General features: G+C 56.7%; 62 protein-coding genes (1 of these 62 only partly in view). 25 read left to right on the top strand and 37 right to left on the bottom strand.

All coding sequences use genetic code 11. The features are described from left to right. From ACZ5FP_RS19520 to ACZ5FP_RS19495, 6 genes are all read right to left on the bottom strand, one after another. Positions 1-839 carry the 5' portion of an ABC transporter substrate-binding protein gene (locus ACZ5FP_RS19520; protein WP_464663761.1) on the bottom strand. The gene continues 730 nt to the left of window position 1, outside the view, so only the first 839 of its 1,569 coding nucleotides appear in the window; it begins with the start codon at positions 837-839; its stop codon lies off the left edge, out of view. A gap of 174 nt (positions 840-1,013) precedes the next feature. After that, positions 1,014-1,832 (bottom strand): formylmethanofuran dehydrogenase subunit C, encoded by an 819-nt coding sequence (locus tag ACZ5FP_RS19515; RefSeq protein WP_464663759.1) that lies wholly within the window; start codon positions 1,830-1,832, stop codon positions 1,014-1,016. Further along, complete coding sequence (gene fhcD, locus ACZ5FP_RS19510; protein ID WP_464663758.1) at positions 1,829-2,737, bottom strand: formylmethanofuran--tetrahydromethanopterin N-formyltransferase; 909 nt, start codon at positions 2,735-2,737, stop codon at positions 1,829-1,831. The genes ACZ5FP_RS19515 and fhcD overlap by 4 nt, the downstream gene beginning before the upstream one ends. Next, positions 2,725-4,359 carry a formylmethanofuran dehydrogenase subunit A gene (locus ACZ5FP_RS19505; protein WP_464663756.1) on the bottom strand — a complete coding sequence of 545 codons (1,635 nt, stop codon included), beginning with the start codon at positions 4,357-4,359 and terminating at the stop codon, positions 2,725-2,727. The genes fhcD and ACZ5FP_RS19505 overlap by 13 nt, the downstream gene beginning before the upstream one ends. After that, positions 4,353-5,450, bottom strand: a complete 1,098-nt coding sequence (locus tag ACZ5FP_RS19500; protein ID WP_464663755.1) for a tungsten formylmethanofuran dehydrogenase — start codon at positions 5,448-5,450, stop codon at positions 4,353-4,355. The genes ACZ5FP_RS19505 and ACZ5FP_RS19500 overlap by 7 nt, the downstream gene beginning before the upstream one ends. An 83-nt stretch (positions 5,451-5,533) precedes the next feature. Continuing rightward, entirely contained in the window at positions 5,534-5,932 is a 399-nt protein-coding gene (locus ACZ5FP_RS19495) for a 4a-hydroxytetrahydrobiopterin dehydratase (RefSeq protein WP_464663753.1), read from the bottom strand. 101 nt (positions 5,933-6,033) lie between these two features. Between ACZ5FP_RS19495 and ACZ5FP_RS19490 the strand changes: the two genes are divergently transcribed. The 7 genes from ACZ5FP_RS19490 to fae all read left to right on the top strand — a co-directional run bounded on the left by ACZ5FP_RS19490 (position 6,034) and on the right by fae (position 12,438). Then, positions 6,034-7,050 carry a beta-ribofuranosylaminobenzene 5'-phosphate synthase family protein gene (locus tag ACZ5FP_RS19490; RefSeq protein WP_464663751.1) on the top strand — a complete coding sequence of 339 codons (1,017 nt, stop codon included), beginning with the start codon at positions 6,034-6,036 and terminating at the stop codon, positions 7,048-7,050. Continuing rightward, entirely contained in the window at positions 7,047-7,943 is an 897-nt protein-coding gene (locus tag ACZ5FP_RS19485; protein ID WP_288191463.1) for an NAD(P)-dependent methylenetetrahydromethanopterin dehydrogenase, read from the top strand. The genes ACZ5FP_RS19490 and ACZ5FP_RS19485 overlap by 4 nt, the downstream gene beginning before the upstream one ends. A 70-nt stretch (positions 7,944-8,013) precedes the next feature. Next, positions 8,014-9,045 carry an ATP-grasp domain-containing protein gene (locus ACZ5FP_RS19480; protein WP_464663749.1) on the top strand — a complete coding sequence of 344 codons (1,032 nt, stop codon included), beginning with the start codon at positions 8,014-8,016 and terminating at the stop codon, positions 9,043-9,045. Then, complete coding sequence (gene mch, locus ACZ5FP_RS19475) at positions 9,042-9,995, top strand: methenyltetrahydromethanopterin cyclohydrolase (RefSeq protein ID WP_464663747.1); 954 nt, start codon at positions 9,042-9,044, stop codon at positions 9,993-9,995. Before ACZ5FP_RS19480 ends, mch begins: the two co-directional genes overlap by 4 nt. An 8-nt stretch (positions 9,996-10,003) precedes the next feature. Then, complete coding sequence (locus ACZ5FP_RS19470; RefSeq protein ID WP_464663745.1) at positions 10,004-10,918, top strand: ATP-grasp domain-containing protein; 915 nt, start codon at positions 10,004-10,006, stop codon at positions 10,916-10,918. Then, a complete protein-coding gene (locus ACZ5FP_RS19465) occupies positions 10,915-11,778 on the top strand; it encodes a triphosphoribosyl-dephospho-CoA synthase (RefSeq protein WP_464663743.1) in 864 nt (287 codons plus the stop codon). The genes ACZ5FP_RS19470 and ACZ5FP_RS19465 overlap by 4 nt, the downstream gene beginning before the upstream one ends. A 153-nt stretch (positions 11,779-11,931) precedes the next feature. Further along, a complete protein-coding gene (gene fae, locus ACZ5FP_RS19460) occupies positions 11,932-12,438 on the top strand; it encodes a formaldehyde-activating enzyme (RefSeq protein ID WP_105734854.1) in 507 nt (168 codons plus the stop codon). Between the two features lie 119 nt (positions 12,439-12,557). Here the strand turns inward: fae and ACZ5FP_RS19455 are convergent, their stop codons facing one another. Continuing rightward, complete coding sequence (locus tag ACZ5FP_RS19455; RefSeq protein ID WP_464663741.1) at positions 12,558-13,274, bottom strand: HisA/HisF-related TIM barrel protein; 717 nt, start codon at positions 13,272-13,274, stop codon at positions 12,558-12,560. A 27-nt stretch (positions 13,275-13,301) separates the two neighbouring features. On the opposite strand from ACZ5FP_RS19455, the gene ACZ5FP_RS19450 reads away from it, so the two are divergent. Beyond that, on the top strand, positions 13,302-14,366 hold the full coding sequence (locus ACZ5FP_RS19450) for a hydantoinase/oxoprolinase family protein (RefSeq protein WP_464663740.1): 1,065 nt from the start codon (positions 13,302-13,304) through the stop codon (positions 14,364-14,366). Position 14,367: 1 nt separating this feature from the next. On the opposite strand, the gene ACZ5FP_RS19445 is transcribed toward ACZ5FP_RS19450, so the two are convergent. Genes ACZ5FP_RS19445 through ACZ5FP_RS19425 form a run of 5 tightly spaced genes read right to left on the bottom strand, consistent with a single transcriptional unit; the run spans position 14,368 to position 18,712 of the window. Further along, entirely contained in the window at positions 14,368-14,973 is a 606-nt protein-coding gene (locus ACZ5FP_RS19445) for a DUF447 domain-containing protein (RefSeq protein WP_464663738.1), read from the bottom strand. Continuing rightward, positions 14,970-16,370 (bottom strand): DUF6513 domain-containing protein, encoded by a 1,401-nt coding sequence (locus ACZ5FP_RS19440; RefSeq protein WP_464663737.1) that lies wholly within the window; start codon positions 16,368-16,370, stop codon positions 14,970-14,972. Before ACZ5FP_RS19440 ends, ACZ5FP_RS19445 begins: the two co-directional genes overlap by 4 nt. Position 16,371: 1 nt before the next feature. After that, positions 16,372-16,914, bottom strand: a complete 543-nt coding sequence (locus ACZ5FP_RS19435) for a flavoprotein (protein ID WP_464663736.1) — start codon at positions 16,912-16,914, stop codon at positions 16,372-16,374. Then, on the bottom strand, positions 16,911-17,546 hold the full coding sequence (locus ACZ5FP_RS19430; protein ID WP_464663734.1) for a dihydroneopterin aldolase: 636 nt from the start codon (positions 17,544-17,546) through the stop codon (positions 16,911-16,913). The genes ACZ5FP_RS19435 and ACZ5FP_RS19430 overlap by 4 nt, the downstream gene beginning before the upstream one ends. Continuing rightward, the gene (locus ACZ5FP_RS19425; protein WP_464663733.1) at positions 17,543-18,712 is read right to left on the bottom strand and encodes a (5-formylfuran-3-yl)methyl phosphate synthase; all 1,170 of its coding nucleotides are present in this window, start codon (positions 18,710-18,712) and stop codon (positions 17,543-17,545) included. The genes ACZ5FP_RS19430 and ACZ5FP_RS19425 overlap by 4 nt, the downstream gene beginning before the upstream one ends. A gap of 160 nt (positions 18,713-18,872) precedes the next feature. Here ACZ5FP_RS19425 and ACZ5FP_RS19420 point away from each other — a divergent pair, with 160 nt between their 5' ends. From ACZ5FP_RS19420 to ACZ5FP_RS19395, 6 genes are read left to right on the top strand one after another with little or no spacing between them, the layout of a single operon-like run. Next, positions 18,873-20,105 (top strand): ABC transporter substrate-binding protein, encoded by a 1,233-nt coding sequence (locus tag ACZ5FP_RS19420; RefSeq protein ID WP_464663732.1) that lies wholly within the window; start codon positions 18,873-18,875, stop codon positions 20,103-20,105. Between the two features lie 36 nt (positions 20,106-20,141). Further along, positions 20,142-21,104 (top strand): YVTN family beta-propeller repeat protein, encoded by a 963-nt coding sequence (locus ACZ5FP_RS19415; protein ID WP_464663730.1) that lies wholly within the window; start codon positions 20,142-20,144, stop codon positions 21,102-21,104. 30 nt (positions 21,105-21,134) lie between these two features. Further along, entirely contained in the window at positions 21,135-21,629 is a 495-nt protein-coding gene (locus ACZ5FP_RS19410; RefSeq protein WP_464663729.1) for a cupredoxin domain-containing protein, read from the top strand. 55 nt (positions 21,630-21,684) lie between these two features. Next, on the top strand, positions 21,685-22,491 hold the full coding sequence (locus ACZ5FP_RS19405; RefSeq protein WP_464663727.1) for an ATP-binding cassette domain-containing protein: 807 nt from the start codon (positions 21,685-21,687) through the stop codon (positions 22,489-22,491). A 56-nt stretch (positions 22,492-22,547) separates the two neighbouring features. Beyond that, entirely contained in the window at positions 22,548-23,351 is an 804-nt protein-coding gene (locus ACZ5FP_RS19400) for an ABC transporter permease (RefSeq protein WP_464664023.1), read from the top strand. Beyond that, positions 23,348-23,974 (top strand): hypothetical protein, encoded by a 627-nt coding sequence (locus tag ACZ5FP_RS19395; protein WP_464663726.1) that lies wholly within the window; start codon positions 23,348-23,350, stop codon positions 23,972-23,974. Before ACZ5FP_RS19400 ends, ACZ5FP_RS19395 begins: the two co-directional genes overlap by 4 nt. 3 nt (positions 23,975-23,977) lie before the next feature. Here the strand turns inward: ACZ5FP_RS19395 and pqqE are convergent, their stop codons facing one another. The 9 genes from pqqE to xoxF5 form a co-directional block, all read right to left on the bottom strand. Next, positions 23,978-25,102, bottom strand: a complete 1,125-nt coding sequence (gene pqqE / locus ACZ5FP_RS19390; RefSeq protein WP_464663724.1) for a pyrroloquinoline quinone biosynthesis protein PqqE — start codon at positions 25,100-25,102, stop codon at positions 23,978-23,980. Continuing rightward, the gene (gene pqqD / locus ACZ5FP_RS19385) at positions 25,099-25,398 is read right to left on the bottom strand and encodes a pyrroloquinoline quinone biosynthesis peptide chaperone PqqD (RefSeq protein WP_464663722.1); all 300 of its coding nucleotides are present in this window, start codon (positions 25,396-25,398) and stop codon (positions 25,099-25,101) included. The genes pqqE and pqqD overlap by 4 nt, the downstream gene beginning before the upstream one ends. Further along, on the bottom strand, positions 25,395-26,150 hold the full coding sequence (gene pqqC, locus ACZ5FP_RS19380) for a pyrroloquinoline-quinone synthase PqqC (protein WP_464663721.1): 756 nt from the start codon (positions 26,148-26,150) through the stop codon (positions 25,395-25,397). Before pqqC ends, pqqD begins: the two co-directional genes overlap by 4 nt. Then, positions 26,147-27,085, bottom strand: coding sequence for a pyrroloquinoline quinone biosynthesis protein PqqB (gene pqqB / locus ACZ5FP_RS19375; RefSeq protein ID WP_464663720.1), 939 nt, complete (start codon positions 27,083-27,085; stop codon positions 26,147-26,149). Before pqqB ends, pqqC begins: the two co-directional genes overlap by 4 nt. A gap of 69 nt (positions 27,086-27,154) precedes the next feature. Continuing rightward, positions 27,155-27,250, bottom strand: a complete 96-nt coding sequence (locus ACZ5FP_RS19370; RefSeq protein WP_223614361.1) for a pyrroloquinoline quinone precursor peptide PqqA — start codon at positions 27,248-27,250, stop codon at positions 27,155-27,157. A gap of 77 nt (positions 27,251-27,327) precedes the next feature. Then, the gene (locus ACZ5FP_RS19365; RefSeq protein ID WP_464664021.1) at positions 27,328-27,837 is read right to left on the bottom strand and encodes a PQQ-dependent catabolism-associated CXXCW motif protein; all 510 of its coding nucleotides are present in this window, start codon (positions 27,835-27,837) and stop codon (positions 27,328-27,330) included. A 49-nt stretch (positions 27,838-27,886) separates the two neighbouring features. Next, positions 27,887-28,747 carry a quinoprotein dehydrogenase-associated putative ABC transporter substrate-binding protein gene (locus tag ACZ5FP_RS19360; RefSeq protein WP_464663719.1) on the bottom strand — a complete coding sequence of 287 codons (861 nt, stop codon included), beginning with the start codon at positions 28,745-28,747 and terminating at the stop codon, positions 27,887-27,889. A 1-nt stretch (position 28,748) separates the two neighbouring features. Continuing rightward, positions 28,749-29,273, bottom strand: a complete 525-nt coding sequence (locus tag ACZ5FP_RS19355) for a c-type cytochrome, methanol metabolism-related (RefSeq protein WP_464663717.1) — start codon at positions 29,271-29,273, stop codon at positions 28,749-28,751. 146 nt (positions 29,274-29,419) lie between these two features. Next, entirely contained in the window at positions 29,420-31,225 is a 1,806-nt protein-coding gene (gene xoxF5 / locus ACZ5FP_RS19350; RefSeq protein WP_464664020.1) for a lanthanide-dependent methanol dehydrogenase XoxF5, read from the bottom strand. Positions 31,226-31,698: 473 nt separating this feature from the next. Between xoxF5 and ACZ5FP_RS19345 the strand changes: the two genes are divergently transcribed. Next, positions 31,699-32,049, top strand: a complete 351-nt coding sequence (locus ACZ5FP_RS19345) for a hypothetical protein (protein ID WP_464663715.1) — start codon at positions 31,699-31,701, stop codon at positions 32,047-32,049. Positions 32,050-32,066: 17 nt separating this feature from the next. Here ACZ5FP_RS19345 and ACZ5FP_RS19340 read toward each other — a convergent pair whose 3' ends face one another. The 6 genes from ACZ5FP_RS19340 to ACZ5FP_RS19315 all read right to left on the bottom strand — a co-directional run bounded on the left by ACZ5FP_RS19340 (position 32,067) and on the right by ACZ5FP_RS19315 (position 36,734). Continuing rightward, positions 32,067-32,918, bottom strand: a complete 852-nt coding sequence (locus ACZ5FP_RS19340; protein WP_464663713.1) for a quinoprotein dehydrogenase-associated SoxYZ-like carrier — start codon at positions 32,916-32,918, stop codon at positions 32,067-32,069. 96 nt (positions 32,919-33,014) lie between these two features. Then, positions 33,015-33,974, bottom strand: coding sequence for a quinoprotein relay system zinc metallohydrolase 2 (locus ACZ5FP_RS19335; protein ID WP_464663712.1), 960 nt, complete (start codon positions 33,972-33,974; stop codon positions 33,015-33,017). Beyond that, a complete protein-coding gene (locus tag ACZ5FP_RS19330; RefSeq protein ID WP_464663711.1) occupies positions 33,971-34,729 on the bottom strand; it encodes an ABC transporter ATP-binding protein in 759 nt (252 codons plus the stop codon). Before ACZ5FP_RS19330 ends, ACZ5FP_RS19335 begins: the two co-directional genes overlap by 4 nt. Beyond that, complete coding sequence (locus ACZ5FP_RS19325; protein ID WP_464664018.1) at positions 34,689-35,423, bottom strand: ABC transporter permease; 735 nt, start codon at positions 35,421-35,423, stop codon at positions 34,689-34,691. Before ACZ5FP_RS19325 ends, ACZ5FP_RS19330 begins: the two co-directional genes overlap by 41 nt. An 81-nt stretch (positions 35,424-35,504) precedes the next feature. Then, positions 35,505-36,458 (bottom strand): ABC transporter substrate-binding protein, encoded by a 954-nt coding sequence (locus ACZ5FP_RS19320; protein ID WP_464663709.1) that lies wholly within the window; start codon positions 36,456-36,458, stop codon positions 35,505-35,507. A 66-nt stretch (positions 36,459-36,524) separates the two neighbouring features. Next, positions 36,525-36,734 carry a hypothetical protein gene (locus ACZ5FP_RS19315; protein WP_464663708.1) on the bottom strand — a complete coding sequence of 70 codons (210 nt, stop codon included), beginning with the start codon at positions 36,732-36,734 and terminating at the stop codon, positions 36,525-36,527. Between the two features lie 359 nt (positions 36,735-37,093). Between ACZ5FP_RS19315 and ACZ5FP_RS19310 the strand changes: the two genes are divergently transcribed. Further along, positions 37,094-37,483, top strand: coding sequence for a c-type cytochrome (locus ACZ5FP_RS19310; RefSeq protein ID WP_464663706.1), 390 nt, complete (start codon positions 37,094-37,096; stop codon positions 37,481-37,483). A 39-nt stretch (positions 37,484-37,522) separates the two neighbouring features. Here ACZ5FP_RS19310 and ACZ5FP_RS19305 read toward each other — a convergent pair whose 3' ends face one another. From ACZ5FP_RS19305 to ACZ5FP_RS19265, 9 genes are read right to left on the bottom strand one after another with little or no spacing between them, the layout of a single operon-like run. Beyond that, positions 37,523-38,080, bottom strand: a complete 558-nt coding sequence (locus tag ACZ5FP_RS19305) for a thioredoxin family protein (RefSeq protein WP_464663704.1) — start codon at positions 38,078-38,080, stop codon at positions 37,523-37,525. Between the two features lie 15 nt (positions 38,081-38,095). Next, the gene (gene rpe / locus ACZ5FP_RS19300) at positions 38,096-38,785 is read right to left on the bottom strand and encodes a ribulose-phosphate 3-epimerase (protein ID WP_464663702.1); all 690 of its coding nucleotides are present in this window, start codon (positions 38,783-38,785) and stop codon (positions 38,096-38,098) included. Further along, positions 38,782-39,720, bottom strand: coding sequence for a CbbX protein (gene cbbX / locus ACZ5FP_RS19295; protein WP_464663700.1), 939 nt, complete (start codon positions 39,718-39,720; stop codon positions 38,782-38,784). The genes rpe and cbbX overlap by 4 nt, the downstream gene beginning before the upstream one ends. Then, the gene (locus tag ACZ5FP_RS19290; RefSeq protein ID WP_464663698.1) at positions 39,713-40,132 is read right to left on the bottom strand and encodes a ribulose bisphosphate carboxylase small subunit; all 420 of its coding nucleotides are present in this window, start codon (positions 40,130-40,132) and stop codon (positions 39,713-39,715) included. Before ACZ5FP_RS19290 ends, cbbX begins: the two co-directional genes overlap by 8 nt. Positions 40,133-40,142: 10 nt before the next feature. Next, positions 40,143-41,603 (bottom strand): form I ribulose bisphosphate carboxylase large subunit, encoded by a 1,461-nt coding sequence (locus tag ACZ5FP_RS19285; protein ID WP_464663697.1) that lies wholly within the window; start codon positions 41,601-41,603, stop codon positions 40,143-40,145. 29 nt (positions 41,604-41,632) lie between these two features. Next, positions 41,633-42,712 carry a class II fructose-bisphosphate aldolase gene (fba, locus tag ACZ5FP_RS19280; RefSeq protein WP_464664016.1) on the bottom strand — a complete coding sequence of 360 codons (1,080 nt, stop codon included), beginning with the start codon at positions 42,710-42,712 and terminating at the stop codon, positions 41,633-41,635. 2 nt (positions 42,713-42,714) lie between these two features. Continuing rightward, entirely contained in the window at positions 42,715-44,739 is a 2,025-nt protein-coding gene (gene tkt / locus ACZ5FP_RS19275; protein ID WP_464663696.1) for a transketolase, read from the bottom strand. Between the two features lie 10 nt (positions 44,740-44,749). Continuing rightward, positions 44,750-45,622, bottom strand: coding sequence for a phosphoribulokinase (locus ACZ5FP_RS19270; RefSeq protein ID WP_464663694.1), 873 nt, complete (start codon positions 45,620-45,622; stop codon positions 44,750-44,752). A gap of 17 nt (positions 45,623-45,639) precedes the next feature. Continuing rightward, the gene (locus ACZ5FP_RS19265; protein WP_464663693.1) at positions 45,640-46,689 is read right to left on the bottom strand and encodes a class 1 fructose-bisphosphatase; all 1,050 of its coding nucleotides are present in this window, start codon (positions 46,687-46,689) and stop codon (positions 45,640-45,642) included. A gap of 122 nt (positions 46,690-46,811) precedes the next feature. On the opposite strand from ACZ5FP_RS19265, the gene ACZ5FP_RS19260 reads away from it, so the two are divergent. The 9 genes from ACZ5FP_RS19260 to ACZ5FP_RS19220 all read left to right on the top strand — a co-directional run bounded on the left by ACZ5FP_RS19260 (position 46,812) and on the right by ACZ5FP_RS19220 (position 54,302). Next, positions 46,812-47,759, top strand: coding sequence for a LysR family transcriptional regulator (locus ACZ5FP_RS19260; RefSeq protein ID WP_464663691.1), 948 nt, complete (start codon positions 46,812-46,814; stop codon positions 47,757-47,759). Between the two features lie 25 nt (positions 47,760-47,784). Continuing rightward, the gene (locus tag ACZ5FP_RS19255) at positions 47,785-48,153 is read left to right on the top strand and encodes a hypothetical protein (RefSeq protein WP_464663689.1); all 369 of its coding nucleotides are present in this window, start codon (positions 47,785-47,787) and stop codon (positions 48,151-48,153) included. A 106-nt stretch (positions 48,154-48,259) separates the two neighbouring features. After that, complete coding sequence (locus ACZ5FP_RS19250) at positions 48,260-49,138, top strand: hypothetical protein (protein ID WP_464664014.1); 879 nt, start codon at positions 48,260-48,262, stop codon at positions 49,136-49,138. Between the two features lie 152 nt (positions 49,139-49,290). Then, positions 49,291-49,677, top strand: a complete 387-nt coding sequence (locus ACZ5FP_RS19245; RefSeq protein ID WP_464663687.1) for a c-type cytochrome — start codon at positions 49,291-49,293, stop codon at positions 49,675-49,677. Between the two features lie 177 nt (positions 49,678-49,854). Beyond that, the gene (locus ACZ5FP_RS19240; protein ID WP_464663685.1) at positions 49,855-50,673 is read left to right on the top strand and encodes a cytochrome c oxidase subunit II; all 819 of its coding nucleotides are present in this window, start codon (positions 49,855-49,857) and stop codon (positions 50,671-50,673) included. A gap of 50 nt (positions 50,674-50,723) precedes the next feature. Further along, positions 50,724-52,502, top strand: a complete 1,779-nt coding sequence (gene ctaD, locus ACZ5FP_RS19235; RefSeq protein WP_464663683.1) for a cytochrome c oxidase subunit I — start codon at positions 50,724-50,726, stop codon at positions 52,500-52,502. Next, positions 52,499-53,203 (top strand): cytochrome c oxidase subunit 3, encoded by a 705-nt coding sequence (locus tag ACZ5FP_RS19230; RefSeq protein ID WP_464663681.1) that lies wholly within the window; start codon positions 52,499-52,501, stop codon positions 53,201-53,203. Before ctaD ends, ACZ5FP_RS19230 begins: the two co-directional genes overlap by 4 nt. An 11-nt stretch (positions 53,204-53,214) precedes the next feature. Continuing rightward, positions 53,215-53,937 (top strand): heme-copper oxidase subunit III family protein, encoded by a 723-nt coding sequence (locus ACZ5FP_RS19225; protein WP_464663679.1) that lies wholly within the window; start codon positions 53,215-53,217, stop codon positions 53,935-53,937. A 5-nt stretch (positions 53,938-53,942) separates the two neighbouring features. After that, the gene (locus ACZ5FP_RS19220) at positions 53,943-54,302 is read left to right on the top strand and encodes a cytochrome C oxidase subunit IV family protein (protein ID WP_223614391.1); all 360 of its coding nucleotides are present in this window, start codon (positions 53,943-53,945) and stop codon (positions 54,300-54,302) included. 48 nt (positions 54,303-54,350) lie between these two features. Here ACZ5FP_RS19220 and ACZ5FP_RS19215 read toward each other — a convergent pair whose 3' ends face one another. Beyond that, complete coding sequence (locus ACZ5FP_RS19215) at positions 54,351-55,187, bottom strand: DUF2189 domain-containing protein (protein WP_464663677.1); 837 nt, start codon at positions 55,185-55,187, stop codon at positions 54,351-54,353. Positions 55,188-55,306 lie beyond the last annotated feature (119 nt).

The raw sequence follows: 55,306 nt of genomic DNA, 5'->3' as shown, positions 1-55,306 counted from the left end.
CGGCGATTGAATGCGATGGAAATGGTTCGCAGATCCGAGCGCTTATCGACCTTGATGCCCGGCGTCGATTCAAGCCGGCCGATATCCTGGATAGGCGCCGCATCAACCAGATCGACTTCGCCGGACAACAGAGCGGCGACCCGCGTTGCCGCGGATGTAATCGGTGTAAACTCGATGCGATCGATATTGTGCTTCTTCTCGTCCCACCAGCCGTCGTTCACGACTAGGATTGTCTTGCTGTCTGGAACGCGGCTTTCAAGCTTGAAAGGCCCGGTCCCGTTGGTGTGGTAGGTTGTGTAGCCTTCGACTTGCGCGCCCACGTCGGTGGGCTTTTCGCTCTTGTTGTCGATCAGCCATTGCGCATTGAACATGAAGATGTTCGTCAGATCGTTGAGAAAGAGTGGCGACGGCGCCGAGACTTCAATATCGACCGTATAATTGTCGACCTTTTTCGACCCGACGTAGAGAGGAATGTTGCCCCTGAGCGGTGAGCTCGGATCACTCACACGCTTGAGCGATGCAATGACGTCATCAGCATTGAAATCCGCGCCATTGTGGAACTTCACGCCCTGGCGGAGCTTGAAACGCCAGTATTTGTTGTCGATCAGCTGCCATTCCGTGGCCAGCGCCGGAACAACCTTGAACTCAGGCGAGTAACGGACCAGGCCTTCATAGATATGATTGAGAAATGCCAGGTTGGATGTCGAACCGTAGGAATAGGGATCGAGGGAGAATATGTCCCGTTGCCCGGCCCACCGCAGTGTCGCAGCCTCTGCCGCTGTTCCAAACAATAGCAATGATGTCATTGCCACCAAGACGGATTTTCGCAGTCGCGTCATCGGCATTTCCTCCTCGTGTGTGCCCCATCGCTAGGCTTGCCCGCGACTTTTATTTCCCTCCATAGGCCACAAGGATTTTGCTTTGTCAACGATATTGTCGACAATTTTCTCTATTATTGGCACCAATAAAGTATACAGTTCATGCGCAGCCATCACTGAATTCGGCTCAGGCCTTCAACGATGCTGTTGTCGAAATAGTACTTCCCCTTTGCCAGACACCGCAGTATCGCCGCCATATTTTCCCGGCTTTGGACCGAGAAGCGGCTTGTCCATGATTTTCTCATCCATCAGAAAGCGATCGAACAGACGGGAGAAAGCGATATCCGGCTCGCCGCACGGCATGAAAGTTGGCGACAAATTCTCAGGCGGGCGATCAAGCAGCAATGAACCGCGCTTCATGAGATAGCCAGCCATGGCGCCGATACGGCCGGTAATGACAATTGTTCCGGCGATCATGCGATAGCCGGCATAATCGCCACAACCTTTGAGTATCGCGATGGTTCCGCGGCGAAGGCGGTCCCCCGCATAATCTGCGGCCTTCCCGCGGACGATCAACAGGCCGCCCTCCATGCCGGTGATTTCTCCGGCAAGCGGCCCACCGAGATAGTCTCCGGCATTGCCTTTGATCTCGAGCCGTCCATTGATCATGCCCGAACCGGCATGGGTTCCGGCACTCCCGTCCACATACAGCGCGCCTCCGGACTGCCTTCTGCCCGCCTGGTTGCCGACATCCCCCATCACTCGGACTGATCCGGCACTCAACCCTGCCCCCACCTTGTCAAACCGTGAACTGCCGCCCTCGAACACGATATGGTTCACGTCTTTACCGGTGATCCTGAACACATCGCCGACCAGGGCCGGATTACGGCTCGTCCCGATGCGCAATTTGGCAATCTGGACATCCGTCAGTCCGGCCAAAGCCGCAGGCGTCAGGCATGATAGATCCAGACGTTCGACCGGTTGGGCCAACAGCGAGAAGGTCAACGCTTTCATGGCAGCAGATCCTTCAGATGATAATGGAATTTGCCAAGCTTGCCGCCGTAGTTGCCAGCGCTTATCCGCAACGCGCCCTTCTCCGGACCAAGATCAATGGCCGCCTTCAACCCCGCGCGCATGGCAGCTGCAACCGCATCACTGGTTTCCCCATCAATGACGATTTCAAGCACCGCGTTGACCCCGGGCGTCAAGGCGCTGTCAACAACGCCGCGCAATGTCGGTGCAAAGGCGTCATTGGTAGAAGCCATCATCCCCTTGTATTTTCCGCCCACTTTCGAACCCGAACGAACGATGCCGCCGGGAAATGGCATGATCGCCCCCGCTACTTTCTCGATGGCGGCAACCGCGTATTCCGCCGCATTCAAGGCTTTGGTGTTATCAGCCGCGAGAAACAGCAGATTGCCACCGCCAACCGCAAGCTTGGTCAGCCCCGTTGTTGCTTCACACAGGAACTCGCCATCCATGACGGGAACGCGCCAATAATGCTTTCCGCCAAATTTCTTTGATATCTGCCAGCCGTCGCCGAAGTAGCGCAGCGAATTGCCGAGGTCGAGCGGAGCCGTCCCTTCAAGACCGGCAAAGCAGGCACTTCCCGGCGAAGTCAGCACACATTGGCCAAGCCTGCTTTTCAATTGCTTCTGCAGATCGTCGGTTCCCATGGCAAAAATCATCACGCGGCATCCCGGCCGTCCGTCCGGCGTCTTGGATGCGGGCAAATCGACATCAATCGCGGCCTCGCAACCGCAGCCAATGACCGAGGTCGCATAGCCTGTCATGGTGATGGCGGCCTGCCGCGCCCATTTCAGGGTCGGCGCGGTGATGATGATCGCCGTCGCACGCATGCCGAAAGCTTCGGCGAAGGTATCGTCAATAAGAACGCCATTGCGGCTCAGCTGTTGCATGGCACCTCGGCAAACGGTTCGTCGCGCTGGATGGCAGAATCCGGAAATGTGAACCAGTCCAGTGACAGTCCATAACGCTCTTCGTGATAGGTCTTCATGCGCTTGATTATCGCCTTGTCGGGCGGCGGATTGAGCCGAAGCGTTTTGCCCCAACGATATCGACTGACCTTGCCATTTTTAACGACCAGATCGCCATTCTTGAAAACCAATGCGGCCTCGCGGAACATTTTGGCGATATCCCTGCCCTTCCGGTATACGGCGATATCGGCAATCGCCCCTGCTCCCAGATGACCGCGATCCTTGAGGCCAAGCAATTTGGCGGGCGCCGCCCTGGTCATGATCGCGATCTCTTCCAGGGTATATTCGCGACGAACCGACGCGAGCGTCGTCAGTTCAAGCGCCGCTGCATTGAGCTCCGCCGATTTCGTGTCGCGGGCCGCACTGCTCATCAGCAGCTCGAACAATTCCGGATAGGCCGTGAATGGCGCGCCATTGGGATGATCGGTCGTGAAGAACACCCGCCATGGATCGGTGATCAGCAAGAAGAGCTCAAGCCCGATAGCCCATTGCAGCGAACCGTAATAATCCTGTTTGTAGCGATAGGGCACGATTCCGCCACCGCCATTGCCGTCGCCATCAAAGATGACCGTCTTTTTCGGACTAGCGTTGCCGATGGCAGAAAACTGCCGCATCACGTCCGAGGAAATTGTCACGGTCTGGCCGAACATGACCTGACCGACATCGATTGTAACATCGGGATTGGCATTGACGGCTTCCGCCAGCCGCGCTGCCTCCGACGAGAACTTCCGCTTGCCTCCGGTGCCATAGCCATAGAATTGCAGATGGGCCAGATGCAGAGGCACACCCTCCGTTGCCGCGATGGTTGCAGCCGCCGTATCGGCGCTGCCGGCAATGCCGAGATTGTTGGCGTGGACATGCAACGGATGCGGGATGCCAAGCCGGGTCACGGAGGACTGAAGCGACTTGACGATCTTGCGCGAGCTGACGCCATATTCCGGAACCACGTCATCCAGCGCGAAGGAGCGGACATTGTCCTTGAACGCCGCAGCTGCGCCGGCATTGATGACTTTGACACCAAGAGCGCGTGTTGAACCGACCACCCACGCCACATAGTCGTCGATCATTGCCGACGATTTGCCGTCACGCAGCAAAGACAGGGTAAAATCGTCATTGCCGAGTATCGCCAATGTCGCCCTGTCGATAATCGGAATATCGGCCAGCTCCAGATGCGTATGCAACGCGGTGTAGGGCGCCATGGCCGGCTCCACCACCGTCGTGAAACCCATTTGCGCATAGAGGCAGCCAGTCTGGAAAGTCGACCAACCTGCATTCGACAGTGGCGTATTGGCAGGCCTTGGGATGTGTGCCGCGTGATGCTCCGGCAGGAGCAGGCGCGCGGTATTCACATTGCCGCCACCGATATGGGAATGAATATCGATAGCGCCAGCCATGACGATACAACCCGAAACATCGTGGGTTTGATCTGCCGCTTCACCCATTGGCGCATCGATGAGCACCTCATCCCGGATCCAAACGTCACGCTGGCTGGTTTTGCCGTTGACGGGGTCGACGACGTCACCACCTGACAACCGGATCAGCATGCGAATTCCCTTCTTCCAGGCAATGCATCAGCCAATTGGCCTATGACCTTTGAAACACTGGGCAGATGCGACGGTGTGGCGGCCTGTACCGCTCTGAACGTGCCGATCCGGCTCGAATAGGCAACACCATCATGATCCAGCCCAGCCTGACCAACGGCAATCGTTACCGCCGCGCCAGCTGTTGGCACTTCGGTCCGGCTCAACGAAATCAAGGCGACCTTTCCCCCCTTGGGGGGACTTTGACCGCCGCGCCCCGACACCCAGACATGAAGATCCGCTTCCTTCGCATGAATCATGCGCTGGACGTCCCATTGCACCGGGTCATAGCTTGGGAGGCTATTGATAAAACCTGTCCGGGGTGGAAATCCGGTCATCCACAGCGAGGCAAGGGCAGAACCCCATGCATCGTCATCAGCCGGCAGGAATACACTGCTGGCACGCCCCTTTCTGTTCAGGTCGGCGATCAACCCCTGCAACATGACGAGACCCGCAGTTTCAACTGAACTGCCGGAAAACACGAAAACCGGGAATTGCGCGGTCGCCAGGGCCTTTTCAAAAGAATCGATATTCCTCAGCGAGGACAATGCAGGACGGCCCTGCAATCGAACCCGCAGAAGCGCCAGTGTCGCTTCCAGCGAAAGGCCCTCGCCGCGCAGCGGTTTAGCCTTCAACTGCCGCAGAAGTTTGCCATGCGATGAACTCGTTTCATCGCTCGCGATGTGAAACCAGCGACGGCTGTGTTTGTCACCGAGATCGGGTTGCGAGGCTGCCCAGGCCTGCAAAAGGTCGTGGTGCAGGGGCGGGATTTCACCGACCAGAATGATCAGGCTGGAGCGACGGCGCGCTTCTCCCGGCGTCGTGAACATGCCACCATGATTTGTGAACAGTGCAACTTCATTTGCAAGCACCTGACCCTTGGCGTGATCGTAAGCGCCGCCCAACATAGTCGCCAGCGCGATGGTGCTGCGCGTACCATGCACATCCGTATCAAGAGTGAAAACTGGGCAGCGGCATGATGCCAGAAGCTTCGCAGCATTCCGAATTGCATCCGTCAAAGGTACCGGCTGGCTGCCAATCCATGCAACCGACATATTCCGCAACTTTCTGGTGCCAACCTGAGCTTAGCTATTTTTTCTCGAATGTGAACCCTGTGGAGATGCAAAAGTTTACGGGATCAATTGTCGTACTTGATATAGGCAAAGCGCTGGTCAGTTTGCGGCGTCCCTTCAAGCGATCCCGCCTCCTGGCCCGGCTGCCACTGGACAACGCTTTCAATCTTCGCTGCAAGATCGAAGTCCTTGTCGGTAACGCCTTTGGCAGCATGGTTCATCAACAGCACCTCCACCCAGGCGTACGATGCCTTAAGATCCGGATGATGCCAGGCCGCCTCCGCCAGATGACCGATGGTATTGATGACCATCAGGGTCGATTTCCAGCCATGCGTCTTGTATTTCCGGCGAATCCAACCGTTCTCATAGCGCCAGTGTGGCAGATCTTTCTCAAGTCTCGCAATAATTTCAGGTTCTGAATACACCTTTTCAGCGGGCCTCGTCCCTTTCGCTTCTTCAACCATTTGACCAATCCTCCACTTCTTTGCTCATGGTGCTTGCGCCTCGCCCGAAAGACGATATCATACTGCAGGGCCCGATTTCTGAGATTGTGTAAATTAAGCAAATGTCGGAATCCGTCACGATCGAAGTCCCGGCCCGTCTTCACCTTGGCTTCCTTGATATACCACGCAACGTACCCGAACCTGGTCAGGATCGGTTCGGCAGTATTGGCTTACCCATTCAGGACATTTCGACCGTTCTGACGATCTCCCGCGCGGCAAAAGCCCATATCGAAGGAGACGAGCGGGAACGCGTTGCGCAGCACATTGCAACCCTTTCCCGTCAGCTTGGGATCACGGCGCACCACAGGGTTGTCGTGCATCGAACCATTCCCCGACATATCGGCCTTGGCTCCGGCACCCAGATTGCCCTTGCCATTGCAGCAGCGCTGCGCACCCTGCATGCGATACCGCTTGATATCGTGAACGATGCCCATCTGCTGGGACGCGGGGCGCGGTCCGGCATCGGCATAGCTGCTTTCGACGCGGGGGGTGTCATTATCGATGCCGGCAAAGCCACACACGGCGCTGCACCCACCATTGTCTCGCGGATTGCATTTCCCGGGGAATGGCGAATCATTCTTGTCTTTGACACGTCAACCCAAGGCATTCACGGCAATGCCGAGGTCGAAGCTTTCAAGGCGTTACCTCCGTTCCCGGTGGCGACATCGGCAGCGATCAGCCGCCTTGTGCTGATGAGCGCCATGCCCGGCCTGATCGAACGGAACCTTGCCTTGTTTGGCCGGGCGATCGCCGCCATCCAGACCGAGATCGGCAATTATTTTGCACCCGCACAGGGTGGAATTTTCACCAGCAAACACGTTGAAACCACCATCACGCAGCTTGCAAAGGCTGGCGCAGTCGGTATTGGCCAGAGTTCATGGGGACCGACGGGCTTCGCCTTCGCCGCGTCACAGGCGGAAGCCGAGCGGATCGTCAATACCATCCACAGCAACCCGCATGGCACGGCCATTCAAATCGTCGCAGGAAGAAATGCCGGGGCTGATATCACGCATACCGCTCTGAATCTTGCCAGAGCTTGTACCATGGGCGCCGTCATCAAGAAGGAGCGGATACCGTGAGCCGCAAAACGATCCTGCATATGCTAACCCCGCTTCGGCAAATGAGCCCTTTCGACGTCAATATGGCGCTCGACGCAGGTTATGACGCCGTTGTTCCCTACACCGACGTCACTCTTTCGGATGTCGGAAATCTTGTTCAAGACGCCATATTCTCGCGGCCACCGGATGCGGGTGTGGCCACGGGCATTTTCCTTGCTGGCAAGGACGCGCCCGCAGCGCTCGACATGCTGGATGCAGCAAGGAATGCCATGGTTCCGCCCTTCGAAATCTCGGTGTTTGCCGACCCGGCGGGATCATTCACGACCGCCGCCGCCATGGTGGCCAAAGTCGAAAAGGCTCTCGCCAAAATTCACGGCCGCAAGCTGGAAGGAACCAGCGTGGCAGTCTTCGGCGCGACAGGCGTGGTCGGCTATTGCACCGCGGTGATTACAGCCCAACAGGGGGCAAACGTGACGGTCATCGGCCATGACGGCATTGAGCGGGTGAAGGCGATCGCCGCTTCGATCAAGCAAAGGTTCAATCTGACTGTTGAGCCAGCCGACGGGTCAACCGAAGCAAAAAAAATGGAGGTCCTGCGAACCGCAGAGGTCGTGCTGGCCGCCGCAAAAGCGGGTGTGCAGGTCATATCGGCCGCACAACTCGGCAAGGCCGGCAAGCTTCTGATCGCTGCCGACGTCAACGCCGTTCCGCCAGCTGGTATCGAGGGACTGAAGGTCAACGCCAATGCTGATCCGCTCGATGCGACAGAAGCTGTCGGCATTGGCCCGCTTTCCATCGGTAATGTCAAATACAAGACTCAAGCCGGTTTGTTCGAACAGATGATCAAGGCGAAGAAGCCGGTTATCTTTGATTTTCGGGACGCATTTGCCCTTGCTCGCGAACTTGCCAAATAATGCGGTTCTGATAGCCGCTGTCTCTGGACGCTCGCTTGCCGCGGCGGCGCGGCGGGCTGGATTGCGGCCGTTGGTTGCCGACCTCTTCAACGATGCCGACACGCTGGCATTGGCGGAACGCGCCGTGAAACTTTCGGGGAGCCTGCAGAACGGTATCGACCGAAAACATCTTGTTGAAACGCTGCAAAAACTGGCCGGCGATGATGACCCGGTGGCCGTGATCTACGGCTCCGGTTTCGAGCGCGATCCGCAGATGATAGAGGCGATTTCACAACACTTTGCCGTTGCTGGAAACAGCGCCAGGACGGTTCGTCTCGTCAAGGACCCCGTCTCTCTGTCGCAGCTGTGCACCGAGTTTGCCATACCGCATCCCGATATATGTTTCGACACTCCCGACAATCCTCAGAATTGGCTGAGTAAATTGACCGGTGGTGCAGGCGGTTCACATGTGAGGCCTGCGCATCGCGGAACGTCGGGACAAGAATACTATTTTCAGCGGTTCGTTGGAGGCAGCAATCTCTCTGCCCTGTTTCTGGCCAATGGGGACAAGGCGCACGTGATTGGCTTGAGCCGGCAATGGTTTTCTCCGTCGGAAAACAGCCCCTTTCGCTATGGAGGCGCGGTCCGGCTGCTCCGCTACAACCCGCGCAGAGCACAGCAGATAGGCGATTGGCTGACGGCTTTAACCCGACGGACCGGTTTGACCGGATTATGCAGCGCCGATTTCATCGTTGGCGCAGAGGGTCTGCATCTCATCGAAATCAATCCACGACCAGGTGCCACGCTCGATATTTTCGATACGGAAGAAACGCCTCTCCTGCGCCAGCATTTGCATGCGGTCACCGGATCGGATTTCTCGATACCCAGCTACAAAATCTCGGCGGCCTCGGCAATTGCCTATACCGCAAAAGCCATCAGCGCATTTCCGGATGTTGTTTGGCCGACGCTCACCGCAGACCACCAAACAGCAGGCACCTCCCTTCAAGCCGGTGATCCTGTTTGTACCGTTTTCGCCACGGCTCCCTCTGCCTCCGCAGCGATGAAAGCCGTGAAGGGCCGCGTCAAACAACTCGCGGTTAATTGGAGGGAGGAGTTTTCATGAGAGACGGTCACGCCTATCTCAACAGAAGCGCTCAACATCTGGCAGATAAGATGATCGAGCAAGCGGGACGGCTTGGCATCAATCACAGTCGTGGCAAGCTTGGCGAGCATGTGATTGACGCAGGGGCAAGTTGTCCGGGCGGCGTCGAAGCCGGACTGCGGATTGTCGAAATCTGCATGGGCGGCCTTGGCGTGGTTTCGGCAACACTCGATACAGGCAAATGGCCCTACAGCGTGCATGTCAGATCTTCACAACCGGTTTTGGCCTGCCTTGCCAGCCAGTATGCCGGCTGGAACCTCTCGCATGAGAAATACTTCGCCATGGGATCGGGGCCAGCCCGGACACTGGCGCGGGTCGAGCCACTCTTTGATGAAATTGCCTATCGTGAACCTGAGGCAAAATCGTCGGTCATCGTCCTTGAAACCACGACGCCGCCGCCTGTGGCCATTGTCGAGAAAGTGTCCAAGGCAACAGGATTTGCACCCGAGAACCTGACATTCATCTATGCACCGACGCAAAGTCTGACGGGTGCGGTACAGATTGTCGGGCGTGTTCTTGAAGTCGCAATGCACAAGGCACACGATCTGAAATTTCCGCTGGGTGACATCGTGGACGGCGCGGGCCGCGCGCCCATCCCTGCTCCGCATCCGGACTTTCTGAAGGCGATGGGCAGAACCAACGACGCGATCATCTATGGCGGCACCGTCCAGCTTTTCGTGCGCGGCACCTCAGAAGCCGCACGCACACTCGCGGAACAGCTTCCCAGCCATACATCACGCGACCACGGCCAGCCTTTCGCCGACATATTCAAGAAATTCAAAGGCGATTTCTACGCGATCGATCCGCATCTGTTCAGCCCCGCCGAGGTCATTGTTACCGCGATTGAAACCGGCGATACTTTCCGCAGCGGTGGAATCCATGAAGCAATGCTCAAACAATCCCTGGACTGACGGACACAATGACAGAAACAATACTGATCCTTTCCGACCGGCCCGACGGTCAGGTGAAACAACTGCGCACCGCACTGCGATCGCATGGATTCAATGTCCAGACATTGCCGCTGGCAGATATCGGTTTTGATACCCGGTACCCCTCCGGCATTGCCGTCCCGCGCATGAACGGCGCCTTACCCGCTGCCGTCATCGTACGGTCGATTTCATCAGGGACATTCGAGGCGATCACGCGCCGTCTGGGGATCCTGCACGCCCTTGCTCATCTTGGCGTTCCCGTTTGGAATTCTGCCAAGGCGATCGAGCGCTGCGTCGACAAGTCCACGACGACATTCTTCCTGGCACAGGCAGGGTTACCGACACCGGAAACTTTTGCAGTTGAAAGTCTGGCCAATGCCAAGATCATTGCGGAGCGGGAACTCACGCACGGGCCACTGGTGCTCAAACCGCTTTTCGGTTCGCAAGGCCGGGGGATCAGGCTGATCCGCAGCATTGAGGACCTGCCGCAGCCGGAGGAAATGGATGATGTTTATTATTTGCAGCGTTTCGTGGCGCGGCCAGGGCCACCTTACTGCGATTACCGGGTCTTCACCTGCGCGGGAGAAGTGCTGGGTATGATGGCACGCCGGGCCGAAGGATGGATCACCAATATTGCCAAGGGCGCGAAGGCGGAGCCAGTTATTGGCCCGTTGAGGAGCAAGCTGGAAGAACTTGCGCTCGCCGCTTCGGCTGCCATCGGCACGGATTTTGCCGGGATCGACATCATCCCTGCGGCTGATGGCAAACTTCTCGTTCTCGAAGTCAACAGCATGCCGGCCTGGTCCGGGCTTCAATCGGTCGTGCCGGTCCGCATTGCAGACTGTATTGCCGGCGCACTTGTCACCCGGATTGAACCTGACATCGGTGAGAGGCCTGCAGCGTGAGCCTGACACGCGAACACATCCGCCGCGCCTATATCGACGCCTGCTATCGGGAGATCGAGGCATTGAAACCAGGCAACGTGCATGTTTTCGCGGATGGTCATCGCATGAATGCGCAGCAGTTTTTCGACAGCGCGCAGGTTTCATCCGGCCCGCTGAGCGATCCCGCCAATTCTGTCGGCCAGCGTATTCTTGCGGCCGTTGCCGCGACGCGACTGAAAGTTCAGACCAATACGAATCTGGGCATTCTTCTCCTGTGCGCCCCGCTTGCGCGGGCTGCTGCCAGTGAGACATCAGACCTGCAGCTCAGCCTCGCCGCGACACTCGCCCAACTCGACATGAACGATGTGCGCGACGTATTCGCGGCGATCACGTTGGCGCAGCCAGGCGGCCTCGGATCGGCGCCGGAACATGATGTTGCCAATGAACCGGATGTGCCGCTTCTGGAAGCCATGCGCGCCGCATCCGAGCGGGACATGATTGCCCGGCAATATGTGACGAACTTTTCCGACATCTTCACCGGCGGTTTGTCAGCCCATGGCGCAGCCATCGAGCGGAATGAACCTGCGATGTGGCCGAGCGTATTGGTTTATCTGTATTTTCTCTCGAATTTTCCCGATAGCCATATCATCCGCAAACACGGCACGCCAATTGCCGAAGAAACGCGACAGGCCGCAGAGAAAATCCTTGCGCGCGTGATGGAGATGCACGACGGCCGCGAGCGAGAAAAACTGCTCCTTGCTTTCGATGCTCAACTTAAAGCTCGAGATATCAATCCAGGCACCTCGGCTGATCTTACAGTTGCGACCCTTTTTGCATCCAGACTTATCTGGCTCTTGCATAATGGCGAGGTAAATGCTTGAATTTCTCCAGCGGATTTTGTCCGCTGCTATCTGGCCAACCGACCCCGTTCTGAGGGTGCTGTGAACAAGGATAGCTGTCCATCGAGAGTCGTGTCTCGAGGTACGGCGTCTTTGGACAAACCACTTGGAAACAGTTTAGGGAGGAATTTGGCTGTGGCTAAAATCAATAAGGTTATGGTTGGCGAGTCGCTTGTGGGCGATGGGAATGAAGTTGCGCATATCGATCTTCTGATCGGACCGCGCGGCAGTGCCGTTGAAACAGCATTCTGCAATGCATTGACGAACAACAAGGATGGCTTCACGTCCCTGCTTGCAGTCATCGCGCCGAATTTGGCGTGCAAGCCAAACACCATTCTGTTCAACAAGGTTACCATCAAGGGAGCCAAGCAGGCGGTCCAGATGTTTGGCCCGGCACAGCATGCGGTGGCTAAAGCGGTCCAGGACAGCGTTGCAGATGGTACGATTCCAGCAGATGAAGCAGACGATCTGTTTATCTGCGTCGGTGTTTTCATCCATTGGGAGGCTGAAGACGACGCCAAGATTCAGGACTTCAATTATCGTGCAACCAAGGAAGCTCTTGAGCGCGCAGTAACGGGCAAGCCGACTGCCGCCGAAGCAACCGCGCAGCGCGATTCCGTGAAACACCCCTTCAGCGCTTAGACAAGAGACAACCTCGCACAGAGTATGCCCTCTGTCGCACCGGATGGCCTGTTGCGCCGGTTGGCAAAAAGTTTGGGCTTCTGAACCCGAACAAGGGGAAGAGCAATCATTCCCCTTGTTCACCCCGTCCTGGAATCGTTCCCGTTCATCAGCGATGAGATCGCCTCCGGGGAAAGGGAGCCGTTGTGCAGAGAGGTCGCCACAAGTGCTGCTGAAATGCCAAGCGCTTCCAGTTGTTCAAGATCGGCGGCATGTCGAATGCCCCCGGCGGCAATGACGGCGCGATCACCGGCGCGGCGCTTGATCTCGGTCAATCGTTCGAAATCCGGCCCCGTATTGCTGCCAACGCGGCGAAGCGTCATCACGATAACCCGGGAAGGCCAAAGATCCGCATTCTCGAAAAGCGCGGAAGGTCCAAGAAACTCATCCCCGCGAAAATCCAGGGAGAGAACCAGTCGCGGATTTCCGCTCAAATGCCCAAGCACGGAGGTATCGGCCTGGGACTCCGAACCCAATACCGGCCAGACACCGTCCATCGTCAAGACGTCTTCCAATTGGCGCAGGCTTGCGAAGCCGGCATCCAGCCAGACATCAGCCACGGCAATCAATGGTTTCAGACGCTCCAGCGCACCGGCGGCAAGACCTTGCTGTATCGCATCCAGTTCAGCGACATAAAATGCAGGAAAGGGGTAGAGCTGGCGTAGGCCTTGCGCGACATCGAGGATATCGGCCGTTGGACTGAGTGGTGTTTCGATGGGCCGATAGGCCGCGCGATTGCCCATGAGAGCACGGACAACGAGACCATCTTTTATGTCGAGTACCGGAATGATATGCACGAGCAAAATCCAAGGAATGATACAGCCATGAAATCCCGATTTGCCAGCAAAGGAAAGCCCCTGATCACAGGTTGGGATGTGGGCGGTGCCCATCTCAAGATGGCACAATGCCGAAATGGCGAGATTGTCTCGGCAAAAATCTTCAAGACACCGCTTTGGCTTGGTGTCGATCAGGTGCATGAGGCTCTGCGCGAGCTGGGGCCTTTGCAGGCAGACGGCACTTTCAATGTATTCACCATGACCGGCGAACTCTCGGATACATTCACGTCCCGCGATGCGGGAGTTGCCGGCCTCCTCGATTTCATCGAAGAAAAATTCGGCAACGAGAATACGCTCATCTATGCGGGTCGCGGAGGTTTCTGCGACATTGCCGCCGCCCGCGGCTTGGGGAGCGATATCGCCTCGGCCAATTGGCACGCAACGGCATCATTGAGTGCAAAGCTGGCCGATACCGGTCTTTTTGTCGATATGGGGTCAACAACGACGGATATTCTTGCCTTCATGAACGGCGACCTGATCCATCGCGGCTATTCCGATGCGGAGCGACTGTTGACGGGTGAACTGGTCTATACGGGGTTCGCCCGCTCGGCGCTGATCGGCATCGCTGCGCTCGTCCCGGTAGGGGGGCATGTGACCCCGCTCATGAACGAATATTTCGCCAACACCGCCGATCTCGGTCGCATTCTCGGCACGCTGGATGAAGCTGATGATAAATATCCATCCGCCGACCGCCAGCCGAAAACACTCGCCGGATCGATCCAGAGACTGGCGCGCATGGTCGGACGCGATAGCAGTGACCTTAAAGAGGCGGATTGGATCGATATTGCCCGGTGGTTCAGCGAGCACCAGTTGCGAATGATCCATGATGGCGCATTTCGCGTCGCACGCGATCTTGCGCGGGCTGCTGATGCGCCGATTGTCGGTGCCGGTATTGGCAGACCGCAGATCAGACAGCTCGCCAAGCGCATGGACCGGCCCTATGTCGATTTCGGAACGTTGATACCGGCAGCACCAAGTGCCCGCGACGACGCCAGCAAGGCTGCGCCAGCGGCGGCGGTCGCGCTGCTCGCTTCAATGTACCTGCAGGGATAACCTAGGTTGTGCCGGAAGGATGGGCCGCGCTCTTGCCTTTGGAATCGGCCGTCTCCTGATATTCTTTTACCCGCTGCAGCAGCCATGACCAGGCCAGCAGTTCATCCGGTCCAGCAGTCTTGTCAATTGCAATCGTAAGATAGGCGATTTCAGCTTCGATCTTGTCCTGCGGCAGCATGTGCAGCCGGCTGACCAGAATAGCCAGTTCGAGCACGGCAGCCTTGGCACGGTTGAGCCCGGTAAAAGGGGCATGCGTCGCCTCGGAAACCACTTTGCAGAAATGGCGCGGTCGCAGCCCGTCATCGTCGACAGACACCACCTCAAGCACGGAATGGCTCAGCGCGGATTGGAGACGCGGGACCGGACAATTCGCGACGGCAACGGTCGGCCAGTCCTTGCGTCCCGTCAGGCAACCGGCAAACACCAGCATATCGTCGGTATAGTTGGCAATGGCGAAGGGGACGGCCGCCAGGTTCTCCAGCGTCTTCGAAGGACGAAACGGAGCGATGATCCAACCATGATCCTGCTCGATGATACCAAGCGGTGCAATGTGAACAATACCGGCGGCATCGACCGTGGTGACGATGGTTTCCCTGATATAGGTCAAGTCGCCCTATCCTTCTTTGATCGCAACGTGTGGCCCGCGTCCTTTAACCTGAGACGGTCCGCCTGCTCTTCCGGCGCACCCGCTCCCCAGGAGAGTGGTTCGTCCTGCGCGTAACGCTTGCCCAGTTTCCAGGCTATTTCAGCCTTGGTCAGTTCCGCGCCCAGATAAAATGCATGAGCGCCATCCGATTCAACGTCGAGACGCGGAAAAAGTTCAAATGCATCCTGCGCAGTCGCGTGACCACTGGCGTTGAAAACATGGATGCCATCCGGCGCGGTCATAATGCGGAAATTGGCATCCCGCACATCACCGGCCAGCGCGGCGATATCCTCAACGCTGTTCGGATAGGGTTTGCGATCATGAACCTGCAACAGGCCCGCGTCATAGCCACGCGGCAGGGCATGATCCTGTTTGGCTGCAAACATCATGCGGCGGGCGTGGTCATGCTCCTCGACCGTGCGAACGGTGTGGGGGCTGACATTGACGACCAGAACATTGTCTATCGACAGTTCCGAGCAGATACCCGAGAGCAGCGCCGTTACACCGGAGGAATCCGCATCGGTGAGCTCGGTCAGATTGCCCGTACCCATCATCATCGGGATATCCGGCCAGCGGCGGCGCGCCTCCAAGAATCGGCCAAGCGAAGCGGTAAAACCGAAATGAATGGGATCGAGAACCGGATCAGCGATGAAAGAAATCTCGGCTGTCTGTGCCTTGTGAATCGCACGGCCAAGCGAATCGAGATCGCCGGCAATCGAAGGAATGAGGATTGGGGTAACGCCATATCTTACCGCCAGATCAACGGTCTCCTCAGTCAGACTTAGTAGATAATCCGCACCGGCAGCGGCGCCGGTTTCAAGTTCCCCGGGGTTGGCGGAATCCACGCTGACGGAGAGGCCTTGCGCCTTTAAACGGCGAATGGCGTCGGCAAGATGCGGAAACGGCGTTTCAGGCAGGCAGCCAAGATCGATGACATCGGCACCTGCAGCGGCAAGTTTCAAAGCGCGCTGCGTCAAAGCCTCCAGCGACAATGCCGACGCATCGACGATTTCTGCAAAGATACGCATATTGTGCCTGGAGAGATCAACGGGCTTGCCCACCCGGCCGAGAAAAACAGGCAGATCGGCAACTTCATCGGGGCCCCGGACGAAGGGAACGCCAAAGCGCTGGCCCAGACGATCAAGATCACCGCGATATCGCCCGGGCAGAATGACACGGTCGGCGGTTACCGGCAATTTCAACCGACGCGCGATGATCTCCTCGCTCATGAGCGCCGCAACCTTCACGCCGATGTCGACGATTTCATAGGTGAACGCTACGTCGTTGAGGCCGGCAAGGATGCGCTCCAGCCGTGAACGGGCCAAATGCCCGGTCAGGAACAGGAGATGTTCCGCCATATCAAGCGACCTCTTTGGTACGGCGCGCGATGGCTGCCTTCAACTCTGCCAGAGACTCGACGACCTCGGTCCGCTCATAGGTCTTGAGACGTGCCGTGTTTTCAAGATCGATCGGCCTGGGATAGACTTTGACCATGCCGCCGGGTGCCATCGTCTCAAGCTCAGGTGCCGTATCACAGGCAAAGACAATGGACGGCACGCGGCATTTGCCGGCTTGCGCATAAACATTGGTCGGAAGGGAATCCGAAATGCCGGCGACACATTTGGCAACGGTATTCGACGTCGCCGGGGCAACAACCGCAGTATGATAAACCCCGTTGTAGAAGCCGCCAACCGGCACGGAACTTGCGGTCTTGTCATGCAAAACCCGTGTCGTCTCGGGAAAATCGAGCTTCACCTTATACATGCGCAGGACTTCATTGGCGGCCTTGGAGACGAACACGTCACAATGTTCGAGTGTTCTTATGAGCTCGAAACTCTCCACGAAGAAATGGCCGGAGCCGGTCAGCGCCCAAGCCCATCGCGGCGTATGCAGTCGTGTCATTGCTCACCCGTTGCTTCGAAATAACTGTTGCGCATCATCACGCGTCCGGGAAAGCCTGCCAAGGGTAAATCCAATGCATCCAACATCACCGGCCCGGCAATATGAAGGGTCATGCCGTCTCCAAGCATATCCCGAAGCATACTGTCGACGATGCCCGCAGCGGCAACATCTTCTACCGATGAATAGTATTGGTGTTCATCGGTCTGCTTGATGAGCAACACTGCGTCAGCTTGCAATTGTCCGGCAAGCCACGCGCTCAAACTATCCGAAGTGATATCCCATGACATGGGAATGTCCGGTGCTCCGGCTGTCATCGCAGATGGCAGCCAGACGGGTATGAGCCCCACTTCAAGTGCGTCAGCGATCTCCACGATGGACCGTGCTGTTTGGAAACGTTCATGACGCTCAGCAACAGCAATGCCAAACTGATCCATCGCCAGAATTGCCATCGCATGCGCTGCTGCGTCCGAATAGCCAAGACGCTTTTGCGAGACCCGCACCTGATCGGCAAAAGGCCCGCCTCCGGGAACAATCACCAGCGGAAACGTTGCGCTTGCCAGCGCCTCGATCCAGCGCCGCATTTCCACATGGCCCGCCGTGCTTCCTCCAAGCTTCACGACAAGCAGCCTCATGAGGACTTCCGTCCCCCATGCACCTGCGCAAACCGCAGCTTGGCTGAATTTTTCGCTTCGCGCGTACGCTCGATCTCGACACCGACACCGCCAGGTCCAATTTCGAGTTTTTCCGCGCGGACAAAGACCCGCGTCACCCGTGGATTTCTCAGCACCAGTGCGGCCACCTGTTCCGCCAATGTCTCGGCAAGCTCAACGTGGCCCTCGGCAACAATGGCACGAATTCCGTCCATGATGAGATCGTAGGAAACCACGTGCCGCATATCCTCGGGATTGCGCGTGACCCGCAAAACCTCGGCCGTCACGTCGAACCGTACCTTCTGTGATTTCCCATGCTCGAAACGATAGGCACCGATATGCACAGGCAAAACAAAATCACGAACGAAAATCTTGTCCGTGCCGAGCCCCGCCTCTTCCGGTTCAGGAAAATACCCCCGCGCAGCAAGCAGTTTGTAGTCGACGCTGGCAGGCATTCCCTGCTCGAGCACTTCGGGGATCAGACCACGTATCTTCACGGTCGCCAGCGCATCAATGGATGCCTTGCGGTCAAGGTCAGCGCAGAGCGCCCCGCGAAACCCCATAAAATCCGGATCGTAGGTTAACAGCCGCGAGATATCCGGCGCTTCGAGTGATCCCGCGACGCCGACCATCAATCCGTTCGACTGGCCATTCCTGACGAATTTGCCGATCTGGTCTGGAGACAGATGATTGAGCAAGCGGCCCTTGGATTTGTCGGCGGTGTCGATCATCACGCCATGAAATCCGCCACCTGCCAAGATTTCAAACAAGTTTTGACTGTAACCGCTCCAATTGTCGGCAAAGACGACGGCAATCAATTTATTGTGTAAGGCAAGAGGCTGCAGCGCCGTTACGCAAGCCTCAAACTGCCCGGACGGAAACAAACCTATCTTGATATAGTCCAGACCTGCTGCTGCAAACTCTTTCACCGTCCGCCAGATCGTTTCCGGATGCATGGGAAGATCGCCGCACGCTGCACTGATGGGCCGCCTGCCCGATATAAAGCCCTTCACTTCCAGGACCTTGCTCAGGTCAACAGCGCCAAGTGCGCCGTTAGCCGGATCTTTCATATCGATGATATCGGCACCGCTTTGAAAGACAATTTCAGCTTCCTGACGGTTCTGCACACTGGCCAACATTTTTGTCATCGGCTTGCTCCCGCATGAAACCGAGAAACTTTGCCTCGCATGCAAGAAAAGCTGACTCGAAGGGTTGAGATTGTGGTGGGGTTGTTTAAAAACACTATGGGCACCTCTGTTCTTAACCCACCGCCATTACTTGAATGGCGGCAGTATGAATGGTTTGGTCATGAAGAGTACGGTGCCAATTACTCTCACGTTTTTATTCGGCTTTTTTTTGCTGTTCGTCAACGTGTCTGAGTTATCGGCGCAGCAGCCGGCAGCAAATCAGTCAGCAAAGCCGGGTGTGGACGCACGCATTGGCTATCTTCGCGCCTACGAACCGCAATTGGCCCTTTCGGTTCTGGATATACCGCCACGCGACGAAGGTGTTGCCGGTGCGAATGTCGCAATTAGCGACAACAACACGACAGGCAAATTTCTCGGCCAACAATTCACGCTCGATGTCACGGAAACAAAATTCAACGCCGATGTGATTCCGGCTTTCAAGGAGATGGTTGCGCGCGGCGATCGCTTCGTCCTTGCGGATGTTTCCGCCAAGCAATTGTTGTCCATAGCGGATATCGCAAAGGATGCCGGCGTGCTGCTTTTCAACATTGGCGCGACCGATGACATTTTGCGCGAGGAGGAGTGCCGCCCAAATGTCTTCCACACTGCACCGACACGCAGCATGCTTGCAGACGGGCTGGCGCAATATCTTGTCTGGAAGCAATGGCGCAAATGGGTGCTGCTTTATGGCTCGCACGAGAATGACAAGCTCTATGCTGACGCCATCCGGCGCGCCGCGAGCCGCTTCGGTGCAACAATCGTTGAGGAACGCCTGTACGAAGACCGGGGTACGGCACGAAGAACTGACAGTGGCGTCGTCCTTGTGCAGCAACAGATGCCGGTTTTCACACAAAACCTGCCCGAGCATGACGTCGTCATCGTTGCCGATGAAAGCGAAGTCTTCGGCAGCTATGTTCCTTACAGGACATGGACGCCGCGGCCGGTGGCGGGAACCGCTGGCCTCGTGGCCTCAAGCTGGCATCCGGCAAGCGAACAATGGGGCGGCGTTCAGATCCAGAGCCGTTTCGCCAAGATGACCGGACGGCGCATGTTGTCGAAAGACATGCAGGCATGGACGGCTGCGCGTATTCTGGGGGAAGCAATAACACGCACGAAAAGCGCCGAGACCAAACAGGTCGAGGATTACATCAAATCCGATGAATTCTCCATTGCGGCTTTCAAGGGCCAAAAGCTCACATTCCGCAATTGGAACTGGCAATTGCGGCAGCCGATCCTGATCGGTGACGGACACGGCGTCGTTTCGACCTCACCGCAAGCGGGTTTCCTGCACCAGTTCTCGGAGCTGGATACGCTGGGTGTCGACAGGCCGGAAACCAAGTGCAGGCTCAAATAAACGATAAACCAATGGGAGGACTGGATGCGACATCACATGTGCCTACTTGCTGCGGCCGCAGCGCTGCCGTTTCTTGCGCAACCCGGCTGGGCGAATATGGTTTATGTTTCCAACGAGAAGGGCAATTCGATTACCGTCGTCGATTCCACATCAATGGAAGTGGTGAAGACCATCGACGTCGGGCAACGCCCGCGCGGCATCACGATCTCGCCGGACGGGAAAATAGTCTATGTCTGTGCCAGTGACGACGACACCGTGCAAATGATTGATACGAGCACAGGCAAGATTGTAGGCACGTTGCCTTCCGGTCCGGATCCCGAACTCTTTATCCTGTCCCCGGATGGCAAGACGCTCTATGTGGCCAATGAGAACGATAATCTCGTCACCGTCATCAATGTAGAAACACGGGCGGTTGTTGCGGAAATTCCCGTTGGGGTGGAACCGGAAGGCATGGGCGTGAGTCCCGACGGCAAGACCATCGTCAATACGTCGGAAACGACCAACATGGCGCATTTCATCGATACTTCCACGCACGAGATCACCGATAACGTGCTTGTCGATTCACGCCCGCGTTACGCGCAATTCAAGCCAGACGGTTCGGAAGTGTGGGTATCGGCAGAGATTGGCGGCACCGTATCTGTCATTGACAACAAGACACGCGCGGTAAAGCACAAGATTACCTTCGACATTCAGGGATTGCGCTCAGAACAAATCCAACCGGTCGGTATACGTATCAGCGCGGACGGCAAGAAAGCCTACGTGGCGCTTGGCCCCGCCAACCGGGTTGCCGTCATCAACGCCGAGACTTACGAGGTGGAAAAATATGTCCTGGTGGGGCAGCGGGTCTGGCAGCTTGCTTTCATGCCGGACGGCAAAACCATCATCAGCACCAACGGCCTGTCCAACGATATCACATTCATCGACACCGCGACGGATGAGCCGATCAAATCGGTCACCGTAGGCCAATTGCCGTGGGGTGTTGCGGTTGCGCCGAACTAGACAAAATCATCGACCAAAGGGAGGAACCATATGTCGACTTTCAGACGATTTGCACTGGCCGGATTTCTTGGGATAGTGCTTGCCCCGTCCTTTGCCTTGGCTCAGGCAGATGACGACGACGACAAAACAGCACCTGAGCCAAAGGCAGCAACCGAAGCCAAGACACCTGCGGTCACCCGCTCCAGCAAGAACCTGCCGGAACTCATCCTTGGCTCCAAAGACAGTGAATTCACGGTCAACCAAAAGGATTTTGAGCTGGTGGCCGGACAAGGCTATCGCTGGAAGATTACGTCGGCCGCAGGCCTCGAGTACAAATTCGTCACCGACCTCTTTCGCAATGTCTGGATGAATCAAATCGTCATCAATAACCTCGAAGTGCATATGAACGGCGCTCCCGCCTGGCTTGAATTCGACTCCCCCGGTACAATGAGTGTTCAATTCACGACAGTGCGTCCAGGCAAATACACCTGGTCGGTGCCTGATCTTGCTGACAAAGGAATGAAGGGGACAATTACCATCAAATAAGCGCTAACATCGGCAAGCGCGGCAACTGCAATGGGTAACCAAGGGGTGGAGCTTGATGAGTCCGGATGTTGAGTTGAAGACTATTCATGACAAGCCGGCTACGGATACGAGTGTACCGGCGCTGGAACTTGCCTCGGTAAGTTATTCCTATGGCAGGCGACAGGCGCTGGACAATATCTCATTCTCAATTGCACCCGGTCGTTTTGCCGTGCTCCTGGGTTTGAATGGCGCAGGCAAGACAACGTTGTTTTCCCTGATCAGCCATCTGTTTGCCACCCGCAATGGCCGCATCCGCGTCTTCGGCAACGACATCGATCGCAGATCCGGCGAAGCATTGCGGCGTCTTGGAATCGTCTTTCAGGCTCGCACACTCGATCTCGATCTGACGATCCATCAGAATCTGGCCTATCACGCTTCTCTGCACGGGATCGGGTCGCGCGAAACCGATCGGCGCATTCATGAGCTGATGCAATCAATCGACATGAGCGACCGGTTGCATGAAAAAGCCCGCAGTCTTTCCGGCGGCCAGATCAGACGTGTTGAAATCATTCGCGCCTTGTTGCATCAGCCGTCCCTGTTGCTGCTCGATGAGGCAACCGTCGGACTTGATATCAAATCGCGGGCGACGATCCTTGCCGATATTCGCAGGCTGGTAGCGGAAAAGGGTATCAGCGTCTTGTGGGCCACCCATCTGATCGACGAGGTCAGTCACGCCGATCAGATCATTGTTCTCAATCAGGGTAAGCTGGTCGCCAATGGCACGACGCACGATGTCATCAAGGATACTGGCGCGGACACCATGAACGAGGCGTTCTCACGCCTTACCGGTATCATCTCTTTGAACGCCGGAGGTCGTCTATGACCGATATCCCCGGCAACATTTCCATCAGGAGCATTGGACACAACCGCTTTGGCCCCATGCAATATCTGGTGTGCCTCAAAGGTATTCTCGTGCGGGAAGGACTTCGCTATCTGCATCAGCGCGAGCGCTTCATTTCGTCGCTTGTCCGGCCCCTGCTCTGGCTGTTCATTTTTGCAGCAGGCTTCCGCCAGGTTCTCGGCGTCTCAATCATCCCGCCTTATCAAACCTACGTACTTTATGAGGTCTATATCACGCCGGGCCTATGCGGGATGATCCTGCTGTTCAGCGGGATGCAGTCCTCGCTGTCCATGGTCTATGACAGGGAGATGGGCAATATGCGCACCCTGCTGGTCAGCCCATTTCCCCGCTGGTTCCTGCTCATGTCCAAGCTGCTCGCCGGTGTCGCCGTCTCGATTGTGCAAGTCTATGCGTTCCTGTTCATTGCCTGGTTCTGGGGCGTCAAGGCGCCAGCGTCCGGCTACATCCTGACGCTGCCGGCACTCTTCATCGCAGGTATGATGCTGGGTGCGCTCGGTATGCTGCTCTCATCCATGATCAAACAGTTGGAAAACTTTGCGGGGATCATGAACTTCGTGATCTTTCCGATGTATTTCGCCTCCTCCGCACTTTATCCGCTCTGGCGCGTGCAGGAGGCCAGCCCCCTGCTTTACAAGATATGCATGCTCAATCCCTTTACCTATGCCGTCGAACTGGTGCGGTTCGCCTTCTATGGGAAGATCGAATGGATATCTCTTGCCGTCGTCTGCGGATTCACGCTCGTGTTCATTGCCGGCGCCATCATCGCCTATGATCCCTCGAGGGGCCTCGTCATCAAGAAACAAGAGGGAGGAAACAATTGAGACAGTGTCGCATTATCGCAACCAGTCTTCTCATCTGCACCGCTTCGGCCGGAGGGTCTTTTGGCGCGGCGCAGAATGATCCGACCTGGCCCTGCGTGCAACGCAAGGTGCCCGAATTGTCTGTTGGTCAGGTTTGGAATGGTCCGGATATTCCCGACTCCGCGAAGGGCTGGGACAACGATGCCGCAATCCATGCTCTGGTCGATGATTTGGCGGCGCGCCGCAATCCGCTCGATACGGCCCGGACCAGAATCGTCGAATTTGCCAACGGCCTGCCGAGAGACCAGGTGAATGACAAGATGTTGCTGCTATTCCAGGGGCTGTTCGACACCCTGAACCGCGAGCGAATACAGGTCATCTCCGGCATTTCACGCTATGCCGGCAAACAGCGCGAAATGGCGGATGATCTGCGCAAGGAAGCGGCCAGGGTCGATGCCATGCGCGGCAAAGCTGATACGGACCCGGATGATCTCGACCGGGCCAATGAGCGATTGACCTGGGAAACACGGATATTCCAAGAACGCGTGCAGTCCTTAACCTATGTTTGTGAGGTGCCGACAATCATCGAACAGCGGCTTTACAGCCTGTCCAAGACCATCGGCCAATCCATGCTCAAGCAATAGCCTTCAGGCAATGGGCCCGGCAGTTTTGCCAATACGGCGATAGATGAAGCCATCCGGCGTCGCGTCCGGGGATTTTGCTGTCACGGCCTCGTCGATCAGCGCGGCCATCCGCGCGTGCAATGGTGATTTGATGCAGGCCGGGTCAGTCGCGGCGGCATCCCCCGCGATCGCCATGGCCTGACAGCGGCAGCCGCCCCAATCTATTTCCTGCCGTTCGCAGCTGCGGCACGGCTCCCGCATCCAGTCTGTCCCGCGAAACGCATTGAACGCCGGGGATTCATGCCAGATGCGACTGAGGCTCCACGCGCCGAAGCGTTCGAAATGCAGTGATTTGATCGATGCGGCCGCGTGGCACGGCAATACGGTTCCATCCGGTGCAACCATGAAGGCATCCCGCGCCCATCCCCCCATGCAGGGCTTGGGATAAACGGCGAAATAATCGGGTGTGACGAAGTCAATCGTCATGATACCGCGAAGCCGTTCCTGTGCTTCCTCGACGATCTGCACCTGCCGCTCGACTGCTTCCCGCTCGGGCATCAGCACCTTGCGATTGACGAGTGCCCAGCCCGCATATTGCACATTGGCAATCTCCAGCCGCTCCGCGCCAAGCTCAAGCGCCAGATCAATGAAATCCGGCACCTCTTCCATATTGTGGCGGTGTATCGGGGCATTGATGGTCAGTGGAAGACCGGCAGCACGAACGCGACGGGCCGTTTCGAGCTTCTTTTCGTGCGCGCCGCGAGCGTTGCCTATCTTCTCGGTCGTTGCAGCAAAAGCGCCCTGAAAACTCAATTGGATATGATCAAGCCCGGCATCAGCGAGGGCCTCTATACGCCCCTCGGCAATCCCAACCCCGGCCGTGATCAGATTGGTGTAAACACCGCGTTTGGCCAGACCGGCGACGAGTTCGGCAAGATCAGTGCGCAGCGTCGGTTCGCCGCCGGATAGATGCACCTGGAGAACCCCGAGATCCGCTGCCTGTTCGAACAGGGCAAGCCAGCCGGCCGTATCCATCTCGCGGTTTGCTTTGAGCAGTTCAACTGGGTTGGAGCAGTAGGCACATTGCAAGGGACAGCGATGGGTCAGTTCCGCCAGCATGCCAATCGGCGGCAGCACAGGGCTCATCATAACGACACCAGGAACTTGTCGGACCACTCCTGCAGAAAGGCGCTGATATCAGGCGCGATGTCTTCCTGCTCCGCGGTGTACTGATCGGCAAGAAGCGCAATCATCTGTGCCACATTGTGCCGGCCATCGCACAGCTGCAAAATGTCGAGGCTGACTTCATTCGGCCAAAATATTTTTTCCGGCGACAGCAGCGCCCAAGCTTCGCGCACGCCATCATATTGCAGCCGCACATGACGCCTCAAAGCGGGCCGTGACTGCATCGACACGATAGCACGGGAGCGAACGGCCGCGTTCATGCTGCCTCCGGAACAAAGGCACCGGGCGGTATATTGCCCTTCTCGCCATAAGCATGCGCCAACGCGTCCAGCATCGCCCAGAGGACATCACATTTGAAGACAAGCGCATTGATCACCGATTGCTGCTTCTCGGCATTGTCGGCATGTTTCATTACATAGGCGAGTGCAAAATCGGAATCGCGCGAGGCAAGCGCCGGACGCTTGTCGAAATAGGCGAGAATGTCCGCGGTGATATAGTCATATTTCGCCAGCATCGCCGGAACGCGCTCGCCGATGATGATGGGCGAGAACAGTTCCGTCAGCGACGACGCGACGGCTTCTAGCATGGTCCCGTTCGTGCAGTAGGACAGATAGGCACCGACGGCAAAGCGTGTGCCCGGCAACACGAATTTCTCGCTTTTGACCATATCGGCATCAAGTCCGAGACCCGTTGCGAGCTTCAACCAGCGGGCAATACCGCCGCTCCAGCCGTCACCGCCATCATGGTCTTCAATCCGTTTGCGCCATTCGGCGCGGAACGCGGGATCGTCCGACCGCATGATGATGGCGGCATCCTTGCGCGGAATGACCGATTGGTAGGAATAACGGTTGAGAGCCCAGGCCTGCATCTGACCCTTGCTCAGAGCGCCGCTGGTCATCTGGTGATGGAATGGATGCCGGTTGTGGTAGCGCGCAGCACCCACGTCACGCAGAACGTTTTCAAGCTGGGCCGGAGATAATCCACCACGTGCCGCATCGCCAAATTCGCTCAAAGTCTGACCTCCATGCCATCGAATGCTATTTTCCAGCCTGCATCGACAGCCGCGGCGTGCGCGGCCGATGCGGTGTCAAGGACGGGATTGGTGTTGTTGATGTGAACATAAATCCTGTTGCTGATGCCAAGTTCTGCCAGCGCAGCCAATGACCCGTTTTCACCTGAAATGGAGACGTGCCCCATCCGTGCGCCGGTCTTTGAACCGACGCCCGCCGCAACCATTTCGTCGTCGGTGTACAGCGTGCCATCAAAGAGCAGGCAATCGGCCCGGTGCAATCTCGACTTGAGTGCCGCATCGATGCGGGCACAACCCGGGACATAGAATGCTGCCTGTTCGCCATCGGTCGAGGAAATGCGAAGGCCGATCGTATCGCCCTCCTGTGTACCGAAACCTTCACCTGCCTTGCTGTGATCTTCAAGAAACAGCGCCACCTTGCCGGGGACGGGAAAAGCTTCAACGGTAATTCCCGTCGGAGTTTTCGCGACATCAAGAATATCGGTTTTTCCACCGATCTTCAGCTCACGCCGGTCAACAAGCGCCCGATCAAGCACGTTGAAAATGGAATTGGCCTCGAGCACATCGAGCACACGGCGCGTCGCATAAATCACGAATGGCTCGCGCTCACGCAAGCTGAGCAGTCCGGCAATGTGATCGACATCGGCATTGGTCAGGACCACCGCGCGTATCGGCGTCGAGCGCAAGCGCCCGTTCTCCTGTGGCTGAAGTTCCGGTGTTGCCGCGATCTGCTGGCGAATATCAGGCGACGCGTTGAAGAGAACCCAGTCCGTTCCATTCGAGCTGACGGCAAGACTGGATTGCGTGCGGGAACGCACATTTTCGTCGCCGTTCCATGCGCGGCGGCTCAATTGATAATTGCAATTCCATTGGGGAAACCCGCCGCCAGCCGCCGAGCCGATTATTTTCAATCGCATTGCGCGCAATACCCCAACAGACCGGAATCCGCCCCGCGTGATTGGCTCACGCAGGGCGAAGACTGGAGATTACTTCTTCGTCTTCAGTTCAGCAGGCATGTAACGCGTCAGTTCCATACCAGCAGCAACCTGACACATGGTCGGCTTTGTCCAAATTTTCTTCATGCTAGCCTCCTTCTATCCAAAGATCACCGCAGTGATCTTTCTCCGCCACCATACGCCATCATGGCGCAGGATCTAAATTAGTAGGGTTCATTTTTTTGTGTGGCTTGCCCTGCCGCGATCCAGCCGTCCGTGCCGAGCGGGTACCAGAAGACGGAACGATATCCCCATTCGACCGCTCTTTTGGCGGCATTCCACGACATCCAGCAATTCTCCATACAATAGAACAACACCCTTCGATTCTTCTCATGCCCGAGCCGCGATTCCAGTCCCTTGCGGAAATAGGCTTCCGTCTCCTTGTTCAAAATTCCGTAGCCTGTGTTTGCAAGCCAGATGCTCCCGGGAATATCCTCCCTCACCTTGTCTCGCCATATCGTTCCCGCCGGAAGGTTTGCCGGTTTAGGATCGTGCGGCAGCACATCAATGAAAACGGTTTCCTTGTCTTTCCACAGAGCGATGGCCTCATCCGTCGTTACCGCTTTCGCTCCCTTCAGCGTCGCAGGAACGGGAGCCCGATACATCTCTGTCCGGTATCCCTTCGGTTCAGGCGCATTTCCTTCCGCATCGGCCAGATTGACACCCGTATTCATCAAAAGGACCGCAGCGACAAAGCAGATCGGCGCCGCGTCGCCCAACAGACTATTGCGTGATCGGCTTGTCATTTTCGTCTATCAGCGGCACATGATATTCGCCCAGAATCCGATTGATCTCAGGCTGGTTCTCCTTGATGACCTTGTTCAATGTCCGCTTCCATTCCTGATCGGACGGACGCACACCCATGGTGATCCGGTAAGCCATATGTCCGGACTTTTCCTTTGCCAGCGAGACAACCGCCAGATCCGGATTGATCTCATGCGCATAATAACCCGCCATTGGGCCCCAAAGGACTGCCACATCTATGGTGCCCTTCATAAGGTCCTTGATCATCACGTCAGCCATGGACGGCGCGAGGCGCGTGTCCACCATCAACGGATAGGGAACAACGCTGCGCATGTAACCGGCCTTGGCAAGATTGGCAGCCGGCGGTGTTCCCGCGACAACACCGATCTTCTTGCCTTCCAGCATCTTGTCCTCGATCGACACCACATCGTCGAGACCGGCTCCCTTCCTGTAGACCATGACATAGGTAGAGCGATAATAGGCGTTGGTATTCTGTACGAGATCATCGCCTTGGGCATATCCCATGATGATATCGCAATGGTTGGACCGCAGTGTATTGCGAACGAAGCCGGTCGCCATGGGATACCAGGTGTAGGCCACCGATTTTCGTCCGGTTTTAGCCGCGACCAGTTCCGCCAGCTTGTTTTCAAATCCTTTGCCGCTTTGGTCCGAAAACGGCATATTCGACGGGTCTGCGCACACACGCAGTATATCCGGATCGACAAGCTCACCGGCAGCTCCCAGGCCGGCGCTCTGCGCCAAGGCAGCCGACGGCACAGCGAGTATCGCTGCAATCAAGGCTGCGATTCGGTATTGGCGGGATTTCGCGCGCTGCATCATCTCATCCACCCATGCATGAATCTTCCGCCTGTTTGGCGGCTGCCGACTTGTCTTCATGCTTTGCAGGACGCCCTCGCGGAAGGTCCCCGACAGCACGGGCGCGCAGATAGACGTAGAGATCGTCCATGTAGCAATAAACATTCTTGTTGTCGCCGAAGGCCGGCATCACCTTGTCGTTGCCGTTCGACAGATTCTTACGGCCTCCCGCCACTGTCGACAGGAAATCGGCGTAGGACATTGTCTTGAGCGAATCGGCGAGAACCGGCGCAAAGGACGACCCCGCACCGTCTGCTCCATGACAGACATTGCATTCCGAATTGAACCGCCGGTAACCACTATAGGTATGCCAATCAACAGTTCCATCCGGTTGTATCTTGAATGTCGGATTTCCGTCCTTGTCGGCGTATTTGCCATTGTCGTCGGAAACAACCGCAGCTGCGGCCTTGTCATCGGCACGGCTGCTGCCTTGCCCTATCAGGAGAGCAAGAGTGGCAGTGACGGCCAGAAGGATTGTTCGAATCGGCATTCGGTAACCTCGCATTCGCGCGTCGGGCAACACCTGTTGGCGCCAGCTCAACGGTTATGATTGATCATCAGGTATCGGTCAGGTGACACGAGGGGCCCGGCCTGATTGAAACCGGGCGCCCTGTTCAAGTGTCTGCTCGCCCCGGTTTATTCGGGGACGGCGAAAACGGTCAGCTGACCGCCCAAAGCCGTATAGTCGGAGAGACCGGCATAACCGCCGACCGCGCCCAGACCATCCGTACCCTTTGTCAGACCGGCAGCAAGACCAATGCCTGCCCAGCCACCAACACCGGACAGAACGGCAACATATTGTTTGCCCTTGTGTTCGTAGGTGGTGACGTTGCCGATAATGCCGGAAGGAGTCTTGAACTTGTACAGTTCCTTGCCGTTCTTATCGACTGCCTTCAGATAACCTTCAAGCGTACCGTAGAACACCACGTCGCCATCGGTTGCCAGCGCACCGGACCAGACCGAGAACTGCTCGGGTTTGGACCAGACGATTTCACCCTTTGCCGCATCCCAGGCAATGAAGTTGCCCATGCCGCCATGGCTGTTCGGAGCGGGATACATGGAAAGCGTTGCGCCGATGTAAGGTTGACCGGCGGTATAGCTGACCTTGTAGGGCTCGTAATCCATGCAGACATGGTTTGTCGGGACATAGAAGAGTTTCGTCTTCGGTGAATAGCTGGCGGGCTGCTGATCCTTGGTACCAAGTGCAGCAGGGCAAATACCCGTCGTGTTGACGTCTTCACCCTGTTTTGCCGTCGAATATTTGTCGACGACGACAGGACGCCCATAGTCCTTGCTGTTCTTGTCCATCACGACTTCTGTTGCCCAGTTCACAGCCGGATCGTATTTCTTGGCTACCAGAAGTTCGCCGGTTGCACGGTCCAGAGTGTAGGCAAAGCCGTTGCGATCAAAATGCACCAGCACATTGCGATCCTTGCCGTCTATTTTGATATCATCCGCAAGGATCATCTCGTTGACGCCGTCATAATCCCACTCGTCATGCGGGGTCATCTGGTACAGCCATTTCGCCATACCTGTGTCGGCATCGCGGGCCATGATTGTCATGGACCACTTGTTGTCGCCGGGACGCTGGCTGGGATTCCATGTGGATGGGTTACCCGTGCCATAATAGATAAGGTTCAATTTGGGATCATAAGAATACCAACCCCACGTTGTTCCACCACCGATCTTCCACTGATCGCCTTCCCACGTCTTCGTGCTGGAATCTGCGCCAACCGGCTTACCGAGTTGGGTCGTCTTTTCCGGATCGATCAATGTGTCCTTGTCCGGACCAATTGACCATGCCCGCCACGCCTGCTTGCCATCTTTGATATTATAGGCAGTCAAAGCACCGCGAACGCCGAACTCACCACCGGAAATACCGACGATGACTTTGTCCTTGACGACCATCGGAGCAGATGTACCGGATTCGCCTTTACTGCCATCGGCAGCTTCACCATTCTTCACAGACCATTCGGGCTTGCCGGTTTTTGCATCGAGAGCCACGAGGGTTGTATCGGCCTGGTACAGGAAAATCTTGCCATCGCCATAAGCTACGCCGCGATTAACGGTATCGCAGCACATGATTGGAATAACATTGGGGTCCTGTTTGGGTTCATATTTCCACAGGATCTTGCCGTCATTGTTCAGGTCAAGCGCATAGACTGTATTCGGATAGGGCGCATGGACATACATGACATCCCCTATGATGAGCGGGCCACCTTCGTGACCGCGCAGCACGCCTGTCGAAAACGTCCAGGCGACCTGAAGGTTCTTGACGTTGTCCTTGTTGATCTTATTGAGTTTTGAATATCGGGTGTTGGCATAATCGCCGGTCTGGATCGCCCAGTCCTTCGAATTGGAAATCAAGGCCTGCAGATCGTCATTGGCTAAAGCTCCTCCCGCCAATGAAAACGACAGACTAAAGGTGGCCAACGCTCGCATTAAATTCTTGTGTACACGCATTATGAGTCCTCCCTAAGTTCACATTTATGAACCATCGGGCGGAGCCGTTTATCACAGCGGTCCGCTCCATTAGCTCACGCAAATGGGGAAGTATTTCCGGCAGCGTGTCACGACCTAAGCCAGGCGCGCAGAGGGCACCGTTACTGCCCACCCCGCTTGGCCTACGAAGACTGTCACCACTCCCTTGACGGTAACGTCCTTGAAGCCGGAAACAAGGTGACGATAGGAGAAAGATTTGCATTAGGCAAGCATGTTTATCAATTTATATTTTCTGCGCTGCAATATATATATCTTGCACCGCAGCATATATCGTGTTCTCCTATTTTATTCTACGCTATATAGGATCATCATGATTTGATACTTTAATACTGGACAACTCTTGCCAATCAATATTATTATTTTCTATCCATTTGAAAACAGCGGCACCTCACCAGCGCGAAGGCAACGGCCCGATGTCCATATCAAAAGCCCTGCAATTATGCCTGTTAGCAACCGCAGCAATTGCATATTCTTCGCCGGCAAAATCAGCCGCGGATTATCCCACGCCAGCCCTTGCCGAGTACGTTTACGGCTGCATGAAGGCCAATGGAGAGAACCGGGATTCGCTGCAACGCTGTTCCTGTTCGATCGATGTCATTGCCTCTGTCATCTCCTACGATCACTATGTTGCCGCTGAAACATACAAATCAATGGGTATGGTTCCCGGCGAAAACGGCGCGCTCTTTCGCGAAAGCGCTCCGGCGAAAGCTTCCATCACGGAACTGAAACGCGCGCAGGCCGAAGCCGACATACGCTGCTTCTGAATCCTCAGTCCCCTTCATCACAAACTTGATGATTCAAGCGGCCATTCATCCTTGAATTGCTTGCCTTCGGTGTCGGCCGCTTCAACCTTGATATCCTCTCCCGGCTTTGCATCAAATTCGAAGCGGAAGTTCGGATCTTCCGAAATCGAAATTCCGCCTTCCATCGACATGATCAGCCGATTGCCCTGTGACACCGTCAACCCCTGAATGAAGTGCGCGGGGATGTAGTACCGGGTTATCTGGTCCATCTGCAGCCCGGAATTGTTGGGATGGCGGATCATGAGCTGCATTTCCGTTGCACGGGTCATTGGCTCCATACCGGATGCTTTCGACGAAAACACGCGCAGCTTCATTTTGCCCAGGTTGGCGAGTGCTTCGTCGGCGTTCTTCATGGCCGGCGCAGAGCATCCTCCCGATGCCTTGACGAAGGTCTCCGTCATATGAAGTTTGCCGTCCTCGGTTTCCGCGATGGCTCTTACATAGGAATAGGCATTCACGCGCAATCGCGTTGCCAGATGGGTCACCCCGGCATCGGGACCGAACTTGAACACCGCGGCAACCGGCGATGGATTTTCATCCACGATCAAGGTCACCGTCTTGACGCGGCCAGTCCCGGCATCGGTTTTGAAATGCAGGTCAACCGGCACAATGGCAGCATCTTCGGCGCGCTTCGGCGCATCGATGCTCACAATGCCGTTTGCCGGTTCAATGGGATTCTGTCCAAAGACATCGCCCTTCAAACCGTTCCAGGTCGTGCTTTCGGGAGGCCCCGCATTTTGCGCCCATACGGGAAATGAAATAACCGCACCAACCAACACAAAAAGCGCAGTGGCAACCATCCGGTTGCGCGGCTGTACTATCGTAAACATCGTGTTCTGCCTCCACCAAGGATAATTTGGCGGTGCCCGGCTGTTATTACCTATACCACCCATCCGAGCGGTCTGGCAAATGCCAACACCGCCCAATCATTCCCACTCGAGTTCAGCGAAAGCCGCGGTGGCATTGCGCTGATTGTATTCGTCAAAGAGCATCCAGTTTGCGCGTTCGCGTTGCGCCGCTGACTTGACCGCATCCGACATCGGCACACCATCGGCAATGGCTTTGCGCATATCGCTCGCAAGCACATCGAAGTAACGACGCTCCGCTTCCAGTGCCTGCGGCCATGGTGATGGTATGGGTCCATGCCCGGGGACAGCAGATTTCGCCTTGATCCCGTTGAGGATGTCCAGTTGCGCGATCCATCCAAGCAGCGATCCATCCATCGTTGGCAGATGGCCGATAAAGCAGAGATCGCCGGTAAAAAAAGTATCGGTTTTGTGGTCAAAAACGGAAAGATCATTGTCCGTATGCGCTGGTTTCCATGCCTTCAAGGTGAGTTTGCGATTGCCAAGATCGAGCTCTTCCTCGTCGGTTACGAGCTTGGTTGGCGGAACGATCCTGATGTCCGCCATCAGATCATCGCCCATCGCATCCCTGTAACTCTGCAGATAATAAGCCCCACGGCTTTCCAAAGCGCGCGGCAAATTGCGGTGACCGACAATGATTGCGCCGGTAGACTCGAACGCTGCGTTGCCGAAGAGGTGATCCGGATGCATATGGGTGTTGATCAGATAGCGGATCGGCCTGTCGGTTCTGGCGCGAATGGCCCCGATCAAAGCCTTGCCTTCAACCGCGCTGCCGCCACTGTCGATAACAGCGACCGCCTCGTCACCGATGATGAAACTCACATTGCAGATCTCGCCATCATTCTGATTGTTCATCATCGCTGGGATGCCGGCAAAGGCAAACACCCCGTCGGCAATCTGTTTCACTGGCAACGGATCACCTGGCCGTGACTGGGCCAGCGCCAGACGCGCATGCGACATGCCGCAACAGGCAAAGACCAGGCCTGTTTTGAGGACACTGCGCCGGGTCGTGCCGCTCATGGACCCACGCCTCTGTCCGAGAATTTTGCGTGGAACGAACGCAAGAGATCCGCCATGGCCTGTGCATTGCGGCTGTGTCGCGGCACCCTGATGTCGAAAGTTCCGACGACGTGGGCAGGACGATCCGAGAAGACGATGATCCGGTCCGATAGCATGATCGCTTCCTGCACATTGTGGGTCACCATGAGCGCCGTCGTCGGACGTTCGGACCAGACCGACAGGAGCAGGTGACGCAGCTGATCCGCCGTTGCTTCATCCAGTGAAACAAAGGGTTCATCGAGCAGCAGAATGTCTGGTTCGATTGCCAATGCCCGCGCGATTGCCACGCGCCGCGCAAGGCCGAGAGACAATTCACCGGGATAGAACGTTCGCATTGCGGTCAGACCCAAGATACGGAACAGGGCATCGAGATTCGCGCCCCTTGCCCGTTTCGGCAATGCAAGCCGCACGTTTTGCTCCACTGAACACCACGGCAACAATACCGGTTCTTGAAACACTGCCCCGACGCGTGGTTCGGCCAGCCCCGGCAACTGAACGGAGCCGCCATAGCTCCCTTCGAGCCCGAGCAATATGCGCAGTGTTGTCGTCTTGCCGCACCCGGAAGGACCAAGGATACAGGCAAATTCGTTCTGCTCCACTTCGAAACGCAGATCGCGCAGGACATCGATCGCTTCGCCATTGGATGAGCGAAACGATTTTTCCTGGATATCGACCTTAAGCCGGGCGGCGACGCCAACGCGTTGATGTGTGTTCAAGGGGCTGTACCAATACAAGTTCGATGAAAAGCATCACGGCAACGAACGCCAGAGTGTAGGCGAGAATTGCAGCAACATCGAAGAGTTGAAAAAACAGGTTGATCTGGAAGCCGATACCATTCGACCGGCCCATGAGTTCGACAACAAGCACAATCTTCCAGATCAGCGAAACGCCGGAACGCGACGTTGCAGCGATGTAGGGTTGCAGCTGCGGTAACAGGATATGTCGCAAACGGTCGATTGCCCCGAACTGGTACACCCGCGCCATCTCCGCATAACGCCCGTCGAGTGCCCGGGTCCCTTCGCGCATTGTCACGACCACATTGGGGATTTTGTTCAGCGCAACCGCACCAATCGCTGCGGCTTCGTTCAAGCCAAACCAGATATAGGCCAGGACGATGATGACGAGCGCCGGGATGTTCAGGAAAAGAATGAGCCAGGGATTGAAGAACTGGTCTGCTCGCCGATGGCTGCCCAGGAAAACGCCGATTACGGATCCGATGAGCATGGCAAGGAAGAACGAGGCCGCCACGCGCCATAGCGTGATTGCCAAATGATAGGGTAAATCACCGCTCGCGGTCTCGCTTATGAATTTTTGCAGGACGAGCAGCGGTGCCGGAAAGGATCGGCTTGGCCAAAACGTGGCCCCGATATGCCAGAGGATCACGAGTGCCGCAAAGGACAGAAAAACCATGACGGATGAGGTCCAGCGCCGTGACCGCGGCAACGGTACTACCTCACCTGCTCCTCGCCGTTCGGTGGAGACCACAGGCATCTATTGGGCCCTCCAGAACGTACCGGGAGCCAGCGTGACCGCCGGACCGACCAGCCGCGGGCCACCGAGTTCCGCGAGAAGCGCATAGAGCTTTTCTGCGTCGGCCTGTTCGGCGTCGACGGATCGGGAAGGAATGCCTTCGCGATAACGATCCCGCAAGATATCGAGTTCGCGCCCTTCTGCCTTCACCACCGGCGCGAGCCGCTGCCATTCCGCATCGGAGCTGCCAAGAAGCGCCTTGGCGTCTCGGCTGGCCTTGATGAATCCCGCAATGGCCGCGGGATGGGCATTTGCCCATTTGTCATGGAATATATAGCCAAGAGCCGATGCGGTGCCGGTGGCGCCGAGCGCCTTGGCGGCTTCACTCGTACTGATCACCCTTCGAAAGCCATTGGCCTCCAGCCGCGCACAAAAATTCCAGAAGTTCAGAACGGCATCGAGCTCATTCTGTTGCGCTTTCTCAGCGAGCAATGGCGGAGCACCAAAGACAATGTCGTTTTGCGCCGCCAGATCGAGCGACTGGCGTTTGGCAAGCCCCTGAATGAGCAGCCAGCTCTTGTCGAGAGGCCCGCCGGCAATGCCGATTTTCTTGCCTTTGAGATCCGTGAGACTTTTGATCGGCGAGCCATCTCGCACCATGAGTGCGCCGACAGAACTGGAATAGGGCACGAAAGCCAGGTCTTCGCCCGAGGCGCGTTGACGCGACACCCAAAGCCAATCGCTGACGATTATATCAACATCCCCGGCCAACATCGCAACATTGGTCGCCTCCTCACCGGCGAAGAACCGGACATCGACATGCACACCATATTTCTCATCAAGCTTGTTGTGCTTGATCGTGTCGAGTTCCCAATTCACCGTGCCGAATTTGAGAACGCCGACGCGAACCGTTTCCGATGCCAGACCGTTCGCCGTGCCGCTGCACACAATCGACAATGTGAAAAGCAACACCATGAAAAATCGATATTGATATTTGCCCGTCACAAAACCTCCCTGACAGATCGCGGCCGGATTATCCGGTCATAAAGTCAACTCGTTGGTTGGATAGGCGCACTTCCAGCGCGCAACACGCAGTTTCGGATGTTCTCCGGCCCACTTTGCAATTTCGGCCGGAGCAAGGAACATGCAATTGAGAAGGTTACCCTTGTTCTCAAAATGCAGGCGTTCCTCCCGGCAATTTGACGGGTTGGATATAAGACAGACTGTCAGGATAAGATCGATAACGTCCATTCAGCACCTTCAATCCGCTACCCCTCCCCCCCAATACCTCGAATACACAAGGTGGATTGACTGGATCAGAAGCCGTTCGACGGATTTCTCAAGGTGCCCGATGAGAAATATCGTTGCGTCCAAATTACGTTTCCCGCCCGCTGCCGTCAATCATGCGTTCAGCGGAAAACGCAATCGTGATGCTGCGGCGTTATTTCCGCAGCCCGGCGATTGACTTATGCAATGTCGCGGGTAACGTTTTGGAACGCTATGATCAGCCGTTCTTCAACAAAAAGATCAAGCTAAAATGGTGGTGCCAATGCATGGAAATTGGTGCCAGTCTTCGTCTAGGGCACCCTTGGCGAAAATGAGGAAATGCCATGCGATACCCTGTACTACTGATTGGTATGTCAGTTGTAGTTCTGTCAGTTGCCAGTGCCCGCGCTCAAGATGCGGGTGATGCAACAGCAGGTGCAACGGTTTTCAAGAAATGTATGGCCTGCCACGTGGCAGACACCGACAAGAACAAGGTCGGGCCGTCTCTGTTCGGACTGTTTGGGAGAACGGCCGGTACACATCCGGGATTCGGCTATTCTCCTGCGATGAAGGCAGCCGGTGCGGGCGGTCTCGTGTGGGACATTGCCAGCTTGCGCGACTATTTGCATGATCCGAAGGCCAAGGTTCCAGGCACCAAGATGGCCTTTCCCGGCCTGAAGGATGAGACGGAAATTACCAACCTCGAGGCCTATCTCAAACAATACTCGAAGTAACAGATTGCCGCCGGCCGGATCGCCGGCGGCATCACTCTGTCAGGGCGAATCACGCCATTTGATGGAGCAGCCCACCGAGGCAATCTGTTCGCGTGGTCCAGCGCCCGATCGCGCAATCTGGCGCATTGCCTCGAACAAATCCCGCCGCAGGTCCGCGATAGCTTCCTGTTTGCGCGAGCCGTCCAGCCGTCCGCGGTATTGCAATTCACCCCTTGCATTGAACCCGAAGAAATCCGGCGTGCAGACTGCACCATAGGCGTGTGCAACCGCTTGGTCTGCATCGTGCAAATAGGGAAAGGGAAATGCATTCTCTTGGGAGAACCGTTGCATGTTTTCATAGGAATCGGCGGGGTAAGCTGCTGCATCATTGGCATTGACGGCAACAAAGCCAACATCCAGTGCTGCGAGATCATGCGCGTCACGCACGATACGCCCGATGACGGCCTTCACATAGGGACAGTGGTTGCAAATGAACGCGATGACAAGTCCTTGCCGTCCGGCTTGAGCCAGGAGGGAGTGCCGTTGGCCGTCGGTCCCGATCAAGCTTGCATCGACAGCTTGCCAGCCGAAATCACAAAGGGGTGGGACTGCTGCCATCGTTGTTCCCTTCTCTCAAGCTGCCTTCTGGTGCCTGGCGCCATCGGCAGCACGGCGGATGGCGGCAATATTGGCGGCGTAAGCAGCCTTGCTGCCTCCCTTGAAAATCGCTGATCCGGCAACAAGAACATCAGCGCCGGCAGCAGCCACCAGAGGCGCCGTCTCCGGCGTGACACCACCGTCGATTTCGATATGAATCGGACGATCGCCGATCAGTGCTTTCAAACGCCGTGTCTTTTCGACAGCCGACGGGATGAATGCCTGTCCGCCGAATCCTGGATTGACCGTCATCAACAATACGAGGTCGAGGCGATCCAGCACATATTCTATTGCCGTTTCAGGCGTAGACGGGTTGAGGGACACGCCTGCTTTCCTGCCGAGATTGCGAATGGTCTGCAGCGAGCGGTCCAGATGCGGCCCTGCTTCCGCATGAACGGTGATGAAGTCGCACCCGGCATCGGCAAAGGCCGCGAGATAGGCGTCTGCCGGTGCGATCATGAGATGGCAATCGAACACCGCTGCGGTCCGGCCGCGGATCGATTTTATGACCTGAGGACCGAAGGTGATGTTGGGAACGAAATGCCCATCCATCACATCAAGGTGCACCCAGTCCGCTCCGGCCTCGATGATATCCTCCACCTCTTCACCCAGCCTGGAAAAATCCGCGGACAGAACGGACGGCGCGATGAGCGTCTTGCGGTTCATGGCGTTTGCCCCTCCACAGGCGGCATTGAAAAGACACGGCTATTGCCGATATCGGCTGCTGTGATTGTCGACAAGGCGTCAGCATCCAGCGGCCCCTTGGATGTCTCGAACAGGCGATTGGCCTGCCGCAGACGGGCCCGATCGAGTGCGTTGCGGATGGAACGGGCATTGGCAAAATGCGGCTGTTGCCGGCGGCGCTCAATATAGTCCGCCATGATGGCACGGCCTTCCGCGTCGAAGCCATAATTCTGCTTCGACAACATCGTTTCCGCAATGCGAAGCAATTCGTCGGAGCTGTAATCCGGAAAATCGATATGATGAGCGATACGCGAGCGAAAACCCGGATTGCTTTCGAAGAACTTGTCCATGCGATCCGTATAGCCGGCCAGTATAACCACCAGATCTTCGCGCTGATTTTCCATTACCTGAAGCAAAATCTCAATGGCTTCCTGACCATAATCGCGCTCGTTCTCCTGCCGGTGCAGATAATAGGCTTCATCGATGAACAGCACGCCGCCCAAAGCTTTCTTCAATATCTCCTTGGTCTTCGGCGCGGTGTGGCCGATATACTGCCCGACCAGATCGTCGCGCGTTACCGAAACGAGATGACCTTTGCGGATGTAGCCAAGCCGGTGCAGGAGATCGGCCATACGCAGCGCCACCGTGGTCTTGCCGGTGCCCGGATTACCACTGAAACTCATGTGCAGCGTCGGCGTCTCATGGGCAAGACCCATCCGCCGACGCGCCCGTTCCACCAGCAGCAGGGCGGCGGTCTCCTTGATCCGCAGTTTAACCGGCTTCAGGCCGATCAAATCGCGGTCGAGTTCGTCGAGCACGTCTTTCACACCGGATTCAACATATTCGGCGCGCAGATCAATCGCGGCTGGAATGTCCTCGCTGGCACGCGCGAGCTCATCTATCCCGATGTCAGCCATAACGTTGCCCTGCCGGCTTGTCCGTTGCGTAGGATCTCGTCGTATACCGGACGACACGGCCTTCGCCTTCCTGACGCGCGAGATGGAAGCCGGGCTCTTCCTGCGGACGATTGACGAGGAAGGACAACTTCACCGACTCCCAGCCATGCGAGTTGTCGAACGCAACGAAGCGAATATAGCCATCGCCATAGACCTTGCGGCATTCCTTCAGTTCCATGATCAATGCAGCGGCATCCGGATTGTCGAACATCGGATGCCCCCACATCTCCCAATAGGTATTGCGCGGGTGCGGGTCGTCGGTGAATTCGAGACTGACAGCCCAGCCTTTGTCGATGCAATACTGTGCTTGCATGGCGATTTGCTCGTCCGTCAGGTCAGGCAGGAACGAGAATGCTCCTTGGGTAATACGCATGTCGTTTCTCCTATTCGGCTGCTGTTGCCGTCGGAACGAAGTCCGGCGAGTCGGTTGAGGTGTAGTTGAAGGAAACATCCCTCCAGACTTCCAGCGCCTGCTGCAGAGGCTGACAGTTGCGGGCCGCCATCCGCAGGATGTCCGGTCCCTCGCGCAGGATATCCCGGCCTTCATTGCGTGCGAGCACCATGCATTCGAGTGCAACACGGTTGGCAGTGGCTCCGGCCGCGATGCCGAGGGGGTGGCCGATAGTACCGCCGCCGAATTGCAGAACGACATCCTCGCCGAGAAGATCCAGCAGCTGATGCATTTGACCGGCGTGGATACCGCCAGACGCAACCGGCATCATCTTGTTGAGAGAAGCCCAGTGCTGATCGAAGAACACACCGTTTTCGAGCCGCATCGGGTTGAAATCCTCGCGGCAAATATCGTAGTAGCCCCGCGTGGTTGCCGGATCACCTTCAAGTTTACCGACCACCGTTCCGGCGTGAATGTGATCCACACCGGCGAGACGCATCCACTTGGCGATCACGCGGAACGAGACGCCGTGTGACTTCTGCCGTGTATAGGTGGAATGGCCGGCGCGATGCAGATGCAGGATCATGTCATTGCGACGCGCCCATTTGGCCATTGATTGGATTGCCGTATAGCCGATCACAAGATCGATCATGACGATGTTGGAGCCCAGTTCTTTGGCAAAATCGGCGCGTTCGTACATGTCCTCCATCGTCGCCGCCGTGACGTTGAGGTAACTGCCCTTGATTTCGCCGGTGGCAGCCTGGGCCTTGTTGACGGCCTCCATGCAGTAAAGGAACCGTTCGCGCCAATGCATGAAGGGTTGCGAGTTGATGTTCTCGTCATCCTTGGTGAAATCCAGACCACCTTTCAGCGCTTCATATACAACACGCCCGTAGTTGCGGCCGGACAATCCAAGCTTCGGCTTCACGGTCGCGCCAAGCAGCGGCCGGCCGAACTTGTCGAGGCGTTCGCGTTCAACGACAATACCTGTCGGCGGCCCCTGGAAGGTTTTGACATAGGCGACCGGCAGGCGCATGTCCTCCAGCCGCAAAGCCTTGAGCGGCTTGAATCCGAAGACATTGCCGATGATCGATGCCGTCAGATTGGAGATTGAGCCCGGTTCGAACAGATCCAGATCATAGGCGATGTAAGCGAAATATTGACCTTCGCCATTGGGCACGGGATCAACGCGATAGGCCTTGGCCCGATATTTTTCGGTTGCTGTCAGCCGATCTGTCCACACCACCGTCCAGGTTGCGGTTGACGATTCACCGGCAACGGCGGCAGCCGCCTCGATCGGGTCAACGCCATCCTGCGGTGTAATGCGGAAGAGCGCGATGATATCGGTGTCTTTCGGTTCATAATCGGGCTCCCAATAGCCCATCTTCTTGTATTCCATGACACCGGACCTATAGCGGTCCTTCCCTGTGACCGTTTCCGACTTGTTTGACATGATAAGGTCCTTTCCGTTTCATTCGGGACTCAAGCAGCCTGTGCTGCGGCGATTTGTGGATCGAGCTTGCCAGCCGCATAGCGTTTGGCCATGTCATCGAGACCGATGACCTTGATTTTCAACGCATGGCCTGCCGTCCCGAACCGCTCGAAGCGGTCCCGGCAGAGATCGCGCATCGCATCCATGGCGGGTTTCAGGAACTTGCGCGGGTCGAACTCAGCCGGATTTTCGGCGGCTATCTTGCGGAACTGTCCACTCATCGCCATCCGGCAATCCGTATCGATGTTCACCTTGCGCACGCCGTGGCGAATGCCCCGCTCTATTTCCTCCACGGGCACGCCATAGGTTTGCGGCATCTTGCCGCCAAACCGGTTGATGATGTCCTGCAAGGGTTGCGGAACGGATGAGGACCCATGCATGACCAGGTGCGTGTTCGGCAGTTTGCGGTGGATCTCTTCGATCACGCCCATCGCCAGAATGTCACCATCGGGCGCACGGGTGAATTTGTAGGCGCCATGCGATGTGCCACAGGCTATTGCGAGTGCATCCACTTTCGTACGAAGCACAAAATCGACTGCCTGGTCCGGATCCGTCAGCAGTTGATCATGGCTCAGCACACCGCTTGCGCCGTGCCCGTCCTCGGCCTCAGCCTCGCCACTCTCAAGCGATCCCAGCACACCGAGTTCACCTTCCACCGAGACCCCAAGCCAGTGGGCAATGGATGCGACCCGCTTGGTGATCCCGACATTGTATTCGTAGGATGCAGGTGTCGCCGCATCCGCTTCGAGCGAACCGTCCATCATCACCGACGTGAATCCATGCCGGATCGCCGTCATGCAGGTGGCTTCGTCATTGCCGTGATCCTGATGCAGGCAGACAGGAATGGCTGGGTACAATTCCACCAGCGCGTCGATCATCCGTGCCAGCATGATATCCTTGGCGTAGGAGCGCGCGCCACGGGATGCCTGCAGAATAACCGGCGCCTCGCAGGCTGCCGCGGCTTCCATCACGGCAAGCCCCTGCTCCATGTTGTTGATGTTGAAGGCAGGAACGCCGTAGCCATGCTCAGCCGCATGATCGAGCAGTTGTCGCAGCGTAATACGGGCCATCATCAATACTCCTTCTCGCTGATGAGCTTGCGTGCAGTGGCAACAATCTTTTCGGGCGTAATCCCGAAATGACGATAGAGGTCCGGTGCCGGCGCGCTGGCGCCAAAACCGTGCATGCCGATGAATGCACCCTTGTCACCGATCCAGCGGTCCCAGCCGAGACGTGCCGCCGCCTCGATACCGATGCGCGGTGCTGCAGCAAGAACCGACCGGCGATAGGCCGGGGTCTGCGCCTCAAACAGTTCCCAGGAGGGCATGGAAACAACAGCCGCTGCGATCTTGTGTTGCGCCCGCAGCATATCGGCTGCGGTACATGCAATCTCGACCTCCGAGCCCGTGGCCAGCAGAGTGACCGCGCGCGGCTCGGCTGTTTCACGCAGCACGTAAGCGCCACGAGCGGACCGGTTTTCCTCGGTATACCCTGGACGCAGCATTGCGAGGTTCTGGCGGGACAATACGATGACGCTCGGACGGTCACTGTATTTCAACGCCAGTTCCCAGCATTCCGCCGTCTCGATAATATCTGCCGGCCGGAATACAGTGATACCCGGTGTGGCACGCAGCATGGCAAGGTGTTCAACCGGCTGATGTGTCGGGCCGTCCTCACCAAGACCAATCGAGTCATGAGTCATGACATAGACGACCTGCTGGCCCATCAAGGCGGAAAGGCGTATGGCGCCCCGCGCATAATCGGCGAAAGCCAGGAACGTACCGCCATACGGGATGAAACCACCATGCAGCGCGAGGCCATTCATCGCGGCGGCCATGCCGTGCTCGCGGATCCCATAGTGAATGTACCGGCCGGAAAAATCACCGGATGCAACACTGCGCATGCCGGGCGTTACGGTGAGGTTCGAGTGCGTAAGATCGGCGGATCCGCCGATCGTGAGATCGGTAGCGGTATTGACGATGCCCAGCACCATTTCCGAAGCCTTGCGCGTCGCGACCTTGGTGGCCTTCTCGATATGGTCGCGGCGAAACGCGGCAAGTTCTTCAAACACCCTTGCCGGCACCTGTTTCTGCACCGCCAGCTTGAAATCCTCCCCAAGCGGCGATTTTGATACCCGTACCGACCAGTCGCGCCGTTCATCGGCACCCCGGCGTGCAACATCATGCCATGTCTCAAGGATATCCTCCGGAACGGTGAATGGCTCATATGGCCAGTCCAATGCCAGACGCGCAGCAGCAATTTCCGCAGCACCCAGTGGGGCGCCATGGGTCTTTTCGGTGCCTTGCAGGTTGGGCGCGCCCTTGCCGATGATGGTGCGGCACGAGATCAGCGAAGGCCGTCCGGAGGCCTTGGCATGGGAAATCGCCCCGGCAATTTCATCGAAGTCATGACCGTCAATGTCCTGAACGTCGAAGCCAGCGGCCTTGAAACGCGCCAGCTGATCCGTCGACGTCGAGAGCGATGTCGGCCCGTCGATGGAGATGGCATTGTTGTCCCAGAACACGATAAGCTTCGATAGGTTCAAATGACCCGCAAGGTCGATCGCCTCCTGGCTGATACCTTCCTGCAGGCAACCATCTCCGGCCATGACATAGGTATGATGATCAACGATATCCGCTCCAAATCGCGCGGCCTGCATGCGCTCGGCCAGCGCCATGCCGACAGCAGTGGCGATACCCTGCCCAAGCGGCCCGGTGGTCATCTCGATGCCCTGTGCATGACCGTATTCCGGATGACCCGCGGTTTTTGCACCGATCTGGCGAAAGCGCTGCAGTTCCTCGATGGGCATGTCGGGATAGCCGACAAGATAGTGCAGGGCATATTGCAGCATGGAACCATGCCCCGCCGACAGGATAAACCGGTCGCGGTCGGGCCATTGCGGGTGCAGCGGATCAAGTTTGATGAAACGCCTGAACAGCACGGTTGCGACATCCGCCATCCCCATCGGCATGCCTGGATGTCCGGAATTCGCCTTCTGGACGCTATCCATGACCAGAGCGCGGATCGCATTCGCCATGTCCCGTTCCGAAAGGATTTCGGTATCCGGCTTGTCTTGAAGCAGAGCTTGCGTGTTCATCATCTTCTCCTCACGAGGCTCGGTTTTTGCGCTCGATCAACTGCATGATCAGCGGCGTCAGGATGAGTTGCATGGCCAGGTCGAGTTTGTTGCCAGGCACGACGATCGAATTGGCGCGCGACATGAACGAGTCGTGAATCATCGAAAGCAGGTACGGAAAATCGATCCCGCGCGGCCGGGCAAACCGGATCACCAGCATTGACTCGTCGGGCGTCGGTATCCACCTGGCGATGAACGGATTGGACGTGTCGACAATGGGTACGCGCTGGAAGTTGATATCCGTCAGCGTAAACTGCGGCGTGATATAGCGGACGTAATCCGGCATACGGCGCAGGATGACATCCATCACCGCTTCAGTGGAGTATCCGCGGGTCGAGCGGTCGCGATGGATTTTCTGTATCCACTCGAGATTGATGACGGGCACCACGCCGATCTTGAGATCCGCATGGCGAGCAAGATTGATGCCTTCCGTGACGGCGCAGCCGTGCAGTCCCTCGTAGAAGAGAAGGGTGCTGGGCGGAAAATCACGCCATTCGGTAAATGTACCGGCTGGCGTATTGTACTGCTCGGCTTCGGCATCATCATGGATGTAGGTCCGTGTCTGGCCAGTTCCCTTGCGACCATATTCTTCAAACACCGCGTCGAGCTTGGCGAGTTCATTGGCATCGACGTGGAAATGCGTAAAGTTGGGATTACCCTTCTTTTCTTCTTCCGCGACCTTCACCTTCATGGTGTTGCGGTCATATTTGTGAAAGGCATCGCCTTCGATGAATGCGGCTTCGATGTGCTCGCGGCGAAAAATCTGTTCGAAGATGCGCTTGACCGACGTGGTGCCGGCACCAGACGAACCGGTGATGGAGATGATCGGATGCTTTGCTGACATGATTGATCTCCCTCCCCTCAAGCCCTGAACAGGCCACGGTTGCTGAAGAGCGGCGCCCGCTCGCCAATATTGCTGGGTTCGGCATGGTAGCGGCCGATCCGGGCCACTTCCCGTGCTGAACCAAAAACGAACGGAACCCGTTGATGCATGGTGTGGGGTACCAGATCGAGGATACGGTTCGCCGTATCCGTTGCACCTCCGCCCGCTTGCTCGACGAGAAAAGCAATAGGATTCGCCTCGTAGATCAGCCGTATCCGGCCCTCGCCGTAGCCTTTGCGCTTATCACCGGGATAGAGAAACACGCCGCTGCGCATGAGAATGCGGTACGTCTCGGCGACCAGCGACGCGATCCATCGCATGTTGAAATCACGCTCGCGCGGCCCCTCGCTGCCCTTCAGGCAATCATCGACATAGAGCTGTACTGCCTCGTCCCAATGCCGATAATTGGCCGTGTTGATGGCAAACTCATGTGACTGGCTTGCTATGACGATGCTTTCATAGGCCTGCACGAAGGTTCCAAGCCGGCTTGAAAAGACAAAAACGTGTGTACCGCTGCCAAGCGTCACCACAAGTGCAAGCTGCGGGCCGTAAATGAAAAAGCCGGCAGCGAGCTGGCGGTCGCCCTTTTGAAAGAACGATGCGCCAGGCTCGCTGCTCGGATCGCCGGCCACCGGGAGGACGGAGAAGATTGTTCCGATCGAAACATTGGTATCGATATTGGACGAGCCGTCGAGCGGATCGATTGCAAGTGCCAGCGGCGCACGCGGATCCAGCACGGCCGGAAGCGTCAGCTCCTCCGAGCCGTAGAGGGCAACAGGAGCCTGCCGTGCCGCTTCGAGAAACATGTCGTCAGCAAATATGTCGAGTGCCTTCTGCGGATCGCCGTCGGCATTCCTGTTGCCAGTTCCCCCGGAAAAGGCCTTTCCAAGGGCTCCCTGATTGATGACGCTGCGAATCTTGACCGCCGTCAAAGCCAGTTGGCGCAGAAGCGCGGATACCGATGCACGCAAGGGATCGTCATGTTCCGCATAGGATCCAAGAAAGGCGTCTAATGTCGCCGTGGTCATGGCCGTCCTCCCGTGCCTGATCGTCTTTCTGCGTCAGACTTCGGTGCTAAGGGACCATTGATGGATACCTAAGTAAAATTTAATATATTTACGTCTTAGATAAAATTTATTAATCTCACCCAATGCGCAATCTGAACCTCAAGCAGTTACGGGCGATACAGGCAATCAAGCGGCATGGGACAATCGTCGCTGCTGCCAATGCGTTGGGACTGACACCCCCTGCCGTGACCATTCAGCTCAAGCTGGTGGAGGAAGACGCGAATATTATCCTGTTCGATCGCACCAATGAGGGACTTCGCCCCACCGCCGCCGGTCTTGCGTTTCTCGATGCTGCGCAGATGATCGAGGAACGGCTACGGGTTCTTCACGATGAAATCGATGCAATCAAAGGTTTACGGGTGGGCACCCTGTCCTTGGGGGTCGTGTCGACAGCCAAATACTTTGCGCCGCAACTCATGGCGATTTTCGCAAAGGAACATCCCGACATCGTCGTCAAACTGGCAATCGGCAACCGCGCGGAAATCATCGACAGTTTGAAAAGCCATGCAGTGGACCTTGCTCTGATGGGTCGGCCGCCAAAGGATATCCCGCTGCGTTCGGCGGTTTTTGGCGATCATCCGCTGGTGATGATCGCCGCACCGGATCACCCCCTGGCCAAATGCCGGGACATAACGAAAGAGCGTATCGCGCAGGAGCATTTTCTGATCCGCGAACCCGGGTCCGGCACACGCATTTCGCTGGAGATTTTCCTGAGTGAACTGCCGGGGCGTATCGATGATCTCGGCACCGAAATGTCCTCGAACGAAACAATCAAACAGGCTGTCATGGCGGGGCTCGGCGTAGCCTTCATTTCAGCCCACACGATCGCGCTCGAACTGGAAGTCGGCAAGCTCGTGATGCTGGATGTCACTGGTATGCCCATCCGCCGTCAATGGTTTTCGGTCATGCGGACCGACCGGACATTGTCGCCGGCAATGCGGGCCTTCCAGGATTTTCTCAACCGCAAAGGCGCGCAATGTCTGCCCTCCATCGATCGGCTCTATCCCATGGCCGGCGCGCAAATTTCGTAAAGTCGACGAACTTGGACAAGTAGGAATGGCGTTGCTGGCCCATATGACGTTTAATGAGTGCGGGATGTCCGGGGGTACCATGATTGAACAAAAGCCGTTGAGCCTGGCGTCGCGGATCGCCTATTTTGCCTCCAGCCTCATGTTCGCGATCTTGATAACCATTGGGTTATCGGTTGTATATCTTGCAGCACTATCCAACCCCGCGGTGAGCAGGATTGATGTTGGTGGCTTTATGGTCGGGATGTTGTTTGTATGCACGCTGCTCATTGCGGCATGCTGGCTCGCCTATCTTCCGCTTCGCCGGCACCATGGACTTATCCGAATTGTCACAACTGCCTTCTGTCTTTTGATCGCTATATCCGTCGTTCTCATCGTGTTCATTGACTGGGGTTAAAAATCAAGTTGCAAACGGACGGACCGTCCGCGTTATGGCTCGCGCTTCGGACATGGCGCTGCTAAAACGCTCACGCTCATTGATTGACAACCGTAGGGACACTGGAATGAATTCAATGCGTCGCGGTGTGCTTGCGTTTTTGGGTGGCCTCATGATGGGCAAGCCTTCTCTCAGCACGGCGTCCAGCAAGCTTCCGGCATACGCTGCATCGCGTTCCAGCTACACGCCGCGCCATGTGCTTTGTTTTCTTGGCGGCGAGCATGGCCTTCCAGCCCTGGTCGAAAATGCCCGCGCCGCCATAGAGAAACTGGCGGATGGTTTTACCACCGATGAAGATGGCTCCCGGAATGAACCTGATGACCGGATGGAGCGATCGTTCAACGTATGCTGGGATCGTGTCGATCCCGAGGCCTATCAGGACACTGACGAAAAAGCCGTCGCCGGGCACGGGTCTGTCCTCTACGTGCTCGGCCCGTCGATGACGGCGGAAACAACCGTAACGACATCCGCAAAAGCCTTGCAGCTTGTGCAATACATGCTTGATCACGGGGCCATTGCCGTAAAGGGTGAAAGCGCAGGGGTCGCCCATGGCGTGCGGCGATGGAAGGAACTGGCTGAACAGGCCCGCAGCGCATCGGCCTCCGGTGATGTCATGGCACTCGCAAGAACCTGCCGTCTGGCCTTTGCGCGCCGGCCCATCGGTGACGACGTCGATGGCATGGCCAGCGTCGGGTTCCATTTGGTTGGGTTGCCCGATGTCCTGGTAACCACCGTTCGTCCGGCAGATCAACGGCCGTCAACCAACGCCGAGCAACTCAAGATTGCGGCTCTGATCGACGATATCGCCGACGAAATGACCCGGGATGGCGTTGAAACCGCCGTAGCGGATCGTCGTGCCGCTCTATCCAGCGACCGCCGCTATGAAGAAGACGAGTACAAATTCAATCCGTTCGGGGTTGTGCATATTCAAGTGAACAAGCTTTAGCGAAGCGATATTTGTGAGCCGCCATCGGCACGACCTGATTACCTTCGCCCGGTTGACAGGACATGAGCCTACATCTTTAACGGGAAATTCTTTGCCGGACTGATTGACTTATCACGTGTACAGGATGACAATTTCAGCCAGGAGGGGGTTTCATGAAATATTGTGTCCTTCTTATCGGCTTTTCAGTCGCTGTCCTTTCCGCTGGCGGAGCGCACTCCCAGGAGGGAAACGCCACGGCGGGTGCAGCCGTTTTCAAAAAATGCGGCATCTGCCATGTGGCGGAAACAGATACGAACAAAGTGGGGCCTTCGTTGAATGGTCTGTTCGGCAGAACAGCCGGAACACATGCAGGCTTCAGTTATTCACCCTCGATGACGGATGCAGGCAAAGCTGGTCTTGTGTGGAATGAGAGTTCGCTGCGTGACTATCTGCATGACCCCAAGGCCAAGGTAAAAGGCACGAAAATGGCCTTCCCCGGATTGAAGGACGATGGCGATATCTCCAATCTGATCGCCTATCTGAAACAGTTTTCCAAGTAATTCTTCCTCCCGTTGAGAATGAACGGGTACGAATATCCGGTGAACACTTGAGGAAACACAGCTCATGCTCGTCTTTTCTGGCCTGATTGCCTGTCTTATCCGTTCATGAGATAATAGATTTGTCTTTCCCAAGATGCGACCCATGTCCACACCCAGTAAAGGCCGGGAGGGCGGAAAATGGCAGTCGTGGTAATTCTGATCGTCATAGCCGTCGGCTCGGTATTGTTTCACCTGCTGAGCCCATGGTGGTGGACGCCTATAGCGTCGAACTGGGACTATATCGACAACACCATTATCATAACGTTCTGGATCACCGGGGTCGTTTTCGTCGCCGTGGTTCTGTTCATCGCATTTTGCGTCTACCGTTTCCGGCACAATCCCGGCAAACGCGCCGCATACGAGCCGGAAAACAGGATACTGGAGTTCTGGCTGGCGACCGTGACTGCCATTGGTGTCGCTGCGATGCTGGCGCCGGGCCTGTTTGTCTGGAATCAATTCATTACGGTCCCGAACGATGCCACGGAAGTTGAAGTCGTTGGGCAGCAGTGGTTGTGGAGCTTTCGACTTCCGGGAAAAGATGGGCGGCTGGGAACTTCCGAGACCAGCGATGTCAGTTCGGATAACCCTTTGGGGATCAATAAAAGGGACCCCGCGAGCCTTGATGATATCATCATACAAGGCGGTGAATTGCATTTGCCCGTTGGCAAACCCGTCAAAATGTTGCTGCGCTCCCTCGATGTGGTGCACGATTTTTACGTCCCCGAGTTCCGGGCCAAGATGGATATGATCCCGGGATCAGTCAGCTATTACTGGTTTATCCCGACACGAACGGGAACTTTTGAGGTTCTTTGCGCAGAACTCTGCGGCGTTGGTCACCCGCAGATGCGCGGGACAGTCGTCGTTGACACCGAGGCAGACTATCAGACGTGGCTGCAACAGCAGCAGACTTTTTCCCAGATGATGGCATCGGCAGGAGACGCGCAGACGGCAAAATGAGAATGGTCGCCCTGCGGGAGAAGGGGCATTAGAGGTCGGGAGTACAGGGAATGGTCAATATTCCAGCTGGTATCGATGACACGGTTCCGTTAGCGGAAGTCGCCGATGTCGAACTTTACCACCCGAAGAGCTGGTGGACGACCTATGTCTTCAGTCAGGACGCCAAGGTCATCGCCATCCAGTACTCCATAACCGCCATATCGATCGGTTTCGTGGCCCTGGTCCTGTCATGGCTCATGCGGATACAACTCGCCTTTCCCGGCGCGCTTTCCTTCATCGATGCGGAACACTACTACCAGTTCATCACGATGCACGGCATGATCATGGTGATCTATCTCTTGACCGCATTGTTTCTCGGCGGCTTCGGCAATTACCTCATCCCGCTGATGCTGGGTGCCCGGGACATGGTGTTCCCCTATGCAAACATGTTGAGCTACTGGCTTTATCTGCTCGCCGTGCTCGTGCTTGTGGCCGGTTTCTTTGTGCCCGGCGGGCCGACGGGCGCGGGGTGGACGCTTTATCCGCCCCAATCCATTCTTTCCGGCACCCCGGGGGGGAAAGACTGGGGCATCATCCTGATGCTGACCTCGCTCATCCTCTTCATCATTGGCTTCACGATGGGCGGGCTGAATTATGTGGTCACGGTCTTGCAGGGGCGCGCGCGAGGCATGACCCTGATGCGCATGCCTCTGACAATCTGGGGCATATTCACCGCAACCGTGATGGCCTTGCTGGCGTTTCCAGCGCTCTTCGTTGCCTCGGTCATGATGTTGTTCGACCGGGTTCTTGGAACCAGCTTCTTCATGCCGGCCATCGTCGAAATGGGCGAGCATCTGAAAAATGGCGGCGGCAGTCCCATCCTCTTCCAGCACCTGTTCTGGTTTTTCGGTCACCCGGAAGTCTACATCGTCGCTCTGCCGGCCTTCGGCATCGTATCGGACCTCATCAGCACGCATGCGCGCAAGAATATATTCGGCTACCGCATGATGGTGTGGGCGATCGTGGGGATCGGTGCGCTCAGTTTCGTGGTTTGGGCACACCACATGTATGTCAGCGGGATGAACCCCAAATTCGGGTTCTTCTTCGCTACGACCACGCTGATTATTGCCGTGCCCACCGCTATCAAGGTCTATAACTGGGTGCTTACTTTATGGCGGGGTGACATCCATCTGACCCTGCCAATGCTGTTCGCCCTCGGCTTCATGGTCACATTCGTCAACGGCGGATTGACGGGACTTTTTCTTGGCAATGTCGTCGTCGATGTTCCGCTGGCCAAGACACTGTTTGTGGTTGCGCATTTTCACATGGTCATGGGCGTTGCCCCCATTATGGTGGTCTTCGGGGCGATCTATCATTGGTATCCCAAGGTCACCGGCCGAATGCTCGACGAGACACTGGGCAGAGTGCACTTTTTTGTCACCTTCCTTGGGGCCTACGCCATCTTCTTTCCCATGCATTATCTCGGACTGCTGGGCGTGCCACGCCGCTATTCCGAATTGGGCGATACGGCATTCATTCCGCCATCCGTGCAGGCCCTGAATGAATTCATCACGATCATGGCGCTGATCGTCGGGGCAGCACAGATCCTCTTCCTGTTCAACCTCGCCTGGAGTGTGCGAAGGGGCAAGGAGGCTGGCGGCAATCCCTGGCGGGCAACGACGCTCGAATGGCAGACGCCGCAGACACCACCGGCTCATGGCAATTGGGGCAAGGAACTGCCCGTGGTCTATCGCTGGGCCTATGATTACAGTGTTCCAGGCGCAGCCCAGGATTTCATTCCGCAGAACCAGCCCAATGGCGACCGAATTTCCAGGGAGCCCGCATCGTGAGCACCATTCTGGTTTTCCTGGCCGGGCTCGCCGTCATCATCACGTGGTGGATGGCGCAGCAGCGCCTGACGTCCAAACCTTGGCTTGAAGTCAATGCAACCAGTGATATTCCCGCGTGGACCAAGTCTGCCATCGCCACCGAGAAAATCGGTCTGGGCGTATTCCTGGCCGTTGTCGGTGCCTTGTTCACTCTGTTCATCAGCGCTTACTTCATGCGGATGGGACTGCAGGATTGGTGGGCTATCCCGCTTCCGCGGATACTTTGGCTCAACACGGGCATACTGGTGATAAGCAGCGTCGCACTGCAACGGGCCAAGACTGAAGCCGCACGCAGCAACGACAGTGCCTTGAGGCTTGCCCTCATGACGGCTCTTGCCGCCACCACCGGATTTCTGATCGGACAGTTGTTCGCATGGAAGGAGCTCGTCACCGCCGGCTACGTCATAGCGGACAATCCCGCGAACAGTTTTTTCTACCTGATTACCGGAATGCATGGCCTGCATATTCTTGGCGGACTCTTCGTGTTCAGCCGTACGACGTCCCGGGTATGGCAGGGCGCTCCGCTCCCCAAGGTGCGGCTGAGCATCGAGCTATGCACCATGTACTGGCATTTCATGCTGGTGGTGTGGCTGGTTCTGTTTGCCCTGTTTGCCGGTTGGGCCAATGATTTCATCGCCATCTGCCGCCAAGTGCTCAACTAGGACGTTTGACCATGTCTCAATCCGCACAAGCAAAACCCGAGATCGCCCTTCCCCGGCCTGCGGGCCTGCGCGGCTTCGCATCTGACTGGGCCTCCGATCAGCGCGCGTTTAAAAACGTCTCCTGGGGCAAGGCCATGATGTGGATCTTTCTGCTCAGCGACACGTTCATCTTCGGGTGTTTTCTGGTCGCCTACATGACGGCACGGGTGTCCACCGCCATTGCCTGGCCAAACCCCAGCACGGTCTTCGCGCTCAATATCGGCGGCAAGGAAATCCCGCTGATCCTGATCGCCATCATGACCTTTGTCCTCATCAGCAGTTCAGGGACAATGGCTATGGCCGTCAATTATGGTTATCGGCGTGATCGCCGCAAAGCTGCCATCCTCATGCTGATCACAGCATTGTTCGGTGCGATCTTCGTCGGCATGCAGGCTTTCGAATGGACCAAACTGATTACCGAGGGCGTCCGCCCATGGGGAAATCCGTGGGGCGCGGCGCAATTCGGGTCGACGTTTTTCATGATCACCGGCTTTCACGGCACACACGTCAGCATCGGCGTCATTTTCCTTATCATCATCGCGCGCAAGGTCTGGCGGGGCGATTTTGATACGGAAAGACGCGGCTTTTTCACGAGCCGCAAAGGCAATTACGAGATCGTCGAAATCATGGGCCTGTACTGGCACTTCGTCGATCTCGTCTGGGTTTTCATCTTCGCATTTTTCTATTTGTGGTGAGGATCATGGAACAACCGGTGACACATTCGCAAACACAGGTGCTGACACACACCGACCATCAACAGCATCCCATCAAGCTTTATCTCGTCGTCTGGGGATTGCTGTTTTTTCTGAGTGTCTGCTCCTACATGGTCGACTATCTCGGGTTCCAGCACTACCTGCGCTGGGGCCTGATCCTGCTTTTCATGATTTTGAAAGCCGGATTGATCGTCGCCATCTTCATGCATATGGCATGGGAAAGACTGGCCCTCGTCTATGCCGTGATACTTCCACCGATACTGGTGCTTGTCTTTGTCGCCCTGATGACATCGGAAGCGCATTACACCTTGTTCACACGCATGACGTTCTTTGGCATTGCGCAATAGAACACGGTTTGCGTGGGTGCATCGCGCTTCACGATGCTAAGAGAAAACTTACCGGCGGACCGGACGTTTCTTCGCCTCTGCAAGGATGGGCTGGGGTTCCACCACCTTGCGGTAGAGGTGCCAGGTTGCATGGCCGAGCACCGGTATAATGATCGCCAGACCAACAAAGAGCGTCAAAAAGCCGACCACCAGCAGGGCCGCAACGATCAATCCCCACAATGCCATCGTCACCGGATTGGCAGCGACTGCCTTTATCGAGGTCACAACAGCGGCGAATGCGCCGACATCCCGGTCAAGCAGGAGCGGGAACGTCACGACGCTCGTGCACAGCACAACCACGGCAAAGACAAAACCGATCGCATTGCCAAGAAGGATCATTCGCTGGCCTTCCGGCGTGTTGAAAACCTGATCGAGGAATGCGCGCATGGAGACTGGTGCTTCGGAACCGAAAAGGCTGGTGTAGAGAGATTGAGCCGTCAGCAGCCAGGCGATGAAAATTGCAAACAGCATGACGCCGACGGCAATGATGGACGGAATGGCCGGCGAATGCCGAACCTCAAATGCGTGACGCCAGGACGTATCGAGATTGAGTTCGCGCCTGCGGCTGATCTCGTAAAGACCCAAAGCGGCAAGGGGACCGATCAGCGCAAAGCCGGACATCAGCGGAAAGACAAGCGGTAATGTGTTGGCGCCCGAGGACCACCGCATAAGGACCACACCGACAATCGGATAGATCAGGCAGAGAAAAACATAATGGGATGGTTTGTCCCAAAAATCATCCAACCCCTCGCGGAGAGCCGCAACGATATCGGATACGCCAATTCGGCGAACGTGGGGGTAGACAGGGACCTCGTTTGCACCAGCAATCACATGAAATTGCGCCATGACCAGTTCTCCCAATTCAGTTATGGGCGGCAACGATATACCGATAAGCCTGGCATTGGCGGGGCTACCGGATCGAACCTGAACCCTCGTTCAATATACGCCCATCAACCTCGTTTTGC

It is taken from the genome of Phyllobacterium sp. T2-21, from assembly GCF_055378485.1.
Note: the sequence above shows the minus strand (reverse complement) of the source record. Positions and strands in the feature narration are given on the sequence as shown.

What these genes read in the sequence shown, in the direction of transcription:
- ACZ5FP_RS19515 (WP_464663759.1), bottom strand. Translation starts at nt 1,832, where the DNA reads ATGAAAGCGTTGACCTTCTCGCTGTTGGCCCAACCGGTCGAACGTCTG.
- fhcD (WP_464663758.1), bottom strand. Translation starts at nt 2,737, where the DNA reads ATGCAACAGCTGAGCCGCAATGGCGTTCTTATTGACGATACCTTCGCC.
- ACZ5FP_RS19505 (WP_464663756.1), bottom strand. Translation starts at nt 4,359, where the DNA reads ATGCTGATCCGGTTGTCAGGTGGTGACGTCGTCGACCCCGTCAACGGC.
- ACZ5FP_RS19500 (WP_464663755.1), bottom strand. Translation starts at nt 5,450, where the DNA reads ATGTCGGTTGCATGGATTGGCAGCCAGCCGGTACCTTTGACGGATGCA.
- ACZ5FP_RS19495 (WP_464663753.1), bottom strand. Translation starts at nt 5,932, where the DNA reads ATGGTTGAAGAAGCGAAAGGGACGAGGCCCGCTGAAAAGGTGTATTCA.
- ACZ5FP_RS19490 (WP_464663751.1), top strand. Translation starts at nt 6,034, where the DNA reads ATGTCGGAATCCGTCACGATCGAAGTCCCGGCCCGTCTTCACCTTGGC.
- mch (WP_464663747.1), top strand. Translation starts at nt 9,042, where the DNA reads ATGAGAGACGGTCACGCCTATCTCAACAGAAGCGCTCAACATCTGGCA.
- ACZ5FP_RS19470 (WP_464663745.1), top strand. Translation starts at nt 10,004, where the DNA reads ATGACAGAAACAATACTGATCCTTTCCGACCGGCCCGACGGTCAGGTG.
- ACZ5FP_RS19450 (WP_464663740.1), top strand. Translation starts at nt 13,302, where the DNA reads ATGAAATCCCGATTTGCCAGCAAAGGAAAGCCCCTGATCACAGGTTGG.
- ACZ5FP_RS19440 (WP_464663737.1), bottom strand. Translation starts at nt 16,370, where the DNA reads ATGGCGGAACATCTCCTGTTCCTGACCGGGCATTTGGCCCGTTCACGG.
- ACZ5FP_RS19435 (WP_464663736.1), bottom strand. Translation starts at nt 16,914, where the DNA reads ATGACACGACTGCATACGCCGCGATGGGCTTGGGCGCTGACCGGCTCC.
- ACZ5FP_RS19430 (WP_464663734.1), bottom strand. Translation starts at nt 17,546, where the DNA reads ATGAGGCTGCTTGTCGTGAAGCTTGGAGGAAGCACGGCGGGCCATGTG.
- ACZ5FP_RS19425 (WP_464663733.1), bottom strand. Translation starts at nt 18,712, where the DNA reads ATGACAAAAATGTTGGCCAGTGTGCAGAACCGTCAGGAAGCTGAAATT.
- ACZ5FP_RS19420 (WP_464663732.1), top strand. Translation starts at nt 18,873, where the DNA reads ATGAAGAGTACGGTGCCAATTACTCTCACGTTTTTATTCGGCTTTTTT.
- ACZ5FP_RS19415 (WP_464663730.1), top strand. Translation starts at nt 20,142, where the DNA reads ATGTGCCTACTTGCTGCGGCCGCAGCGCTGCCGTTTCTTGCGCAACCC.
- ACZ5FP_RS19410 (WP_464663729.1), top strand. Translation starts at nt 21,135, where the DNA reads ATGTCGACTTTCAGACGATTTGCACTGGCCGGATTTCTTGGGATAGTG.
- ACZ5FP_RS19405 (WP_464663727.1), top strand. Translation starts at nt 21,685, where the DNA reads ATGAGTCCGGATGTTGAGTTGAAGACTATTCATGACAAGCCGGCTACG.
- ACZ5FP_RS19400 (WP_464664023.1), top strand. Translation starts at nt 22,548, where the DNA reads ATGCAATATCTGGTGTGCCTCAAAGGTATTCTCGTGCGGGAAGGACTT.
- pqqE (WP_464663724.1), bottom strand. Translation starts at nt 25,102, where the DNA reads ATGATGAGCCCTGTGCTGCCGCCGATTGGCATGCTGGCGGAACTGACC.
- pqqD (WP_464663722.1), bottom strand. Translation starts at nt 25,398, where the DNA reads ATGAACGCGGCCGTTCGCTCCCGTGCTATCGTGTCGATGCAGTCACGG.
- pqqB (WP_464663720.1), bottom strand. Translation starts at nt 27,085, where the DNA reads ATGCGATTGAAAATAATCGGCTCGGCGGCTGGCGGCGGGTTTCCCCAA.
- ACZ5FP_RS19370 (WP_223614361.1), bottom strand. Translation starts at nt 27,250, where the DNA reads ATGAAGAAAATTTGGACAAAGCCGACCATGTGTCAGGTTGCTGCTGGT.
- ACZ5FP_RS19365 (WP_464664021.1), bottom strand. Translation starts at nt 27,837, where the DNA reads ATGAATACGGGTGTCAATCTGGCCGATGCGGAAGGAAATGCGCCTGAA.
- ACZ5FP_RS19360 (WP_464663719.1), bottom strand. Translation starts at nt 28,747, where the DNA reads ATGATGCAGCGCGCGAAATCCCGCCAATACCGAATCGCAGCCTTGATT.
- ACZ5FP_RS19355 (WP_464663717.1), bottom strand. Translation starts at nt 29,273, where the DNA reads ATGCCGATTCGAACAATCCTTCTGGCCGTCACTGCCACTCTTGCTCTC.
- xoxF5 (WP_464664020.1), bottom strand. Translation starts at nt 31,225, where the DNA reads ATGCGAGCGTTGGCCACCTTTAGTCTGTCGTTTTCATTGGCGGGAGGA.
- ACZ5FP_RS19345 (WP_464663715.1), top strand. Translation starts at nt 31,699, where the DNA reads ATGTCCATATCAAAAGCCCTGCAATTATGCCTGTTAGCAACCGCAGCA.
- ACZ5FP_RS19340 (WP_464663713.1), bottom strand. Translation starts at nt 32,918, where the DNA reads ATGTTTACGATAGTACAGCCGCGCAACCGGATGGTTGCCACTGCGCTT.
- ACZ5FP_RS19335 (WP_464663712.1), bottom strand. Translation starts at nt 33,974, where the DNA reads ATGAGCGGCACGACCCGGCGCAGTGTCCTCAAAACAGGCCTGGTCTTT.
- ACZ5FP_RS19325 (WP_464664018.1), bottom strand. Translation starts at nt 35,423, where the DNA reads ATGGTTTTTCTGTCCTTTGCGGCACTCGTGATCCTCTGGCATATCGGG.
- ACZ5FP_RS19320 (WP_464663709.1), bottom strand. Translation starts at nt 36,458, where the DNA reads ATGGTGTTGCTTTTCACATTGTCGATTGTGTGCAGCGGCACGGCGAAC.
- ACZ5FP_RS19315 (WP_464663708.1), bottom strand. Translation starts at nt 36,734, where the DNA reads ATGGACGTTATCGATCTTATCCTGACAGTCTGTCTTATATCCAACCCG.
- ACZ5FP_RS19310 (WP_464663706.1), top strand. Translation starts at nt 37,094, where the DNA reads ATGCGATACCCTGTACTACTGATTGGTATGTCAGTTGTAGTTCTGTCA.
- ACZ5FP_RS19305 (WP_464663704.1), bottom strand. Translation starts at nt 38,080, where the DNA reads ATGGCAGCAGTCCCACCCCTTTGTGATTTCGGCTGGCAAGCTGTCGAT.
- rpe (WP_464663702.1), bottom strand. Translation starts at nt 38,785, where the DNA reads ATGAACCGCAAGACGCTCATCGCGCCGTCCGTTCTGTCCGCGGATTTT.
- cbbX (WP_464663700.1), bottom strand. Translation starts at nt 39,720, where the DNA reads ATGGCTGACATCGGGATAGATGAGCTCGCGCGTGCCAGCGAGGACATT.
- ACZ5FP_RS19290 (WP_464663698.1), bottom strand. Translation starts at nt 40,132, where the DNA reads ATGCGTATTACCCAAGGAGCATTCTCGTTCCTGCCTGACCTGACGGAC.
- ACZ5FP_RS19285 (WP_464663697.1), bottom strand. Translation starts at nt 41,603, where the DNA reads ATGTCAAACAAGTCGGAAACGGTCACAGGGAAGGACCGCTATAGGTCC.
- fba (WP_464664016.1), bottom strand. Translation starts at nt 42,712, where the DNA reads ATGGCCCGTATTACGCTGCGACAACTGCTCGATCATGCGGCTGAGCAT.
- tkt (WP_464663696.1), bottom strand. Translation starts at nt 44,739, where the DNA reads ATGAACACGCAAGCTCTGCTTCAAGACAAGCCGGATACCGAAATCCTT.
- ACZ5FP_RS19270 (WP_464663694.1), bottom strand. Translation starts at nt 45,622, where the DNA reads ATGTCAGCAAAGCATCCGATCATCTCCATCACCGGTTCGTCTGGTGCC.
- ACZ5FP_RS19265 (WP_464663693.1), bottom strand. Translation starts at nt 46,689, where the DNA reads ATGACCACGGCGACATTAGACGCCTTTCTTGGATCCTATGCGGAACAT.
- ACZ5FP_RS19260 (WP_464663691.1), top strand. Translation starts at nt 46,812, where the DNA reads ATGCGCAATCTGAACCTCAAGCAGTTACGGGCGATACAGGCAATCAAG.
- ACZ5FP_RS19255 (WP_464663689.1), top strand. Translation starts at nt 47,785, where the DNA reads ATGGCGTTGCTGGCCCATATGACGTTTAATGAGTGCGGGATGTCCGGG.
- ACZ5FP_RS19250 (WP_464664014.1), top strand. Translation starts at nt 48,260, where the DNA reads ATGAATTCAATGCGTCGCGGTGTGCTTGCGTTTTTGGGTGGCCTCATG.
- ACZ5FP_RS19245 (WP_464663687.1), top strand. Translation starts at nt 49,291, where the DNA reads ATGAAATATTGTGTCCTTCTTATCGGCTTTTCAGTCGCTGTCCTTTCC.
- ACZ5FP_RS19240 (WP_464663685.1), top strand. Translation starts at nt 49,855, where the DNA reads ATGGCAGTCGTGGTAATTCTGATCGTCATAGCCGTCGGCTCGGTATTG.
- ctaD (WP_464663683.1), top strand. Translation starts at nt 50,724, where the DNA reads ATGGTCAATATTCCAGCTGGTATCGATGACACGGTTCCGTTAGCGGAA.
- ACZ5FP_RS19225 (WP_464663679.1), top strand. Translation starts at nt 53,215, where the DNA reads ATGTCTCAATCCGCACAAGCAAAACCCGAGATCGCCCTTCCCCGGCCT.
- ACZ5FP_RS19220 (WP_223614391.1), top strand. Translation starts at nt 53,943, where the DNA reads ATGGAACAACCGGTGACACATTCGCAAACACAGGTGCTGACACACACC.
- ACZ5FP_RS19215 (WP_464663677.1), bottom strand. Translation starts at nt 55,187, where the DNA reads ATGGCGCAATTTCATGTGATTGCTGGTGCAAACGAGGTCCCTGTCTAC.